The 51,179-nt window shown below is 62.4% G+C and carries 43 protein-coding genes; 22 read left to right on the forward strand and 21 right to left on the reverse strand.

Features of this window, described 5'->3' with window-relative positions:
* Positions 1-704: 704 nt before the first annotated feature.
* The 6 genes from ACFE70_RS16150 to ACFE70_RS16175 all read right to left on the reverse strand — a co-directional run bounded on the left by ACFE70_RS16150 (position 705) and on the right by ACFE70_RS16175 (position 7,151).
* Positions 705-1,412 carry an RsmE family RNA methyltransferase gene (locus tag ACFE70_RS16150; protein ID WP_375418808.1) on the reverse strand — a complete coding sequence of 236 codons (708 nt, stop codon included), beginning with the start codon at positions 1,410-1,412 and terminating at the stop codon, positions 705-707.
* Between the two features lie 155 nt (positions 1,413-1,567).
* A complete protein-coding gene (locus ACFE70_RS16155) occupies positions 1,568-2,881 on the reverse strand; it encodes an anthranilate synthase component I family protein (protein WP_375418809.1) in 1,314 nt (437 codons plus the stop codon).
* A 6-nt stretch (positions 2,882-2,887) separates the two neighbouring features.
* Complete coding sequence (locus ACFE70_RS16160) at positions 2,888-4,243, reverse strand: tol-pal system YbgF family protein (RefSeq protein ID WP_375418810.1); 1,356 nt, start codon at positions 4,241-4,243, stop codon at positions 2,888-2,890.
* Between the two features lie 244 nt (positions 4,244-4,487).
* Positions 4,488-5,252 carry a zinc ribbon domain-containing protein gene (locus ACFE70_RS16165; RefSeq protein WP_375418811.1) on the reverse strand — a complete coding sequence of 255 codons (765 nt, stop codon included), beginning with the start codon at positions 5,250-5,252 and terminating at the stop codon, positions 4,488-4,490.
* The gene (locus tag ACFE70_RS16170) at positions 5,242-6,363 is read right to left on the reverse strand and encodes a Nif3-like dinuclear metal center hexameric protein (protein ID WP_375418812.1); all 1,122 of its coding nucleotides are present in this window, start codon (positions 6,361-6,363) and stop codon (positions 5,242-5,244) included. The genes ACFE70_RS16165 and ACFE70_RS16170 overlap by 11 nt, the downstream gene beginning before the upstream one ends.
* Positions 6,364-6,464: 101 nt before the next feature.
* Entirely contained in the window at positions 6,465-7,151 is a 687-nt protein-coding gene (locus ACFE70_RS16175) for a uracil-DNA glycosylase family protein (RefSeq protein ID WP_375418813.1), read from the reverse strand.
* 234 nt (positions 7,152-7,385) lie between these two features.
* On the opposite strand from ACFE70_RS16175, the gene lpxK reads away from it, so the two are divergent.
* The 3 genes from lpxK (at position 7,386) to ACFE70_RS16190 (ending at position 11,356) form a co-directional block, all read left to right on the forward strand.
* A complete protein-coding gene (lpxK, locus tag ACFE70_RS16180) occupies positions 7,386-8,468 on the forward strand; it encodes a tetraacyldisaccharide 4'-kinase (protein WP_375418814.1) in 1,083 nt (360 codons plus the stop codon).
* Between the two features lie 90 nt (positions 8,469-8,558).
* On the forward strand, positions 8,559-10,541 hold the full coding sequence (locus ACFE70_RS16185; protein WP_375418815.1) for a putative porin: 1,983 nt from the start codon (positions 8,559-8,561) through the stop codon (positions 10,539-10,541).
* Positions 10,542-10,750: 209 nt separating this feature from the next.
* A complete protein-coding gene (locus ACFE70_RS16190; RefSeq protein WP_375418816.1) occupies positions 10,751-11,356 on the forward strand; it encodes a tRNA-(ms[2]io[6]A)-hydroxylase in 606 nt (201 codons plus the stop codon).
* Positions 11,357-11,415: 59 nt separating this feature from the next.
* Here the strand turns inward: ACFE70_RS16190 and ACFE70_RS16195 are convergent, their stop codons facing one another.
* Together ACFE70_RS16195 and fahA are read right to left on the reverse strand one after the other, a co-directional pair.
* A complete protein-coding gene (locus tag ACFE70_RS16195; protein ID WP_375418817.1) occupies positions 11,416-11,898 on the reverse strand; it encodes a hypothetical protein in 483 nt (160 codons plus the stop codon).
* Positions 11,899-11,964: 66 nt separating this feature from the next.
* A complete protein-coding gene (gene fahA, locus ACFE70_RS16200) occupies positions 11,965-13,266 on the reverse strand; it encodes a fumarylacetoacetase (protein ID WP_375418818.1) in 1,302 nt (433 codons plus the stop codon).
* Positions 13,267-13,441: 175 nt separating this feature from the next.
* Here fahA and ACFE70_RS16205 point away from each other — a divergent pair, with 175 nt between their 5' ends.
* Complete coding sequence (locus ACFE70_RS16205) at positions 13,442-14,050, forward strand: SET domain-containing protein (RefSeq protein ID WP_375418819.1); 609 nt, start codon at positions 13,442-13,444, stop codon at positions 14,048-14,050.
* A gap of 206 nt (positions 14,051-14,256) precedes the next feature.
* Here the strand turns inward: ACFE70_RS16205 and ACFE70_RS16210 are convergent, their stop codons facing one another.
* From ACFE70_RS16210 to ACFE70_RS16225, 4 genes are all read right to left on the reverse strand, one after another.
* A complete protein-coding gene (locus ACFE70_RS16210) occupies positions 14,257-14,520 on the reverse strand; it encodes a NifU family protein (RefSeq protein ID WP_375418820.1) in 264 nt (87 codons plus the stop codon).
* 114 nt (positions 14,521-14,634) lie between these two features.
* The gene (locus ACFE70_RS16215) at positions 14,635-15,741 is read right to left on the reverse strand and encodes an Mrp/NBP35 family ATP-binding protein (RefSeq protein WP_375418821.1); all 1,107 of its coding nucleotides are present in this window, start codon (positions 15,739-15,741) and stop codon (positions 14,635-14,637) included.
* 129 nt (positions 15,742-15,870) lie between these two features.
* Positions 15,871-17,766 carry a glycoside hydrolase family 2 protein gene (locus ACFE70_RS16220; RefSeq protein WP_375418822.1) on the reverse strand — a complete coding sequence of 632 codons (1,896 nt, stop codon included), beginning with the start codon at positions 17,764-17,766 and terminating at the stop codon, positions 15,871-15,873.
* Between the two features lie 236 nt (positions 17,767-18,002).
* Positions 18,003-19,295, reverse strand: coding sequence for an asparagine synthetase B (locus ACFE70_RS16225; protein WP_375418823.1), 1,293 nt, complete (start codon positions 19,293-19,295; stop codon positions 18,003-18,005).
* 255 nt (positions 19,296-19,550) lie between these two features.
* On the opposite strand from ACFE70_RS16225, the gene ACFE70_RS16230 reads away from it, so the two are divergent.
* Together ACFE70_RS16230 and ACFE70_RS16235 are read left to right on the forward strand one after the other, a co-directional pair.
* Positions 19,551-20,792, forward strand: coding sequence for an ABC transporter permease (locus ACFE70_RS16230; protein ID WP_375418824.1), 1,242 nt, complete (start codon positions 19,551-19,553; stop codon positions 20,790-20,792).
* An 84-nt stretch (positions 20,793-20,876) separates the two neighbouring features.
* On the forward strand, positions 20,877-21,407 hold the full coding sequence (locus ACFE70_RS16235) for a hypothetical protein (protein ID WP_375418825.1): 531 nt from the start codon (positions 20,877-20,879) through the stop codon (positions 21,405-21,407).
* 242 nt (positions 21,408-21,649) lie between these two features.
* Here ACFE70_RS16235 and ACFE70_RS16240 read toward each other — a convergent pair whose 3' ends face one another.
* From ACFE70_RS16240 to ACFE70_RS16250, 3 genes are all read right to left on the reverse strand, one after another.
* Positions 21,650-23,032 carry a hypothetical protein gene (locus tag ACFE70_RS16240; protein WP_375418826.1) on the reverse strand — a complete coding sequence of 461 codons (1,383 nt, stop codon included), beginning with the start codon at positions 23,030-23,032 and terminating at the stop codon, positions 21,650-21,652.
* 51 nt (positions 23,033-23,083) lie between these two features.
* On the reverse strand, positions 23,084-24,418 hold the full coding sequence (gene mtaB / locus ACFE70_RS16245; RefSeq protein ID WP_375418827.1) for a tRNA (N(6)-L-threonylcarbamoyladenosine(37)-C(2))-methylthiotransferase MtaB: 1,335 nt from the start codon (positions 24,416-24,418) through the stop codon (positions 23,084-23,086).
* Between the two features lie 231 nt (positions 24,419-24,649).
* The gene (locus ACFE70_RS16250; RefSeq protein ID WP_375418828.1) at positions 24,650-26,515 is read right to left on the reverse strand and encodes an LTA synthase family protein; all 1,866 of its coding nucleotides are present in this window, start codon (positions 26,513-26,515) and stop codon (positions 24,650-24,652) included.
* Positions 26,516-26,881: 366 nt separating this feature from the next.
* Between ACFE70_RS16250 and ACFE70_RS16255 the strand changes: the two genes are divergently transcribed.
* Entirely contained in the window at positions 26,882-29,071 is a 2,190-nt protein-coding gene (locus ACFE70_RS16255) for a glutamine synthetase III (protein WP_375418829.1), read from the forward strand.
* A 179-nt stretch (positions 29,072-29,250) separates the two neighbouring features.
* Here the strand turns inward: ACFE70_RS16255 and ACFE70_RS16260 are convergent, their stop codons facing one another.
* Positions 29,251-29,721, reverse strand: a complete 471-nt coding sequence (locus ACFE70_RS16260; RefSeq protein WP_375418830.1) for a hypothetical protein — start codon at positions 29,719-29,721, stop codon at positions 29,251-29,253.
* A gap of 205 nt (positions 29,722-29,926) precedes the next feature.
* Between ACFE70_RS16260 and ACFE70_RS16265 the strand changes: the two genes are divergently transcribed.
* From ACFE70_RS16265 to ACFE70_RS16280, 4 genes are all read left to right on the forward strand, one after another.
* A complete protein-coding gene (locus tag ACFE70_RS16265; protein ID WP_375418831.1) occupies positions 29,927-30,298 on the forward strand; it encodes a hypothetical protein in 372 nt (123 codons plus the stop codon).
* Between the two features lie 103 nt (positions 30,299-30,401).
* Complete coding sequence (locus ACFE70_RS16270) at positions 30,402-30,914, forward strand: PAS domain-containing protein (protein ID WP_375418832.1); 513 nt, start codon at positions 30,402-30,404, stop codon at positions 30,912-30,914.
* Between the two features lie 243 nt (positions 30,915-31,157).
* Positions 31,158-33,146: a (E)-4-hydroxy-3-methylbut-2-enyl-diphosphate synthase gene (gene ispG / locus ACFE70_RS16275; protein WP_375418833.1), complete on the forward strand. Its 1,989-nt coding sequence runs from the start codon at positions 31,158-31,160 to the stop codon at positions 33,144-33,146.
* A 25-nt stretch (positions 33,147-33,171) separates the two neighbouring features.
* The gene (locus ACFE70_RS16280) at positions 33,172-33,558 is read left to right on the forward strand and encodes a hypothetical protein (RefSeq protein WP_375418834.1); all 387 of its coding nucleotides are present in this window, start codon (positions 33,172-33,174) and stop codon (positions 33,556-33,558) included.
* A gap of 66 nt (positions 33,559-33,624) precedes the next feature.
* On the opposite strand, the gene ACFE70_RS16285 is transcribed toward ACFE70_RS16280, so the two are convergent.
* Positions 33,625-34,101, reverse strand: a complete 477-nt coding sequence (locus ACFE70_RS16285) for a hypothetical protein (protein WP_375418835.1) — start codon at positions 34,099-34,101, stop codon at positions 33,625-33,627.
* A 132-nt stretch (positions 34,102-34,233) separates the two neighbouring features.
* On the opposite strand from ACFE70_RS16285, the gene ACFE70_RS16290 reads away from it, so the two are divergent.
* Genes ACFE70_RS16290 through ACFE70_RS16305 form a run of 4 tightly spaced genes read left to right on the forward strand, consistent with a single transcriptional unit; the run spans position 34,234 to position 35,359 of the window.
* Complete coding sequence (locus tag ACFE70_RS16290) at positions 34,234-34,410, forward strand: DUF6728 family protein (RefSeq protein ID WP_375418836.1); 177 nt, start codon at positions 34,234-34,236, stop codon at positions 34,408-34,410.
* A 15-nt stretch (positions 34,411-34,425) separates the two neighbouring features.
* Positions 34,426-34,791 carry an MmcQ/YjbR family DNA-binding protein gene (locus ACFE70_RS16295; protein ID WP_375418837.1) on the forward strand — a complete coding sequence of 122 codons (366 nt, stop codon included), beginning with the start codon at positions 34,426-34,428 and terminating at the stop codon, positions 34,789-34,791.
* 9 nt (positions 34,792-34,800) lie between these two features.
* Positions 34,801-35,037: a hypothetical protein gene (locus ACFE70_RS16300; RefSeq protein ID WP_375418838.1), complete on the forward strand. Its 237-nt coding sequence runs from the start codon at positions 34,801-34,803 to the stop codon at positions 35,035-35,037.
* Positions 35,027-35,359 (forward strand): type II toxin-antitoxin system RelE/ParE family toxin, encoded by a 333-nt coding sequence (locus tag ACFE70_RS16305; protein ID WP_375418839.1) that lies wholly within the window; start codon positions 35,027-35,029, stop codon positions 35,357-35,359. Before ACFE70_RS16300 ends, ACFE70_RS16305 begins: the two co-directional genes overlap by 11 nt.
* 58 nt (positions 35,360-35,417) lie before the next feature.
* On the opposite strand, the gene ACFE70_RS16310 is transcribed toward ACFE70_RS16305, so the two are convergent.
* Positions 35,418-38,432, reverse strand: a complete 3,015-nt coding sequence (locus ACFE70_RS16310) for a leucine--tRNA ligase (protein WP_375418840.1) — start codon at positions 38,430-38,432, stop codon at positions 35,418-35,420.
* 216 nt (positions 38,433-38,648) lie between these two features.
* Here ACFE70_RS16310 and ACFE70_RS16315 point away from each other — a divergent pair, with 216 nt between their 5' ends.
* The 6 genes from ACFE70_RS16315 (at position 38,649) to ACFE70_RS16340 (ending at position 46,429) form a co-directional block, all read left to right on the forward strand.
* Positions 38,649-38,777 carry a hypothetical protein gene (locus tag ACFE70_RS16315; protein ID WP_375418841.1) on the forward strand — a complete coding sequence of 43 codons (129 nt, stop codon included), beginning with the start codon at positions 38,649-38,651 and terminating at the stop codon, positions 38,775-38,777.
* A gap of 213 nt (positions 38,778-38,990) precedes the next feature.
* A complete protein-coding gene (dnaG, locus tag ACFE70_RS16320; RefSeq protein WP_375418842.1) occupies positions 38,991-41,072 on the forward strand; it encodes a DNA primase in 2,082 nt (693 codons plus the stop codon).
* Between the two features lie 181 nt (positions 41,073-41,253).
* Positions 41,254-42,309, forward strand: coding sequence for a potassium channel family protein (locus ACFE70_RS16325; protein WP_375418843.1), 1,056 nt, complete (start codon positions 41,254-41,256; stop codon positions 42,307-42,309).
* A 118-nt stretch (positions 42,310-42,427) separates the two neighbouring features.
* On the forward strand, positions 42,428-43,705 hold the full coding sequence (locus ACFE70_RS16330) for a glycosyltransferase family 4 protein (RefSeq protein WP_375418844.1): 1,278 nt from the start codon (positions 42,428-42,430) through the stop codon (positions 43,703-43,705).
* Between the two features lie 119 nt (positions 43,706-43,824).
* A complete protein-coding gene (locus ACFE70_RS16335; RefSeq protein WP_375418845.1) occupies positions 43,825-45,024 on the forward strand; it encodes a glycosyltransferase in 1,200 nt (399 codons plus the stop codon).
* Positions 45,025-45,187: 163 nt separating this feature from the next.
* Positions 45,188-46,429, forward strand: coding sequence for a bifunctional 3,4-dihydroxy-2-butanone-4-phosphate synthase/GTP cyclohydrolase II (locus tag ACFE70_RS16340; protein ID WP_375418846.1), 1,242 nt, complete (start codon positions 45,188-45,190; stop codon positions 46,427-46,429).
* A 239-nt stretch (positions 46,430-46,668) separates the two neighbouring features.
* On the opposite strand, the gene ACFE70_RS16345 is transcribed toward ACFE70_RS16340, so the two are convergent.
* A complete protein-coding gene (locus ACFE70_RS16345; RefSeq protein ID WP_375418847.1) occupies positions 46,669-48,441 on the reverse strand; it encodes a M14 family metallopeptidase in 1,773 nt (590 codons plus the stop codon).
* A gap of 120 nt (positions 48,442-48,561) precedes the next feature.
* Here ACFE70_RS16345 and surE point away from each other — a divergent pair, with 120 nt between their 5' ends.
* On the forward strand, positions 48,562-49,413 hold the full coding sequence (surE, locus tag ACFE70_RS16350; protein WP_375418848.1) for a 5'/3'-nucleotidase SurE: 852 nt from the start codon (positions 48,562-48,564) through the stop codon (positions 49,411-49,413).
* Between the two features lie 10 nt (positions 49,414-49,423).
* Here the strand turns inward: surE and ACFE70_RS16355 are convergent, their stop codons facing one another.
* On the reverse strand, positions 49,424-50,794 hold the full coding sequence (locus ACFE70_RS16355) for a sensor histidine kinase (protein WP_375418849.1): 1,371 nt from the start codon (positions 50,792-50,794) through the stop codon (positions 49,424-49,426).
* A 254-nt stretch (positions 50,795-51,048) separates the two neighbouring features.
* Positions 51,049-51,179 (reverse strand): winged helix-turn-helix domain-containing protein (locus ACFE70_RS16360; protein WP_375418850.1); only part of this gene is annotated, 131 nt, incomplete at its 5' end.

Genomic DNA, 51,179 nt, shown 5'->3' on the forward strand with positions numbered 1-51,179 from the left:
TGTTGAGTGAATACCATGCCCGAAAGATACAATCACCCCCGGTTAGACCACCGCCTAATTAGGGTGAGGTTTAACAGATTAAGCACACTTTACAAATCAATTAGAAAGGCTAAATAACCTGAGTAGATAGATGATGAGAACATTCGTCAGGATATCCTTGCTTATACTGCTTGACTTCATTGTTATTTGGTTGTGGGTGAAGCACATTGACCCGGACCCAAGTGTTTCTATCTACAGCATAGTGCTTGTTCCAACTGCATTCATATTTAATCTACTAATGGCAGGCATCGCTTATTTTATAAACAAGAAATATGTAAAAATATTTTTAATGAATTAAATCGCTTCGGCTATCATCATGGACTCGCTGTTTGTACAAGGCATAAATAGGTTTCAGAATGAAAATTTGGAGATCTGGGAGTTTACAAAAGCGGATACAATATTCGAGGTTGTCAGATACAAGAAAACGTATGACTTTTCTATGTCATACAGATTCAAGGCACACCCTGGTTTCTCTGTGGAATTTTTAGATGGTACTTACGTGCCAAAAAACGGAAAATTCATCTTGACTAACAATTCAAACACATATATAATAAGTAATGATTATTTGGTTGGGTTTAGAGAAGCAGGTGATAGTGTTAAATTAGGGAAGATAAAAAGATAAATGACTATAATATTTTTGATGTCACATTAGTAGAAATTGATTCCTATATCTCCCGCGCCAAGTGCGCCGTGAACACCGCTGCGAGCGCCGCCGTTTCGGTGCGCAGCCGCGAGGTACCGAGCGTGACGGGCCGAATGCCGCGGGCCAGGGCCATTTCGATTTCGGCGGGCGTGAAATCACCTTCCGGGCCGATGAGTACGCAGCAGCCTGGCCCGGCGCCGGCCACCTGCGCGAGGGCGGTGCGCTCGCCGGCTTCGAGGTGGGCGATGAAGGTAGTTGCGGGCACTAGCAGGGGTAGGAAAGCGGCGAAATCGGTCATTTCGTCCAACTGCGGCAGCCACGCTTGCCCCGACTGCTTGAGGGCGCTGATGGCAATTTTCTCCAACCGCTCCAGCTTCAGCTCGCGGCGCTCGGAGCGGGCGCAGCGCAGGAAGCTCAGGCGCTCGATGCCCACTTCGACGGCTTTTTCGACCAGCCACTCCATGCGGTCGAGGTTTTTGGTGGGCGCCACGGCCACGTGGGTGACGTAGGGGCGCGGCGGCACCAGCACGTGGCCAATGACTTGCAGCTGGCAGCGCTTGGGATTGGCGTCGAGCAGGTGGGCCTGGTAGCGGTGGCCGCGGCCGTCGAGCAGCTCCACGGCGTCGGCTTCGCGCAGGCGCAGCACCCGCACGGCGTGCTTGCTTTCGTCCTCGGGCAGGGGGTAGGCGGTGGCGGCGGGAGTAAGGTCGGGGGCGAAGAAAGTGGTCATGCGGGCATCAAGAATAAATAAGAACGTCATGCTATAGACCGTCATGCTGAGCGCAGTGAAGCATCTCGCGTGCAGCACTAATCTAATCGTTGCAGAAGCGGATTACTACCCCGTGCGAGATGCTTCACTGCGCTCAGCATGACGTGCTATCATGCTCATTCGGTTTCGATAACGGCTCCCAGCGCCTCCAGCACGCCGCGCGCCTTGAGCAAACATTCCTCATACTCGCGCTCCGGCACGGCGTCGTAGGTAATGGCCGAGCCAACCTGCAAGCTCAGGTAGCCCGAGTCGGCGCGGTAGTAGAGCGAGCGAATAACGACGTTGAAATCGAAGTCGCCAGTGGGCCAGACTACGCCCAGGCTGCCGCTGTAGAGGCCGCGCCGGCTGCGCTCGTACTTTTCGATGAGCTGCATCGCGCGGATTTTGGGGGCACCGGTCATCGAGCCCATCGGGAAGGCGGCGCGCAGCACGTCGGCGAGGCCCAGGCCGGGGCGGGCGGTGGCGGTGACCGAGGAAATCATCTGCCACACGTGCCGGAACGGGTAGAGGCCGAACAGCTCCGGCACCCGCACCGAGCCGGTCCGGGCGACGCGGGCAAGGTCGTTGCGCACGAGGTCCACAATCATCAGGTTTTCGGCCTGCTCCTTGGGGTCGTTGCGCAGCCGCTCGCGGGCGTCGGCGTCGGCGAGGGGGGTAGGGCCGCGGGCAATGGTGCCCTTAATGGGCTGCGAGAGCAGCTCGTCGCCGCGGCGCTGCACAAACCGCTCCGGTGAGGCGCCGAGCAGGTAGCGCTGCTGGCACTTGTAGAAGCCGGCGAAGGGCGCGGGCGCGGCGGCTTGCAGGCGCCAGAAGGCGGCTACGGGGTCCAACGTGACGTTTTCGGCGAAGAACTCCTGACACAGATTCAGCTCATACACCTCGCCGTTGAGGATATCCTGCTGCACCTGGCGCACGGCGTTCAGGTAGTCGGCGGGGGGTAGGCGGGCGCGCAGGGTCGGGCCGGCGGGGGGCTCCTCCGGCAAATCGGGTTGGCTGGTCGCGGCCAGCAGGGCGGCCAGCGCCTGGGGCGAGCCGTGAAATTCTATGGCCTCATCAGCGGTCCAGCGCAGCCAGCTGGCGGCCTCAAAAAAGTGCAGCGCGGGCCATTCCAGGTGGTCGGGATGGTCGCTGCGCAGAGCCTCAATCTCGTTTTTAAGGTCGTAACTCAGAATGCCGCAGCGGGGCGCGCCGGTTGAGGTTTTAAGCCAGCTTTCCAGCTCCGCCAACGAGGCCGGGCCCGCGGCGCCGGGCGCCGCGGCCACGGCCAGCAGCTCCGCAAACGGGCCGCCCGGACCAGCAAAATCCGCCGTAGGTGCGTAGTAAGCGCAGCAGGCATAATTGTTCGCCCAGGCCAGCGCCCGGCGGCGAAACGTGGCCGGCGTCAGGCCGAGCTGAGCGGGGGAGAGGGGGTAGGGAATGGAGGGGGGCATGAGCGGTTACTTCAGCCCGCGCAAAGCCACTTTGGCCTTGGCGTCGGTGCTGTTTTTATACTCGTGCCTGGGTGAATGCAGCACCGTTTCAAAATACTGCCGGGCCCGCGCCGGCTGCCCGGCCGCCTGCGCCAGGTAGCCGAGCTGCAAGGCGGCCTGCGGGGCAAAATAGTAGGGTGCGTTGCCGGCCACGGCCAGGGTGCGCTCGTAGGCCAGGCGGGCCGAGTCGAGCCGGCCCAGACCGTGGTAGGCGCGGGCGCGGCGGTAGGGCTCCTCTATCACATCGCGGGGGGGTAGGGAATTGAGACGCTGGAAGCCGCGCAACGTGTTCAGGGCCAGGCGGTAGTAGCCGCCGTCGATTTGCAGGCGGGCGCGGGTCAGGACCCGGTGCAGGGGCAAAGCGTCGCGCCCAAACCGCTGGGCGTAGGCGTCTTCTTCCACGTCGGTAGGCCCATCTTGCGCAATCTGGCGGCGGTAGGCGGCGGTGCGGGCGGCGGGCGCGCCGCCGAGCCAGGCGGCCAGGTAGAGCTTAAAGGCGGCGTCCTTGCGGTAGTGCCGGCCCTTGTACTCGGCCAGAAAGCGCTGATTTTCAGTTTCCGAAGCGGCGTACTGGCCCTGGTAGAGCAGCAGGTCGGCGGCCAGGTGGCACAGGTAGGGCACGGGCAGGTAGGCCGGGCCGCCGGGGCGGGCGCGGAAGGCCGCCAGGGCGGCATCGGCGTGGTGCTGGCGCCGGAAGTAGCTGATGGTCAAAAAGCTGAACAGTAGGTTGTCGGGCTGCTCGCGCCGCAGCGCCTCGATGAGGGTGGCCGCTTCCTGGTCGCGCTTGTAGTAGGTTTCACGGATGAGAGCTAGGAAAATGCGGCTTTCCGTCTGAAAATCCTGGGGCCGCCCGGCCGCCAGCGTGATATTGCGCAGGCCTGCTTCCACGTTGCCACCCAGGCCCAACAGGCGCAGAAACCAGCCGTAGCCATCGGGCAGCGAGCCGATGCCAAACTGGAGCAAGCCATACGTTTTGCGGGCGGGCACAAAATCCGGGTAGCTCGTGGCCACGGCCTGCACCTGCTGAAAGGCTTGCCGGAAATTCAAGGCGCCCACCACTTCGTGGCCAAACGCGACTTGCAGCACGGCCTGGTGCAGCCGGATTTCGGCGCGGGCGTAGTCGCGCAGCGCGCCGGGCGGGGCTTTTTCGAGCGTGTTCAGGCGGGCATTCTGGGCGCTTATCACCGGCTCGTAGCGGGCCGCGTCCTGGCTGATTATCAGTTCGGCGAAGTCGGCGCAGTCGGCCACGAGCAGCGTGCCGGGGGCTGTAGCGGGCTCGGCGCGCAGCAGCTGGCGGGCGGGCGGGATTTTCAGCTTCAGCACCTCGGCGTAGGCGCGGGCGGCGCCGGGCGTGAGCTGCTGAGGCGTTGTGGATTGCTGCGCGGGAAGTTCCCGCAGAGGTACGCAGAGGAAGACGCAGAGGAACGCTGAGAAAACGACTGCTCTCAGCGCTCCTCGGCGAAACCCTCTGCGTACCTCTGCGGGAAATGACATCTGCGCCGTTCAACAAAAAAGGAACGACCAACCGGCCGCTCCTTTCTGATAACTAACAACTATCAACTGACAACTAAGCGGCTACGCGCCCCTCAACATCGGCCAGAATCCGGCCGCAGTGCTCGCAGACGATGATTTTTTTGTGCGAGATGATGTCGGCCTGGCGCTGGGGCGGCACCGTGTTGAAGCAGCCGCCGCAGGCGTCGCGGCGCACCAGCACCACGGCCAAGCCGTTGCGCACGTTGCCGCGAATGCGGGTGTAGGCCGTCAGCAGGCGCTGCTCGATGGGCTGGGTCGATTTCTCGCGCTCCTGCATGAGCTGCTTTTCCTCCTGCTCGTTTTCGCCCACGATGGTATCGAGTTCGCCTTTTTTGTTGTCGAGGTCCTTGCGGCGCTCTTCCAGCTTCTGGCGGGTGCCGCCGATTTCGACGTTTTTCACGTCAATCTGGTAGGTTGCCTCCTTGATTTTTTTGTCGGCAATCTGAATCTCAAGGCGCTGCAACTCTATTTCCTTGGCAATGGCCTCGTATTCGCGGTTGTTGCGCACGTTCTGCTGCTGCTCCTCATATTTTTTGATGAGGTTTTCGGCGTCTTTGCTGGCCTGCTTGCGCTGCTTAATCAGCTCGTTGAGGCCGGCCACTTCCTCGTCAAATTTTTTCATCCGCACCTCGTAGCCGGCGATTTCGTCTTCCAAATCGCGCACTTCCTCGGGCAGGTCGCCGCGCACGCGGCGGATTTCATCGAGCTGCGAATCCAGGCGCTGCAAGGTCAGCAGGCCCTCCAGCTTGGCGGCAATGGGCACTTCGGCGGGACTCGGGGCGGCGGTATTAGCAGTCATAATATACGGGGTTGGTAGGGGTCTGCGCGAGTAAGACCGCAAAAGTACGCCCAAAGCGGACTAGTAGCAAATCCCGGAACACCTCGCCCGTGAACTGCTCGCTCTCAAAATGGCCCACGTCGCAGAGCATAAACCGGCCTTCGGGCCCGAAAAACTCATGGTATTTCAAGTCGGCCGTCACGAAGGCATCGGCGCCGGCCGCGGCGGCATTAGCCATTAAGAACGAGCCCGCCCCGCCGCAGATGGCCACCGTTTTGATGTCTTCTTCAAACGCCGAAAACCGCACCACGGGCACGTTCAACGTCGTTTTCAGCAGCTCCCGGAACGCGGCCGGCGCCAGCGGCGCGGGCAGCTCGCCGACCAGGCCGGCGCCCACGTCCTGGTGCGCGTTTTCCAGCTTAATCAGCTCATACGCAACTTCCTCATAGGGGTGCGTGGCCCGTAGTGCCGCCACCACCTTGGCCTGCTGGTGCAGGGGTAGGAGCACCTCCAGGCGCCGCTCGGGCAGGGTTTCGGGCCCGCTCGGCTGGCCAATGTGCGGGCTCGTGCCCACGCCCGGCGTGAACGTGCCCTGCCCATCGAGCTGAAAGCTGCACCCGGCGTAGTCGCCGACCTGGCCCGCGCCGGCCGCCCAGAGCGCGCGCAGCACCCGGCCAGCCACGTCGGCCTGCTGGTCCTCGGGCCGGTTGGGCACGTAGGTGATGAGGCGGGCCAGCCGGCCGGTTTGCGGGGCCAGAATGCGCGTTCGGAGCAGTCCGAGCTGGCGGGCCAGCCGGTCGTTGACGCCGCCGCGCACGTGGTCGAGGTTGGTGTGGGCGGCGTAGACGGCCACGTCATGTTTCAGCGCCGCCATGATGGTTTGCTCCGGCAGGTTGGCGCCGGTCAGCCGCTTCAGGGGCTTGAAGATGACCGGGTGATGGCAGACCACCACGTTGCAGCCGCGCGCCACGGCCTCGGCAATAATGGCGGGCGTGCAGTCGAGGGCGATGAGCACGCCGGTGATGAGGGCATCGGGCGTGCCGCACTGCAGGCCGGCGTTGTCGTAGCTTTCCTGGTAGGGCAGGGGTGCGGCGGCCTCCAGGGCTAGGGCGAGGTCTCGGACGGTCGGCATAAGAGTAGGGTGCGGGGCTTGTCCCCGCCCGGCGCGGGAACGATAATCGTTGGGTCAATAATTAAACGGCGCGAATGCCGGGCGGGGGCAAGCCCCGCACCCTACAACCCTGCTGCTTCGGCCAGTGCCGCTACGTAGCGGGATACGTTGGCCGCCAGGTCCTTGCGCCGGTACTGCATCAGAAACCGCGGATGGTCGAGCACGACGACGCGCCCAAACAGCTCTAGCTCGCCGTTCAGCTTCTGCAAAAACAGTCCGTTGCGCTTGCCCAGACAAACCACCACCCCGGCCCGGACGCCCAGTTCCCGCACCTGCTGCCGCAGCGAAAGCTGCATATCCGGCCAGAGCGCGGCGGTCAGGGCGGGCGCGTCGTAATAATTGTAGTTCAGGCCGTTGCGCAGCAGCGTGAGCGGATAAACTGAGCCCAGGTAGAAGTGCTGGTAGAAGCTCGCGGGCCCGCCCAGCTCGGTCACGACCTGGTACACGAACGTGCTCGACAGCTCCGGCGCCTGCCGGGGCAGCGCGTGCGCAATACCGCAAAACTCGGTGAGCGCGCCGGGGTCGGTGAAGGCGATGCCGGTGCGGCCCCCGCCGAGGCGGCCGGGATTGATGCCGAGCACGGCCACGCGGGGCTGGTCGTCGGCGTAATACTTTTGGGCAAACTGCGTGAGCAGCGCCGCGGCGGCCGGCTCGCGGTAGGGGCTTTCGGCCTGCACGGCGTTGGGCAGCGGGGAGGGGGGTAGGGGAAATTCGGTCAGAAAGCGCAGCAGGCGGTCGGCGAAAGGCATTGGCGGCGAGCAGGGGGGTAGGGAACAAAAGGAAAATAAAAGAACGTCATGCTGAGCGCAGCGGAGTCGAAGCATCTTGCTCGGGAAAGTAATCAAGCTGAATTAACGATTGGATTGCTACTGCACGCGAGATGCTTCGACTTTGCTGCGCTGCGCTCAGCATGACGTTCCTTTGCCCACTGCTAACTGTTCACTGATAACTGCTCACTGCTCACTGCTAACTGCTCACTGACTTTGACTTGGCTTCTGCTGCCATTTTCCTGGGTTTATGCGCTGGTGCTGGCGGGCCGCAACTGGCTCTACGACCAGGGCTACTATAAATCCGAAGCCGGTTTCGTACCCCTGATTAACGTGGGCAACCTGCGCGTGGGCGGCACCGGCAAAACGCCCCACGTAGCCTGGCTGGTCGGCGAGCTGCTGCGCCAGGGCCAGCGCCCGGCCATCCTGAGCCGCGGCTACGGGCGCCGCAGCCGCGGCCCGCGCCTGGCCGGCCCCGCCGATTCGGCCGCCACCGTGGGCGACGAGCCCTGGCAGTATTTCGAGCAGTTTGGGGCCCAAAACGTGCCGGTGGCGGTGGCCGAAAGCCGCCGCCACGGCCTGCGCCTGCTGCGCGTGCACCAGCCCGAAATCACCGTCATCGTGCTCGATGACGCTTACCAGCACCGCGCCGTGCGCCCGAATCTCAACCTGCTGCTCACGGAGCTGGCCCGGCCCTTTTACCTCGACTACGTGCTGCCCGCCGGGCGCCTGCGCGAGAGCCGGGCCGGCGCCCGGCGGGCCGACGCGGTGATTATCACCAAGTGCCCGCCCGACTTGCCGGCCGCGGCGCAGGCGGCCATCGCGGCCCACGTGCGCCGCTTCACGCGCTCAACTCAGGTGCCGGTGCTGTTTTCTTCCTACGACTACGGGCCGCCTACCCCCCTTCTGCCGGCCGAAGCCGCGGCGCCCACTGTGCCGACCGACAGCCCTGCGGCGCCGGGCAATATAGCCCTGCTGCTCAGCGGTATTGCCCAGCCCGGTCCGCTGCGCCAGCACGTCGAAAAGCAAGGCTACACCCTCACGTTTCAGGCCCGCTTTCCCGACCACCACCTCTTCACGCCCGCCGACCTGGCGCGGGTGCGGCGGCACTGGCAGCCGGGCCAGCCTATTTTTACCACCGAAAAAGACGCCACCCGCCTGCGCCGGCCCGAACTTGCCGGGGCCCTGACCGGGTTGCCGGTGTATACCATTCCGGTGCAGGTGGCGTTGCTGGCCGACGGCGCCGCCACGCTGCGCCGCGAGCTGTCCGCCTTATTTCCCGCCGCTATTTCCCATTGATTGAAGCCGCTATTTATTTTTGATTGGAGCCGGCCGCCGGCCGTCGTCGGGGTTAAAGCCCGGTGGGGGGGTAGGCGCTGGCCGGTCCTGGTGCCGCTGCTGTTAGTGCTGCTGCTCAGCCTGCTGCGGCCCGCCGGGCTGCGGGCGCAGGTGGTCGACGACTCAACCAAGCAGGTGTACGGCCCCAAAACCACCCGCGTCCTCTACGAGGCCGACCTGCTGCGCGACTCGACCCGCGGCGCGCTCCTCGACACCAGCCTCACGCGCTGGCCGCAGGCGCGGTTCTGGTTTCACGATACCACCTTTCAGCAGGATTTGGGCAATGTGGGCACGGCCTCGCGGCCTCTGCTCTACCGGCCCAATTTGGCGCTCGGCGCCCGCCTGGGCCGCAACGTGTTCGACCGCTACGCCCGCGACGCCAGTCAGGTGCCCTACTACGACTCGCGCTCGCCCTACTCGTTTTTTCGCTACATCCAGACCAGCGCTGGCGAGCAGGTATTTGAGCTAAGCTACAGCCGCAGCCTGGGTAAGAACTTTAGCGTTGGGGCGGCCTACGAGCGGTTTGCGGGCAACCGAAGTCTGGCCACAAATGGCGGCCGTGATGGCCTCACCGAGAGCAATAATGTGCTGCTGTTCACCCGCTTCCAGACTGAGGATGAGCGCTACCATCTGCTGGCCAACATCACGTTCTTCCGCCACCAGGTTGCGGAGCAGGGCGGCATTCGACCCCTGGCCGGCATCGAGAGCCGCCGCCGGCCCAGTGAGCTGTTCAACTACTCAAGCCAGCAAGTATACTTGCCTGAGGCTGCCAACCGCGACGAGCGCAATCAGCTTCACTTGGCCCAGACCTACAAGCTGCTGGGCCGGGGCCTGACCGCGTTTCACGTCTTCGACCTGCGGGGCCAAACCAACTCCTTCCGCGATACCCGAATTCAGGCCTCGGCGCCTGCCGACAGCACCAGTTCCAATTTTCTGTTCTACCCCCGCGCCCTAATTAATCCCACCGTTACGCTTGACCGGGCCTATTTCCGGCAGGCCGAAAACACGCTGGGCGTGCTGGGCCGCACCACGGCTGTCGAGTACCGCCTCTACGCCCGTCGGCGCGACGCCCAGCTGATTTCGCGCACTATTGCCGACGACGCCAGCAGCGCCAACCTGCGGCGCACGCGAGGCGCGCCTACCCGGCGCTTCGGCCAGGTGTTCGGCGGCGGCACGGCAGCCTTCCGCTACCGCCGCATCTTTGCCGTCGAAACGTCGGGCGAAGTCAAGCTCGAAGACGACCAGGCGTTGGGCGAGTCGTTTTTTGGCGGCTTTCTGGGCGAATACTGGCTGCGGGCGGCCGTGCGCACCGGCCCGCTCTCGGCCGAAGTGCTGCGCACCTCCTACGCGCCCACGCTCACCCAGCAAGAGTTTGTGGGCAACCACTACCAGTGGCAGAATATCAAGGATAAGGCGCCAACCTTCGACAACACCACTGCCGATCACCTCACCGTGGCCCTGCACCAGCGGCTGCCCGGCGGCACCGACCACCGCATCGAGCTGAGCGGCAGCCTGGTAAATATCGCCGGCCTCGTGTACTACAACCAGCAGGCCGTGCCCGAGCAGCGCAGCACCAACCAGCCCAACCAGCAGCTACTCATCGGCTTTGCGCGCCACCAAATTATGCTCGGCCGCTTCGGGTTTGATAATCAGGCTACTTATACCCACGGCGGCAACGTACAGGGCCTGCGCATCCCGGCGCTGGTGGCGCAGTCGCGGGTCTATTACCAGAACTATCTATTTCGCCGCGCACTGTTCGGGCAGATAGGCGTTGAAACCTATTTCCAGACCCGATACCAGGCCTTCGACTACAGCCCGAGCACCCAGCAGTTCTACCTGCAAGACCACTTCACCATCCGCCGCTACGCCGTCGCCGACGCCTTTTTCACCGCCGATATTGGACGCGTGTCGTTATTCGTAAAAGTGGCGTATTTAAACCAGGGCTTTTTAAAGAATGGCTATTTCACCACGCCATTCTACACGGCCCTACCCCGCCGAATTCAGTTGGGGGTGCGCTGGCGGTTTTTTAATTAGGAAGGGGGTAGGGAATTCAAAAGAACGTCATGCTGAACATGTGGCGCATCAAGCCAGCGATGAAGCATCTCAGGCGGTTAGTAATCAAGCTGTAGCAACGATTGAATTAGTTACCCACGCGAGATGCCTCGACCCTGGCTTGACGCGCCACATGTTCAGCATGACGTTCTTTTTTGCATTTTCGTACAGGCTTTATTAATTATAAAACTATGAAACCGGCAAAAGAAAAAACCATCCTCAAACTAAAGCTCAACACCGACCCGCGCTGGGTTGATATTGCGACCAAGAACATTGAGGATATTCTCGTGGACCATGCCTGGTGCGAGCAGAAAGCGGCCAGCACCGGCATCAGCATGATAATCCACTACCCCGAGAAAACCCGCCTCGTAGATGAGCTGACTGACCTGGTGGCCGAGGAATGGTCGCACTTCGAGCGGGTGCTGTTAGAGCTGCGCAAACGCGGTTTTCAGCTCGGCCGGCCCCGCAAGGATGAGTACGTGGTGCAGCTATTAGCGCACGTGCGCAAGGGCGGCCCGCGCGAGCGTCAGCTGCTCGACCAGCTCCTGGTTTCGGCCCTGATTGAGGCGCGCAGCTGCGAGCGGTTCAAATTACTCTGGCAACATATCGCCGACCCGGAATTAAGTAAATTCTACTACGAACTAATGGTTTCCGAAGCCGGCCATTTCGTGGCCTATGTTGATTTAGCCAAGGAATACTGCAATCCTCAGGAAGTAGAAATACGCTTGCAGGAATTGCTGAAGATAGAAGGTGAAATTGTGACAAGCCTGCCGGTGCGCGACGACCGGATGCATTAAGTTATCGCAAGATATTTTATGAAGAAAGACAAAAGAGTCAACTTACGCAAACTTTATGTCTAGCGAAGTTTCGTCTTGAAAGGGTACCACGAACTCTTCATGCCCTTGTACGAAATTTCTGGCCTTGTTATGAAAGCACAGAAGTCCGAGAGTGGTTTGACATTATACTCCGTCAATTCAATACTACTGCCATCATTGAGCAGAAGAAAAACGCCCTTGTAATTACCCCATCGCGACGTTAAAGTAGAGTTATAATAACTGACTATATCTGTAATAAGGATTTTTTGAGAGTTGTACAAACGGTAAAAAATAATTTCACCAATGTCTTCTCTGTACTTGATTTTGAATACGCCCAGCAGTGACAAAAGGATGAAAACCAAAATGAACACAAATAACAACAATCCTATGATTATTACGTCTTCTCTACCTGCGTAGTCATTTTTAATGAGACGCAAAATTGGAGCAGCAACCATCCAAATAAAGCATGGCACAAGAAGTATTCTTAATGCTAACATGATGGCATTGGGGTAAACTGTTTTCATAAGGTTTGTACATTAATTTATATTTCCACAATTGTTAAGCCAGTACGGTTACAGAATTAGCATCATTTAAAGTCCTGCCAGCACCATCCCCCGCACTTCCCCAAAGCCAATACGCACCCCGTTGCTCAGTTCGCCGTAGCCGCGCATAATTACAGTGTCGCCATCGAGCAGGAAGCTGCGCTCCGAGCCGTCGGGCAGGGGGAGGGGGCGGGTGCCGCGCCAGGCCAGCTCCAACATCGAGCCCAGCGAATCGGGCGTGGGGCCGGAGATAGTGCCCGAGGCGTAGAGGTCGCCGACTTCGAGGTTGCAGCCGTTGGAGGCGTGGTGGGCGAGCTGCTGGGCCATGCTCCAGTAGAGGTGGCGGAAGTTGGTTTGGCTGATAACAACCTCTTCGGTGGCGCCGGCCGGCAGCAAGGCCACTTCCAGTTGCAGGTCGAAATGGTGCGGGCCGGGCACTTGCAGGTAGGGCAGGGGGGTAGGAAGTTGGGCGGGGCCGGGCACCCGGAACGGTTCCAGCGCGTCCATCGTCACGACCCAGGGCGAGACGCTGCTGCCGAAGTTTTTGCCCAGAAACGGGCCCAGCGGCGCATATTCCCAGCTTTGCAGGTCGCGGGCGCTCCAGTCATTAAACAGGAGCACGCCGAAAATATGGTCTTCGGCCTCGGCAATCGGCACGGGGCTGCCCAGCGTAGTGCCCTTGCCCACGACGAAGCCTACTTCCAGCTCAAAATCCAGCTGCTGCGAGGGGCCGAACGTAGGCGCCTCGGCGTCGGGGGCCTTGCGCTGGCCCTGCGGGCGGCAGATGGGCGTGCCGCTGACCACGATGCTGCTGGCGCGGCCGTGGTAGGCTACGGGCAGGTGGCGCCAGTTGGGCAGCAGGGCGTTGGCCGGGTCGCGGAACATGCTGCCCACGTTGGTGGCGTGTTCGATGCTGGAGTAGAAGTCGGTATAATTCCGGGGTTTGATGGGCTGTAGCAGCTGCACGTCGGTTTGGCGCAGCAGGCAGGCGCGCACGGCATCTTCGTGGTCGCGCAGCTCGGGGTTGTCATGGCGCAGCAGCTCGCTCAGGCGCTGGCGCACGGCCCGCCACACGGGGCGGCCCAGGCCAATGAAGCGGTTGAGGCTGCGGCGCCGCAGCACCTTGGGCGGTAGCCCGGCCAGCAGCCCGACTCCATCGAAAAAGCCCTGCTGCTGCACGGCGTAGAGGTCGAGCACGTAGCTGCCGATGGCCACGCCCAGGCGCGGGCCGGTGCCGGGCGCGCCGGCGGTGGCTTCGCGCTCGAACACGCCAAAAGGCAGGTTCTGGAGGGGAAACGGGTGGCCGGGGGCAATATCAATCCAGGAGCGCAGGGCGGGGTCGGTGAGCATAGGCAGCCGGGCGGGGGGGGGGGTAGGGGAAGCGCGGCGCCGGGCTGGGCAAAGATAGCCGGCTGGCGTAGCCCTGGCGAAAGCGGCGCCGCCGCCGCTGAACCATAATATAGGGCCGTTGAAATTCGTTACTATTGCAGCCGGTCCGTCCTCCACTGCTCTTGCCCCGCCCTTTATGATTCACCCCGACACGGAACTGCAGTTTATCAGCCCTGAAATTGGCTTTGGCGTGGTTGCCACCCGTCTCATTCCCAAGGGCACCGTCACGTGGGTGTTCGACCCGCTCGACCAGACGTTTTCGCCGGCCCAGGTGCGGGCTATGGCGCCGCTGCAAAAGGCTTTTTTGGAAAAATACTGCTACCGCGACCACCTCGGCGACTACGTGCTCTGCGGCGACCACGCCCGCTTCGTCAACCACAGCTCCCGCTCTTCGTGCCTGAGCACGGCCTACAATTGCGAGCTGGCCGTGCGCGACATCTACCCCGGTGAAGAGCTGACCGACGACTACGGCTACTTGAACCTGGACGAGCCCTTTGATTGTCTGCCCGAGCCCGGTAGCGCCCGCACGCAGGTATTACCCGATGATTTGCTGCGCTACCATACCGGCTGGGACCGGCAGTTGCGCGAAGCCTTCCAGCACGTGGCCAAGCTGCCCCAGCCGCTGCTGCCGCTGCTCGACCCCACCTGCCGGGTGCAGGTGCAGGCCGTGGCCGATGGCTGGGCGCCGATGGAATCCATCCTGAGCTGCTACTACGCCGGCGCCGCCGAAGACGTGTGGCGCTGAATCAGTAATTAACGGTTGGTAATGAAGCTGTTTAGAAAATCGGCCGAAATACCCCAGACCGTCCTGCTGAGCGCAGCGAAGCATCTCGCACGGGGTAATAATCCAATCGTTGACTTGGCTTAACTACTGCCGCACGCGAGATGCTCCGCTGCGCTCAGCAGGACGGTCTCTTATCCACCCTTAATCACTAACCGTTAATCACTGATTTAGCGCGCCTCGACGGCCCGGATTTCGGGCACGGCCTTGCGCACCGAGTCTTCGAGGCCGGCGCGGGTCATCGGCGACATGGGGCAGGCCCCGCAGGCGCCTTCCCATTCCAGCTGCACCACCATATCGGCCGTGATGGCGGCCACGCGCACGTTGCCGCCGTCGGTCGCCAGGTAGGGCCGCAACGTATCCAGGGCCGCCTCGACGCGGGCGAGCAGGGGGTGGACTTCGGCGGAAACGGGGCGGGCGATGAGCGTTGGCATAATCAAATTTACAAAAAATCGGCCGCAAGTGCTGTAGCAGTTGTTTGAGTTAGCTGGGACAAGCACCTAAAGCAATGCTTCGGGGTGCTTGTTCCAGCCAACTTAAGCAGGCCCTCAGCGCTGCATCTCTACGATGCTGGTTTTCGGCGCCACGTTGTTGCGGATGCTCACCTGCCGGGCCAGTGCCTCGGCCAGCTGGGCAAACACCTGGGCTTCCGGCGTGTCGGCTTGCAGCACCATCGGCCGGCCGCCGTCGCCGGTCTCGCGGATGCGCTGCACCAGCGGAATCTGGCCCAGCAGCGGCACTTCGTGCTTCTCAGCCAGGGCTTTGCCGCCGCCTTCGCCGAAGATAAAGTACTTGTTGTCGGGCAGCTCGGCGGGCGTAAACCAGGCCATGTTCTCGACCACGCCCAGCACGGGCACGTTAATCTGGGGCTGGCGGAACATCTGCAAGCCCTTCTGCGCGTCGGCCAAGGCCACTTTCTGGGGCGTGGTGACGATGATGGCGCCGGTCACGGGCACGGTCTGCACCAGGGTGAGGTGAATATCGGACGTGCCGGGCGGCAAATCCAACAGCAGGTAATCCAGCTCGCCCCAATCCACTTCGGTGATGAACTGCTTGAGCGCCGACGAGGCCATTGGCCCGCGCCAGACAATGGCGCTTTCGGCCGGCGCCAGGAAGCCGATGCTCATCAGCTTGACGCCGAACTGAATGATGGGCTGAATAAGATTCTTACCGTTCGGCCCCTGAAACACGTGGGGCCGCTCCTCTTCCACGCCAAACATGGTGGGCATACTCGGCCCCGAAATGTCGGCATCGACCAAACCCACGCGGGCGCCGGTGGCGGCCAGCGCCACCGCCAGGTTGGCCGTGACGGTGCTTTTTCCTACCCCCCCCTTGCCCGAGGCAATGGCGATAATGTTCTTGACGCCGGGCAGCAGGTCGTTGTTCTGGCGCATGGTGGTCACGCGCGAGGTCATGGTAATGACCACGTTGGCGTCCTTATCGACCATCGTGTGGATGGCCCGCTCGCAGGCGTCGTGGATGAGCTGCTTGAGCGGGCAGGCCGGCGTGGTGAGCACCACGGTGAAGGCGACGGTGCGGCCGTCAATCTTCACGTTCTCAATCATTTTCAGCGTGACCAGGTCTTGGCCCAGGTCGGGTTCTTCCACGAAGCTCAGGGCGTGGAGAACGGCTTCTTCAGTTAGCGGCGTCGTCATAAATGCGGGCGGCAGCGCCCGGAAGGGGCGCACCGCAGGGATAACCCCGGCGGGGGCCGGCAGGTTCGGGAAGGATGCCGGGTAAGTGGCTGGCGCGGGGCCTTGGTCGGGCGAGGGGGGGTAGGGAGGCTATTGCTGGACGGCCGCACCGACGCCATCCTGCCCGAGCTGAACGGTTGCTGCCGGCGGGGTGGCCGGCGGGGTAGCCGGCTCCGATTTGAGCAGCCCGGCCGGCACCTCCAGCGCGCCGGTGTGAAAGTTTATCAGGCCGTTGCGCTCGTCCTCGATGTTGGTGGCCTGGGTGTACACGTCGCCGGCAATGGGCCGGGCGCGCAGCTCAGCCTTGAAGGCGCGGATGTCCTGGGTGCGCGAGTCGGAATCCTGCGGGCCACCGTAGTCGGCGAAGCCAAAGCCGCCCCACTCGCTCACAATCAGGGGTTTCTGGCGGCGGTAGAAGAACGGGTCGCCGACGACGAGCGGAAAGGCGGCGGTACCGACCAGCTCGCCGGCCACGAGGCGGTCAAGCACCTCCTGCCAGCGCTCCAGCTCCGGCGTGTAGAGGTGGGCCGTGAGCAGGTCCGACTTGAGGCGGCCTTCGTAGGAAATATGCTGCCAGCCGTCGTTATCGACCACCAGAAACTGCGGGTGGTTGATATTGAGGTAGTGATACATGTCCATGATGTACTGCCGGGTCTCGGGGTTGGTGGCAATATCCTGGCAGCCCCAGTCCTCGTTGTACAGGCTCCAGATGACCACCGACGGGTGCGACTCCATCAGGGCCAGCATCCGCAGCAGCTCGGCGCGGTGGTTCTGGCGGCTGCGCGGCGTCGAGGAGTGCGGGCTGGGCACCTCAACCCACAAGAGCAGGCCCAGCTCGTCGGCCAGGTTGTAGAGGCGCGGGTCGATGCCGGCAATGTGCACCCGCACCAGGTTGCAGCCCAGCGCCTGCATGGCGTGGAAATGTTTCCTGATTTCCTCATACGTGGCCGTACCGGGTTGATACAGAATGCCGTCGAGGTAGAGCGGCTCATTATTCAGATACACGTAGCGGCCCCGGCTCTCGATTTTGCGCAGCCCGAACTGGGTTTCAATCTGGGCCGCGTAGCCGTCTTCATTGATGAGCTGGGCCACGAGGCGGTAGCGGTGCGGGGCGCCGGGTGCCCAGAGCTTAGCGGTATCGGGCAGCTCCATCACCACGCGCTGCTGGCGCTGGCCGACGGCGAGCTTAAGCGGAAAATCGGCTTCGGCCAGCGGGCCGGGGGCGGGCTGGCTCAGCTCAAACACCTGCATCCGCAGCGTGTAGGCGCCGGGGTCCTGAATGCGGGTGGTAAGGTTGAAGCGCACGAGCCGGTCCTCAATCACGGAGTCGACGCCCACGCGCGAGCGCAGGCGGTTGCGCTCCACCATTTCCAGCCACACCGAGCGCACGGCGCCGGTCTGGGTCTGGTACCAGATACCGCCGCGCTTGTAGACGTGCGACTCCTGCTTGCCGCGGGGCGTCTCGGCGTCCATCGTGTCGGCGATGCGCACGGTGAGCCGGTTGACGGGCCGCAGAAACTCGTTGCGCAGCTCAAACGAAAACGAGGTGTACTCGCCGTAGTGCACGTCCTCGCCCTCAATCGTGCTCATCGGAATGCCGTTGAGCCAGACCCGCGTTTCGTAGCCGCAGGCGCCGAAGGTGAGCTGAAACAGCGAGTGCTCATCGTCTTCGGCGCGGGCGGGCAGGTCAAACTCGCGCTCATACCAGGCCACCACCTTGTCCTGCCAGGAGGCGGGCAGCGCTTCCTGCCGGGCGGCGGCCATGTGCTCTTCCACCGAGCCGGGCCAGTTGGCGCTATAGGGGTAGGCGTGGCCCAGGGCCCAGTTTTCGCGCAGCCCGGCGTCGTTGGCATCGACTTCAAAGCGCCAGGTGCCGTCGAGCAGCAGGTAGTTGTTGGCCCGCAGCACGGCGCGCGGCAGGGGGTTGGCGGTGTTGAGGGGCGGCGGCGAGGCCGAAAAGCCGAAATTGGAAGCGGGAGGATTCATGCGAGGAAATACGGGATTCAGAGGTCGGCCGCGGGGCCGCAAGATTACGACCTTAATGAAAATGGAGGGGGGTAGGGAAAACCAATATAAATGAGAACGTCATGCTGAGCCCCGCGAAGCATCTTGCCCGCTGACCAATTCAATCGTTGTTAAAAATTGATTAGTGACGGGCGAGATGCTTCGGCAAGCTCAGCATGACGTTCTTTTATTCTTTCTTGTTCAGCTAACAAACTAACTCACGTTTTCTGCTTCTTCTTTTTCGCGGCCGGAAACAGCACGTTGTTTAGAATCAGCCGGTAGCCGGGCGAGTTGGGGTGCAAAGCCAAATCGGTGGGCTCCTCCCCGACCAGGTGCTGATAGTCCTCGGGGTCGTGGCCGCCGTAGAACGTCCAGGTGCCCTTGCCCAGCGTGCCGTGCAGGTAGCGCGCCTCGCCGGCCGACTTGGTTTCGCCCATCAGCACCACGTCGGGCTTGATGAGCGACTTGCGAAACGCCGTGGTCTGCCCCATGAAGCCGTGCACCGTTTTTTCGTGGTTCTGGCAGAGCATGGTCGGCACTGGGTCGTACTTGGCCGAAAAGGTGAAGAGCTGGAAGTAGTCGTTCTGCTCGTTGAGGCCCCGCTCGTAGGGCTGCATGTCGATGTTGGAGTACTCGTAGCGGTAGGGGTCGCGCTCAAGGCGGAAGTTCTGGAAGGCCAGGCTGCGGTTGAAATTCAACTTGGATTGCGCTGCCGGGTCGGCCGGGTCGCCGTCGTACATGCCCTCGACCATATCCACGCCCAGCCCGGCCAGGGCAATATCGTAGGTGTCGGCCGCCGAGCACATGGCAAACTGGAAGCCGCCGCCGGCAATAAACTCCTGCATCTTCACCGTTACGGCGCCCTTCATCTCGCTCACCTTCCGGAAGCCGTGGCGCTTGGCCGCCGCCTCCGAGTCGCGCTGCTGCTGCTGATACCAGCTCGTGTTGCGGTAGGACATGTAGAACTTGCCGTACTCGCCCGTAAAATCCTCGTGGTGCAGGTGCAGCCAGTCGTACTTGGGCAGCTTGCCGTCGAGCACCTCATCGTCGTAAATCTGGTCGTAGGGAATCTCGGCGTAAGTCAGCACCAGCGTCACGGCGTCGTCCCAGGGCTGCTTGCCCTTGGGCGTGTAAACCGCAATTTTGGGCACTTTCTCCAGCTTCATCACGTCCATGTTGGCGTTGGGGTCGGCTATTTCCTGCAAGATGCCGGTGTAGCTGGCCTCGGAAATCACCTGGTAGGTGACCCCGCGCACGGCCATTTCATTCTCCAGGCCCGGCGTCACGTCGCAGGCAAACGAGCCGCCGCGGTAGTTAAGCAGCCAGTCCACGGGCACGTCCTTTTGCAAAAGCCAGAAGGCAATGCCGTAGGCTTTGAGGTGCTCCTTCTGGGTGTTGTCCATCGGGATAAAGACGTGGTTGGCCTGCGCCGCGAGCGGCGCGGCCAGGCTCAGCAGTAAAGCCAGGCTGGCCAGCAGCAGGGGGGTAGGGAAAAGACGCTTGAGCGGCATATGGGTCGGCAGAGGGGGGTAGGGGGCGCAACGGGGCGGGCTGGATGGTAGTTCAAGTTAAGCGCCGGCGGGCGAACTTTGGGAGTGCCAGCGCCAAAGGCAGCGTAGAGACGCATCTTTGCGTCTCGGCGTCCGCGCCAATTAGGAGGGCAGGAAATTGGCTGGGCATTAGTAGAACTGTTGTTCAACGCCGAGACGCAAAGATGCGTCTCTACATCTCGCACCGCATTTTTCGATTTGCGTAATTTAGGTCCCATGAACCTGCTCGAAAACATCCGCGAAGCCTTGCGCTCCATCAGCAGCAATCTGCTGCGCACCATCCTCACGGCGCTCATCGTCAGCATTGGCATTATGGCGCTGGTCGGCATCCTGACCGGCATCGACGCCATGAAGGGCTCGTTGGACCAGACCTTTGCCAGCCTCGGCGCCAACTCGTTTGACTTGCGGGCCAAGGGCTACCAAAACCGCGGCCGGCGCGGCGGCGTGCAGAGCAAGCAGTATTCGCCCCTGACTTACCTCGAAGCCACCAAATACAAGGAGCAGCTGGCCGGCGAGGCCGAGGTGGGCGTGTCGGCCCAGATTACGGGGGCGGCCGAAATCAAGGCCGGCGGCCAGAAAACCAACCCCAACATGCAGGTTGTGGCCGGCGACGAGAACTACCTCAAGATTCAGAACTACAACCTGGCCGAGGGCCGCGTTTTCTCGCCCACGGAGCTGAGCACCGGCGCCAACGTGGCCATTGTGGGCGACGAAATCAAGCAGAAGCTCTTCCCCGGCCGCAGCCCGGTGGGCCAGTACATCTACTCGATTAACCGCCGCTTTCAGGTGGTAGGGCTGCTGGAAAAAAGCGGCGCCAGCCTCGGCGGCGGGGGCGGCGCCGACCGCCTCGTGCTGTTGCCACTCATTACCGGCAACCAGCTTCCGCGCCAGCGCGCCCTCACGTATGATGTAAAAACGGCCGTCGCCAAGCCCGAAAACATGACCTTCGTGATGGGGCAGGCTACGGGCATCATGCGGGCCGTGCGCCACGACCGCCTCGGCCGGGAAGATTCCTTTGAGCTGGACAGCAGCGAGTCCTTGAGCCGCGACCTTGACGAGCTGTCGGGCAACATGAAATTCGGCGGCGGGCTGATTTCCTTCATCACCCTGCTCGGCGCCTGCATCGCCCTGATGAACATCATGCTGGTTTCCGTCACCGAGCGCACCCGCGAAATCGGCATCCGCAAGGCGCTGGGGGCCACCTCGCGCCAGATTCGGCAACAGTTTCTGATTGAGGCCATCGTGATTTGCGTGCTTGGCGGCGCGCTGGGCATCGTGCTGGGCGTAGCCGGGGGCAACGCGCTGGCCCTGTTCATTCCCAACAGCGTCTTTATTATTCCCTGGCTCTGGATTGCGCTGGGCCTGATTATCTGCGTGGGCGTCGGGCTCAGCTCCGGCATCTACCCGGCTGGCAAGGCCGCCGCCCTGGACCCCATCGAGAGCCTGCGCTACGAGTAGGGGGTAGGAAAACGAAAGCCACGTGGCCGGAGAACGCAGCCCGCCGGTTTGTTATACATTTGCTCAAATAACATTTGCGCAAAAATGACTACTACCACGGTGGGGCGCCGCTTTACGCAGTTGATTAATCATTTGGGTATGTCAAAAAATGCCTTTGCGCAATCACTGGGCAAGACGGCCACGGTCGTGCAGCACCTCGTCGAGGAGCGCAACAAGCCTGGCTACGACCTGCTCTGCAAGGTGTTTGAAGTGTATCCTGCCGTATCAAAAGACTGGCTGCTGCTCGGCCAGGGCCCGATGCTGACGGATTTTCCTACCCCCCCTCCGGGCGTCATACCGGCTCCGCCGCCGGTCGAAGCCCGGCAAGCCGGGAAGACCCCGGCGGCCATCAGTCCCGACCCGGCGCCGGCCCCACCGCCGGCATCGGCGTTAGCTTCCGAAGCCGACCCACTGCCCGCCGCGCCCAACGCCGGTGTTTCAGAGGCGCTGCTAAGCGGCGCCCTGCACGCGCAGCACCTTCAGCACCAGCTCGCCCTGGCTGAGCAGCGCAACCAGCACCTGCTGGAGCAGCAGCGGCTCATGCAGCAGCTGCTGGAGCTGGCTCAGCGGCGCTAGGACTAGGTTTCCTACCCCTCTAGTACCGCCCGAGTCGGGGCGCCATGCAGCCTCAGCCTTACCTACAGCGCTTTCACAGTCGGGGTACCTGCTTCTCGGCTCCCCTCTCTTTTGGAGAGGGACCGGGGGTGAGGTTTCGCCGAGTGCGCCAGGTGCACTGACCTGAAAACCGCTCTAGGGGGCGGTGATAGAGGGGTAGGGAAGTAAGAAAGTGATGAGCAAGGATAGTAAGCCGCGAGACCTTACCGCACTATCGACAGCGTATGCACCCCGCGCTGGAGGGGTAGGGCATAATTCGTTTTGATTAGCTGCAACCGCTCGGGTCCGCGCGCGTCGCCCACCACGCGCCAGAAGTCGAGGCTGCCCCGCGCCGTGGGGTCGTCGAGGTGCCCGAAGTTGGCCACGGCCAGCCGCCGGCTGCTGCGGTCGAACACGGCCGATTCGGGCAGCAGGCCGTCGAAGGCGAAATCGCCCGCCGCCGTCAGCTCACCGGTGACGGAGTCGAAGGCAAACAGGGACAGCGAGGCGTAGCGGCTGCGCTGCGCGTTGCCCAGGGGCTGGAAGGTCTGCTCCAGGTTTGTCGTCACCAGCAAGCGCCCGTCGGGGCTGATAGCCAGGCCCTCCGGGACGTAGCCGGTGAGCGCCCGCCCGGTAACCAGATGCACGGGGCCTTCGCCGGGCGGGCCGGGCTGGGCAGCGAGCTTCACGCACCGCAGCCCGCCGTGCGGCGGGCGGTTGGGCGTTGGCGCGGCGGGCCCGCCATTGGCGAAGAAGTAGCGCCCATCGGGACTAAAGCAGGTGAGCAGCGTGCCACTCAGCTCGATATCCACCGGGTTGCCCCAGGGCGTGAGCTGCCATTGAAGGCCGGCGGGCCGCACCTCGGCCAGCAGCAGCTGGTGCTTGGTCTTACTGGTGAGCGCCAGCAGGGGCCGGCTGGGGTGAAAGAGGGCGTGCACCAGCTCGTCGCCGGGCACCCAGCCGGGGACGGGCACGGCCGCCCCGCCCGAGAGCCGGCCCTGGGCGAAGTGGTAGAGCCAGAGCGGGGTCGCCCGGCCGTCGCCCTCCGGATGCACGGCCAGCGCCACCAGCGTTCCATCCGCGCTCACCGATACCGACTGGGCGCGCTGCGGCCCGGCTAGCTGCTGCACCACGCGGGGGCGCTGCGGGTCGGCCAGGTCTACCACCGTGATGGTGCGCCCGTTGGCCAGGCCGGCCAGCGTCACATCGGCCCCCGACGCCGGGCGTGGCCCCCGGGTTTCGATGGTGATGGCGTAGCGCCCGTCGGGCGTAGTCGTGACTGCCGCCGGCGGACCCGTGACGGAGTTGCTAATCGGCAGGCCCCGCACGCTGGCGGCGGCGGCCTTCCGCCCATCAAAGGCCACCACACTCAGCACGTCGGCCCCCGCCACGGGCCCCAGCTTGCCGTCGATGTAGGCCGAGGGCACCATGTCGGCATCCGAGAGCGCCAGCAGCAGCCGGGCCTGAAAAATGTCGTTTTGCGGCGGCGCGGCCGAAGCCGGCAAACCGGCCGGCGCCTGCGCCCGCGCCTCCTGGACCGGGACGAACAAGCGGCCCGCCGCCGCTAGCAAAAGGCCCGCTAAAAGATGAGGGTTGCGCTTGGCCATGAGCAGGGGGGTAGGAAACCCAGGGAACCAGGAAGGGAAGGAGAAATAAACCTAAACCAAAAGGCCAATTTCCTCGGCTTCCATCACGCCGGCCGCGCTCACGCCCGTCAGGCGCAGCGGCTTCAGCTCGCCCACCAGCAGCGGGTCGTATTTGGCTTGCACGCGGATGTAGTTGGGCGTGAAGCCTGCCATGAGGCCGTTGGTCACGTCGTCCTCAAACAAGACTTCGGTTTCCAGGCCGGTGTGCTGCTCGTAGAAGAAGCGCTTTTTCTTCTCGGAGAGGCTGCGCAGCTGCGTGGTGCGCGCCGAGCGCACGCGCTCCGGCACGCGGCCGGGCAGGCTGGGGGCCAGCGTGTCGGGCCGCTCAGAGTAGGGAAACACGTGCAGGTAGGAGATGGGCAGCTCGTTAAGAAACTGGTAAGTATCGAGAAAATCAGCTTCCGTCTCGCCCGGAAAGCCCACAATTACGTCCACGCCAATGCAGGCGTGCGGCATGAGATCTTTAATCAGCGCCACGCGGTCGGCGTAGAGCTGGCGGCGGTAGCGGCGGCGCATCAGGCCCAGAATTTTGTCCGAGCCGCTTTGCAAGGGCAGGTGGAAGTGGGGCATGAAGCGCCGCGACCCGGCCACGAGCCGAACCACCTCGTCGGTGAGCAGATTAGGCTCGCAGGAGCTGATGCGAAAACGCTGAATGTCAGTAGTTTCATCCAAAGATTGCACCAAATGAGTAAACGTTTCGAGCCGCTGCCTTTCGGGGCCTTGCAAGCCGAAATCGCCCAGGTTGACGCCCGTGAGCACGATTTCTTTTACGCCCGTTTCGGCCAGGGCCCGTGCCCGCGCCACCACGCTGGCCACCGAGCCGGAGCGGCTCGCGCCCCGCGCCAGCGGGATGGTGCAGAACGAGCAGGAGTAGTCGCAGCCGTCCTGCACTTTCAGGAACGTGCGGGTGCGCTCGCCGAGCGAGTGGGCGGCGTGAAACTCGGTGGCTGCCGCGATGGGCGAGGCCAGCACTGCGCCGGGCTGCCCGGCGGCGGGCCGCTCCAGGGTGGTAAGCAGCTCGGCGAGGCGGAATTTTTCGGCCGCGCCGAGCACGGCCCCTACCCCCGGAATCCGGGCAATCTCCTGGGGCTTGAGCTGGGCGTAGCAGCCTACGATGGCTACGAACGCGGCGGGGTTGCGCCGAAGGGCCTGCTGCACCACTTTGCGGCACTTGCGGTCGGCGTGGTCAGTGACAGAGCAGGTATTAATAACGTATAAGTCGGCCCCGGCTTCGAAGGCCACCTTCTGGCAGCCGCGCTCGGCAAACTGCCGGGCCAAGGCCGAGGTTTCGGAGAAGTTGAGCTTGCAGCCGAGGGTATAAAAAGCAACAGTTTCGGGCGTCATCATAGCCGGCAAAGATACGGAGGGGGGTAGGGATTGGGCGGAAGAACGATGCGTAAGTGGGCGGAAGAACGATGCGGAAGAACGTCAGGCAGAGCGCAGCGAAGCATCTCGCATGGGGAAGTAACGCAATCGTTGTTAGCCGCTGATTACTTCCCCACGCGAGATGCTTCGCTGCGCTCTGCCTGACGTTCTGCTGCTTGCATGACCGTTCTGCTTGCTTGTTTCTCCCCGCAATCACTTACTTGCGAAGTCTTCCAGCGAAAGCTGCTGATACGCCTTTCCCAACTCTAGCTGCGCCTCCGTGGCGCCGGGGCTGCGCCGCGTAACCCGGCGCCCGACGTTATCAAACGTGAGTGCGCCGGCCGGCGTGACGGTGCCAAACCCATCGGTGTAGCAGTAAAACGCAAACGGCACCGGCGCCGGGCGCAGCAAATCGCGGCTCCAGGGGTAATCGGTGGCGGGCAGGCCCAGCTGGCGCAGAAGCGTGGCGGCCACGTCGGTTTGGGAGCCGATTTCGGGCACAACACGGCCGCGCACTTCGGGGCGCAGGGCACCGCCACTGAGCACGAGCGGCACGTGAAACTTGGCCGGGTCATCGTTGGGCGTGTTGCCGGGCAGCGGGTGGCCGTGGTCGGCCACGAGCACCACCAGCGTGTGCTCCCACCAGGGTTGGCGGCGGGCGGCGCGGACAAAATCACCCAGCGCCGAGTCTGTATAGTAGACGGAGTTGCGAAACAAGTCTGCTTCGCTTTTGCCCGGAAACTTCGCCTTCATCGGCACGTCGTAGGGCTCGTGGCTGCTCAGGGTGAAAGCCGTGACGAAGAAGGGATTTGGGAGCTGGGGCAGGTCAGTCAGGAGGCGATTAAACAGCACGTGGTCGTGGGCGCCCCATTTGGAGTTCTGGTCCTGGGCCCGAAAGTCGCTGCGCTCGATGAGCTGCTCGTAGCCGGCCGTGCGCAGGTAGCTCTTCATGTTGGCGAAGGCCAGCTCGCCGCCGTAGTAGTAGCGGCTGTGGTAGCTGGCCAGGGCCAGGCTGCGGGCCAGGTGCGGCAGCCGGGCCGTCTTGCGCGGATACTTGATGATGCTGGTCGTGGGCTGGTTGGGGTAGCCCGAGAGCAGCGCCACGAGGCCCTTCTGGCTGCGGTCGCCGGCGGCGTAAATATGGTTGAACAGGACGCCGGTGCGGGCCAGGCTGTCGAGCGTGGGCGTCACGCCCGCCTCGCCGCCCACGCTGCCCACGAGCTTGGCCGTGAAGCTTTCGAGAATGAGAAAGAGCACGTTGGGCCGCGGCTCGCGCAACAGTGACGCTGACTTTATTGCGCCCGATTCCCTACCCCCCCCGGCCGGGTAAAGCGTCGCCACGAGGCGGCGGGCGGTGCTGTCGGCCAGATACGGGCGGGGCGTGCGCTCACTTTGCAGCTTGAGCAGCGCGTCGGCCACGTTCCAGATGGAGTTGATGGCGGCGTGGTTGGCGAAGGGCCGGTCCGAGAAATACACATCGCTCTGATTGACCGGAATCTGCTGGGTGCCGCCGCGTAGGGGCAGGGCCAGCAGCACCACGTAGAGCAGGCCGGCCAGCGCCGCCCGGCCGCGCCCAAACCAGGGGGGTAGGGAATCGAGCCGGCCCACCACCAGCTTGTATAAGCCCCAGGTGCCCAGCATGATAAGTCCGATAAGGGAGAAGAGCAGCCCCAGCGGCGCGCTCGTGGCCGTGGCCGCCATCTCGCCGGGCGTGCCGATGTATTGCAGCGCCGTGGCATCGAGCCGGAAGCCCCAGACGCGGTAGAGGTCGGCGTCGGCCATGACCAGGATGGTCAGCACCGCACCCACCACGGCCGTGTAGGCGCCCACCAGCCGCGCCAGCGGGAAGCGCGGCCCCGCCAGACTGCCGATGACAAAGAGCCCGAACGGTACCAGGCACAGGTAGGCCGTTATCGAGAGGTCGAGCCGCAGGCCATAGCCGAAGATGCCGAGCAGCGTGGCCGGCGGCAGCGCGGCCGCCAGCGCGTGGTGATAGAGCAGGAAAATGACCCGGCTCACCACAAAAAACACCAGCCAGAACAGGAAGTAGCGCGGCTGGAACGCGAAGCGTTTTATCACGGCGCAAAAGTAGAGCGCCCGCCCGACCTGAGGAGTTCAACTTAATTTTTGGAGCAGGTCTGTTGGCCTAAACTGAAGAGGATTCGTGGTACTTTGCCTGGTAAATAGTGCATTCACTACTGCCGGCGAGGCGAACCTAAGCACCTGACTGCGAAAAACCTACTGTCAATAACTTGCTAAATCGCGCCGGAGCCAGAGCCAATGAAGCCAGAGGGCTGGCTAATAGAAGGAAGATGTTTTCCAGGGGCGAGAATTGGATTTTAGCCCATATTTGGCAGGTATGCCCCTAAAAAATAAGTGGGTGATTGCATAAATAACCTATTGTTGGTTAATTTTGCCCCCTTAATCGACCCTCTTTTCTCTCACATGGCCATTCTTCGTTTTAAAGCGCTTGAGCTTGCCGCCCAGCGTCAGCCTATTTCCGTAACGCCCGCGGCCGTGCGGCGCTCCGACTCGTTCGGGCGCAGCGTGTTCAACCTCGAGGCAATGCGGGCCAATATGCCGGGCGAGTATTTCAAGAAGCTGCAAGGCGCTATCCGCCAGGGTGGACCCGTGGAGCGGAGCGTGGCCGACGCCGTGGCCGCGGCCATGAAAACCTGGGCTATGAGCAAGGGCGCCACCCACTATACCCACTGGTTTCAGCCCCTGACCGGCGCCACGGCCGAAAAGCACGACTCGTTTTTTGACCTGAACTCCGACGGCCGGCCCATCGAAAACTTCAAGGGCTCGGCGCTTGTGCAGCAGGAGCCCGACGCATCAAGCTTTCCCAACGGCGGCATCCGCAACACGTTTGAGGCCCGCGGCTACACCGCCTGGGACCCGACTTCGCCGGCCTTTATTATTGAAACCAGCGGGGCCCATACGCTTTGTATCCCGACCATCTTCGTCGCCTATACCGGGGAGGCCCTGGACTACAAGGCGCCGCTGCTGAAGTCGCTGGCGCGGCTGGAGCAGGCCGCCGTGGACGTGTGCCAGTACTTCGACAAGGACGTGCAGCGGGTGAACACCACGCTCGGCATCGAGCAGGAATACTTCCTCGTGGACCGCGCCCTGTTCGATGCCCGGCCCGATTTGGTGATGACCGGCCGCACCGTGTTCGGCCACTCGCCGGCCAAGGGGCAGCAGCTTGATGACCACTACTTTGGCTCGATTCCGCCGCGCGTGCACGGCTTCATGCTGGAGTTTGAGGAAGAAGCTAACCAGCTCGGCATTCCGCTGCGCACCCGCCATAATGAGGTGGCGCCCAACCAGTTCGAGTGCGCCCCGACCTTCGAGGACGCCAACCTGGCCGTGGACCACAATCAGCTCCTGATGGACATTATGGAGCGTGTGGCCCTCAAGCACGGCTTCAAGGTGCTCCTGCACGAGAAACCCTTCGCGGGCATCAACGGCTCGGGCAAGCATAATAACTGGGCCATGAGCACCGACACGGGCGTAAATCTGCTCGCGCCCGGCCGCAAGCCCAAGGAAAACCTGCAATTCCTGGCCTTTTTTATCAACACCATTCAGGCTGTGCACCGCCACGCCGACTTGCTGCGCGCCTCCATCGCTTCGGCCTCGAACGACCACCGCCTCGGCGCCAACGAAGCGCCGCCGGCCATCGTGTCGGTGTTCGTGGGCTCGATGCTGAACGGCGTCCTCGATGAGCTGGAGCGCACCGCCAAGCTGCCGCTCGACAAGGGCGACAACATCTACCTCAAGCTCGGCATCGATAAGATTCCGGCCATCTTGCTCGACAATACCGACCGCAACCGCACCTCGCCCTTCGCCTTCACCGGCAACAAGTTTGAGCTGCGCGCCGTGGGCTCCAGCGCCAACTGCTCGTCGGCGATGACCGTGCTCAACGCCATCGTGGCCGAGCAGCTGATCGACTTCAAAAACGCGGTTGACGCGCTCATTGAGCAGGGCAAAAAGAAGGAAGTGGCCATCGTGGAGGTGCTGCGCGAGTACGTGATTGAGAGCAAGAACATCCGCTTCGAGGGCAATGGCTACTCGCCGGAGTGGAAGGACGAGGCCGCGCGCCGCGGCCTGGCCAACGTGCCCACCACGCCCGAAGCGCTGGATGCGCTGGTGAGCGAGGAGGCCGAATCGCTCTTCGTGCGCCACGGCATCTTCTCGCCCGTCGAACTGCACGCCCGCCACGAGATTCTGCTCGAAGACTACACCAAGAAAATTCAGATTGAGAGCCGCGTACTGGGCGATTTGGCCATCAACCATATCATTCCCACGGCGTTAGCGTATCAGACCAAGCTTATTAACAACGTGCGCGGCTTGCGCGAGCTGGGCCTGGACGATGAAAACTCGCAGGTGACCGTGGACATGATTAAGACCATCTCGCGCCACGTGACCACGATTAAAACTACCGTCGACGACATGATTGAGGCCCGCAAGGTGGCCAACAAGATTGAGGGCGGCCGGGCAATGGCCATTGCCTACTGCCACGAGGTAAAAACAAAATTCGACCCCATCCGCCGCGCCGTTGACAAGCTCGAGCAGATGGTGGCCGACGAGGACTGGCCCCTGGTGAAGTACCGCGAACTATTGTTCCGGCACTAGCAGCCTAAGGGTTGGAACCCTGGCCGGTGTGGGGTGGGAATTTCTCGCCGCGCCGGGGTTGGGAAAGGGGTAGCCTACTAGGCTGCCTTTTTTTATGCCCAATTGCGACCACTGCGCGGACGTTGTAGGCCGCGAGCCAGCTAATTCCCTACCCCCCCTCGCGGACTGCAACGTCCGCGCTACTCCTCTACCACCTCGGCGCCGGTGCCGGCATCGGGCACAACCAGCTTCCAGGCCGTGTGGCGCAGCTCGTCAAGCCTGGTGAGGGTGTCGGCGACGCTCTCATGGGCCAGCATTTTATCAAACAAGCCGCTTTGGCGGCCGGCCTGCACCAGCTTTTCGAGCACGAAGGGCAGCACCCAGCCCACCACGCTGCCGGCCAGCGCCCCGCGCAGGCCCAGGCGCAAGAGCAGGCGCGTGGTCATGCGCTCCAGCAGGAGCTTGCGGGCGGCGGGCAGGGCCGTGCCGCGCAGAAAAGCCGCCACGGCCGCCACGTTGCCCTTGCGCACTTCGGCCCTGAGCACGTCCTGCACCGCGTCGAGGGCGCGCCGCGCCGTCTGCCGAAACAAGCGGCCGGTTTGCCAGGCGCGCAGGCCGGTGGTCTGGGCGACGGCGCGGGCGAGGGGGGGTAGGGCGCTGATAAGCTTCATAAAGAATTGGTCAAACTTTCTGAACCGGCTGCCAGGTTCGCGAAAACCGTGTAGCGGCGCGACACTGCGCGTCTGCATACGAACCCGAAAACTGTTCGGCCGCCGCCACCGCGCCAATCATCCTAAAGCCGCTGACCTTGGTCTTTTGCGGCAAAAATGGTATTTTCGCGTCCCTTCTCTCTTGCCGATTTTCCGGCCGCTCCGCATGTCCGATTTGTTACTCGACGTTAATTTACAGCAAATGCCTGATGCCTACCTGGCTGGCGACTGGCGCGTGGCCAGCCGGGTGCTCAACCGCACCGACCCCGGCAGCACCCTGGCCCAGGCCAGCCGGCTGGTGCTGGCCGATGAGCAGCGGCAGATGCAGGTGCAAACGCCCGAGCCGGCCCAGAACGCCACCGGCAGCTGGGCCGTGCTGCGCGACGGGCTGCTCAACCGCCCCTACCTGGCCCTGACCCTGCTCGCCGACGAAACCCGCGCCCTCGTCACCCGCCTGCGCCGCTCGCCCGACGGGCAGCGCAGCCTGCTCAATCTCTACTTCGCCTCCGGCATGGAAATGCTGCTCGAAATCCCGTGAGGCTGGCCGCAGGGAGGGGGGTAGGCGGCCTGACCAAGCCGCCACCCGCTTGTTGCGCGCTCATCTCGGCTGCCTTTTTGATTTTGCCACTGTTTTCTTCTTCGTGACTCCTTCCGATTCGGCGGCTTCGCCCGCCATCTTCGCCTCCGCCGAGCAGTTCCGATTTCTGGCCGACATGATTCCGCAGCTGGTTTGGATAACCGACCCGACCGGCTACCACATCCATTTCAACCAGCGCTGGATTGACTTCACGGGCTACACCCTGGCCGACAGCGTGGGCCCGGATATGTGGAACAACCTGCTGCACCCCGACGACCAGCAGCGCGCCCGGCAGGTGTGGGGCCACGCGCTGGCCACCGGCGCGGACTACGAAATCGAGTACCGCTTCAAGGCCCAGGACGGCTCCTACCGCTGGTTTCTGGGCTCGGCCCGGCCCCTGCGCGACGCCGAGGGCCGCATCACCACCTGGTTTGGCACCTGCACCGACATTCAGCAGCAAATTGAGCTGCGCGAGCAGCTGGAGCGCGCCTACGCTGATTTGGAAGCCAAAGTCACGTTCCGCACCCTGGATTTGGAGCATCAGGTGCAGGAGCTGAAGCAGCGGCTGGGAGAGTAAGGGCCGACTGGAGCATAAGACAATAAAATAAATAAGGAACGTCATGCGGAGCTTGCGAAGCATCTCGCTTGCGGCAGTAAATCAACCATTGATTACTACCGCAAGCGAGATGCTTTGCGGGGCTCAGCATGACGTTCTTTCATTTCGATTAGTCCGCTACCCGCCTCACGGCCCGTATTTTTGCCTCTGGCAACCTTCCCCTTGCGGGTTTGGTTTTGCAGCCGATTCCCTACCCCCCTGGTTATGAACAAAGCCTATTGCCCCAGCCTGACCGCCTACCAGCGCCGCCTGAGCCGCGTGGTGAACATCGGCGAGGTGCCGATGGGCGGCACCCATCCCATCCGGGTGCAGAGCATGACCACCGTCGACACGATGGACACGCTGGGCTCGGTGGAGCAGACCCTGCGCATGGTGGCGGCGGGCTGCGAGTACGTGCGCATCACGGCGCCGAGCGTGAAGGAAGCCCAGAACCTGCTGGAAATCAAGAAGGAGCTGCGCAAGCGTGGGTGCAACGTGCCGCTCATCGCCGACATTCACTTCACGCCCAACGCCGCCGAGCTGGCCGCCCGCATCGTGGAGAAAGTGCGCGTGAACCCCGGCAACTACGCTGATAAGAAGCGCTTCGAGGAAATTGAGTACACCGACGCCAGCTACGCCGCCGAGGTCGAGCGCATCCGGGAGCGGTTCCGGCCGCTGGTCCAAATTTGCAAGCAGTACGGCACGGCCATGCGCATCGGCACCAACCACGGCTCGCTATCTGACCGGATACTAAGCCGTTATGGCGACACGCCGCTGGGCATGGTCGAGTCGGCGCTGGAGTTTCTGCGCCTCTGCGAAGAGGAAAACTACTACGACGTGGTGCTCAGCATGAAGGCCAGCAACACGCAGGTGATGGTGCAGGCCTACCGCCTGCTGGTGCAGAAACTGGACGAGGAAGGCTTGCAGCCCTACCCCCTCCACCTGGGCGTAACCGAGGCCGGCGAGGCCGAGGACGGCCGCATTAAGTCGGCCGTGGGCATCGGCACGCTGCTCGAAGATGGCCTGGGCGACACCGTGCGCGTGAGCCTGACCGAGGCGCCCGAAGCCGAAGCGCCGGTAGCGAAGATGCTCATTGACCGCTACACCAGCCGGGCGGCAGAATCGGACCCAATTATGCCCTTGCTAAGCGAGGAGCCGCTGAATCCATTCCAATATTTCCGCCGCGTGACGCGCGAAGTCGCTAACCTGGGCGGCGCCAACGTGCCGCGCGTCGTGGCCGATTTGTCGCGTTTGACAAATCTGGAGTACAGTGACTTACGCGCCGCCGGGCAGTTGTATTCGCCGTTTCTGGACAAGTTTCAGATGTCGGATTTGGGCGCCGACTACATCTACACCGGCCAAATCCCTACCCCCTTCCTGCTGCCCAACGGCCTGAAGGAAATCGTGGACTACCGCGCCTGGCTCGATGCCGGCCAGCGCCCCGACCACTACCCCGCGCTCACCGCCGCTGAATACGCCGCGGCCGGCGCCGGGCACCCAGCCCTGAATTTCGTGTTTCACAGCCTGGCCTCACTCACCGCGCCCGCCCTCGACCAGCTGCGCCAGGACCTGACGGCCGTAGTTATCCTGCGCACCGACAACGCCCACGCCATGCCGGAGCTGCGGCGGGCGTTTTTCGAGTTGCTCAACGCCGGCGTCACCTGCCCGGTCATCATCAGCCGCCAGTACCCGGAGCTGCGCGCCGAGCAAACCCAGCTCTACGCCGCCACCGACGTAGGCGGCCTGCTGCTCGACGGCCTTGGCGACGGCATCGTGCTGAGCACCGAGCTGCTGCCGCCCCGCGAAAAAGCCGACTGGCTGACCACGATTGACGAACTTAACCAGCTCAGCTTCGGCATCTTGCAGGCCGCGCGCACGCGCATGTCCAAAACCGAGTATATCAGCTGCCCCAGCTGCGGCCGCACGCTCTTTGACTTGCAGGAAACCACGGCCATGATTCGCCAGCGCACTGACCACCTCAAGGGCATCAAAATCGGCATCATGGGCTGCATCGTCAACGGCCCCGGCGAGATGGCCGACGCCGACTACGGCTACGTAGGCGTCGGCAAAGGCAAAATTGCGCTCTACCGCGGCCAGGAAGTCATCAAGAAAGCCGTGCCCGAAGAGCGCGCTGTGGACGAGCTAATTGAGCTAATGCGCGAGGATGGGAAGTGGATAGAAAAGGAAATAGTGGGCGAGCCGGTAGGCGTGTAATTGTTGTGCGATAATCCAAAAAGGCATGACTAACATTTTATCTAGATTTTATAGTGCTTATCGTAAATTTTCAAAGTGGTTGCTCATAATCTTAAGCATTCCTTGCTTTATCTTTCCGGCAATAGTTATTATAAAAGCATGGGCTGATATTCCTAATTTTATGCTTGCATTAAAGGATGAAATGGTCAATAACTCTAGTTTTAGAGAAAAACTTGGTCCTAGTGTTGGCTATGCGATTTGGTTTGATAAAGACTTAGCTGATAAGAAGGTGATAACACCATTTTCAGTTACAATTAATGGGGAGCACGATAGTTCCTATGTCAAGCTCTTAGGCAAGTTTAGATACGTAACAAATGATAGTATATCGTACACTAAAATAGATACCATTTATAAACTCTCTGAAGCCAGATAGTTTTTACAGCGTAGTAAATCCATGATTGCTTGTCGTTTCATGCTTGCGGTAATTTTCTGCCGGCGGCTACCTGCATTTCTCCTTGCGGCGCGTGTCAATTATGTGCGCAATGCGCCAGCCCTCGGCCAGTTTCACCACTTGAAACGAATTGTAGCCGCAGTGGCTGAAAGTGTTGCCGAGGTAGAATTCATAGGGCGTCCAAACGCTGGCCAGGTTGGCGTCAATCAGGACTTTATCGAACGTGATGCGCTCGTCCCACACTTCCTTGTGCGGCGTGCCCACGGCCTTCACGAAGTCGCCGGGCTTTTCGGGCAGCAGGCGAGTTGTGCCGTTGCGCGAGTCAATCACGTGAAACACGGCGCCGGGCGCCAATGTGCGGCGCACGGCGGTGCTGTCGGCGCGGCGCATCCCGTCGAAGAAGGCTTTGATGGTCTGTTGCACGGCTTGCGTTTCGGCGGCGGGCGTGGGCACCTGGGCCGCGGCGCAGAGGGGGAGGGCCAGCAGAAAGGCCCCAGGAAGCAAGTAGCTGATAGATTGAATCACAAGTGGTTGAGTAGGGTTGCGGGGAAGGAGGGGGGTAGGAAAATCGGGCGCATTATGGGTGTAAAATTGTGTTTTTTCGCAATCATTCCCGGAGTCAACGTGTTATCTTGACGCACCAAAAGCCTCCACATCATGCAAGGTAAAAACCTGTTTAACTTCGGCCCCGCCCTCGGCTATTTCTTCCGCAAGAACGACCCGAACCGCAAGACAACCTTCAATCTCAAGACCATGCACTTCATCAATAAGCTGAGCATGGCCATGTTCCTGGTCTGCCTGCTGGTGATGGCCTTCCGCTTCTTCACCCGCTAACCCATCTTTAGCGCCGTGCTCAATATCGAAGAGTTCCGCGACTATTGTCTCGCCCTACCCGGCACCACCGAAGCCACGCCCTTCGACCTGGACACGCTCGTGTTCAAGGTAGGGGGCAAAATTTTTGCCCTGACCAGCATCGCCACGTTTGGCAGTGTTAATTTGAAATGCGAGCCCGAATTAGCGGCGCAGTTGCGCGAGGAATTCGACTATGTGCGGCCTGGTTTCCACATGAATAAAAAGCACTGGAATACAGTGCTAATCGGCACTGGCGTCACGGCAGCGCAGCTGCGGGAGTGGACGCGGCACTCGTATGAGCTGGTGCGGGCCGCGCTGCCGCGCACCGTGCGGACGGAGCTGGAAACTGCTGAAAACGTTTAACTTTGAATTATGCGCCAAGTTATTCTGACCGTTCCGGATGAGCAGTATGCCCCTTTGATGAAGGTGGTGAAGGCTCTGCCGTTTGAAATCAAGGCCAAAGCTCTAGCCGCCCCGAAGCCCAGGAAGATGACACCGGCGCAACAGGAGTGGGTCGATGATTTCCGCGAAGCCTTACACGAAGTGGAGTTGCATCAGCAAGGAAAAATTAAGCTGCGGACGCTTGATGACCTAATAAATGAGCTTTGAAATTATCTTAACAGATAGTTTTGAGCGCCGGGTTAAGCCCTTGCTTAAACGATACGCTTCCATAAAGCAGGATTTGGCACTGCTACGCACAGAGCTTCAGAATAACCCGCAGGCCGGAGAAGCACTTGGGCGCGATTGTTACAAAGTACGGTTGCGTATTCGCTCAAAAAATACCGGCAAAAGCGGCGGTGCCCGTGTGATTACCTGCGTCAAAATTGTAAATGAGCAAGTGTTTTTGCTTGCTATTTATGATAAGTCAGAACAGGATTCTATTAGCGATAAGGAGCGCGATGATTTGCTAAAAGAAAACGATTTATTATAAATGCACAAAAAAGCCCGCCGATATCGGCGGGCTTTTTTGTGCGACATATTTTTCAGAGTTATACCACTACGTTCACCATGCGGCCGGGTACCACAATCACCTTCCTGGCCGGCTTGCCCTCGCCGAAGCGGGCCAGAAAATCAGTGCCGAGCACGGCGGCTTCAATCTCGGCGGCAGTGGCGGCGGCCGGAAATTGCAGCTGCTCGCGCACCTTGCCGTTGAGGGCGACGGGGTAGTTAATGCTGTCCTCAATGAGGTATTGGGCCTCGAAGGGGGGGTAGGGGGCGGTGCTGAGGCTGCCGGGCGCGTGGCCGAGCAACTCCCACAGCTCTTCGGCCAGGTGGGGCGCGTAGGGCGAGATGAGCAGCGTGAGCGGCTCCAGGATGGCGCGCTTGTGGCAACTGAGGGCCGTTAGCTCGTTCACCAGAATCATGAACGTGCTCACCGAGGTGTTGAAGCTGAACTTGTCGATGTCCTCCTCGGCCTTGCGGATGGCTTTGTGCAGCGCCTTCAATTCCGGAGGGGTAGGGATTTCGTCGGTCACGGCGAAGTCGCCATCTTCGGGGTGGAAGAGGCGCCAGAGCTTTTTCAGAAACGTGCTCACGCCGCTGATGCCGTTGGTATTCCAAGGCTTGAACTGCTCCAGCGGGCCGAGGAACATTTCGTAAAGGCGCAGTGCGTCGGCGCCGAATTTGCCAATTAGAACGTCGGGGTTGACGACGTTATATTTTGACTTCGACATTTTTTCAACTTCGGGCGAAGTCAGAAATTTGTCAGATTTATTATTGTTGGCGGAGTGAAAAACACCATTTTGCCAGAATCCGCCTTGACAAACAAAAACAGGATTTTCTACATCAGGATGAGTTGAAATGTACTGCTCAATATTCATCACATTATTGTTGACAATTGAAATATCAACATGCAATGCAGATGTGAAACCTGCTAATAGTGGGTCGCCAGGTTGTGTTTCTGCTGATAAAAGATGTTCTGCGTCTTTACTGAAAAATATATCTCTGGTAGGTTTAGTAAACTTGACTCTCGCTTTTATGCCTGGAAGCGAGAGTTCTGAAAAAAGCTTGGTTGGTGCTTTGTCATCAGCGAGATTATTCCAAGCTTCAACTACTTCTTCCTGCGAAGCAGTAGTTTCAAAAACAGGCGCACCGCCTTTATAGCGAAGTATTTTCTCCGAAACTCCCAAAATCATCCCCTGATTAATCAGCTTCTGAAACGGCTCCTGGCCGCTGACCAGGCCCAAATCTTTCAGGAACAGATACCAGAAGCGGGAGTACAGCAGGTGGCCGGTGGCGTGCTCGGCGCCGCCCATGTAGAGGTCTATGCTGCCCCAGTATTTTTCGGACTCCTCGCCCACGAACCGCTCGGCGTTGTGCGGGTCCATGTAGCGCAGGTAGTACCAGCTGGAGCCGGCCCAGCCGGGCATGGTGCTGTGCTCGAAGTCGAACTGCCCGCGGTATTGCCAATCCTGGGCGCGGGCCAGGGGCGGCTCGCCGGTTTCGGTGGGCTTGTACTCGTCGATTTCGGGCAAAACCAGCGGCAGGTCGGTTTCGGCCACGCCGAAAGCGTCGCTGTCGCGGTAGTAAATCGGGATGGGCTCGCCCCAGTAGCGCTGGCGGCCGAAAATGGCGTCGCGCAGGCGGAAGTTGACTTTGCCCTGGCCCTGGCCTTTTTCTTCCAGAAAGGCAATGACTTTTTCGGTGGCTTCCTTATAGGTGAGGCCGTTGATGAAACCGGAGTTGACGTAGCGGCCTTCTTTGGTGGGGTCGGCCTGCTGGTCGAGCGCCTTTTGAGCGTCCGTCACCTGCACGATGGGCAGACCGAAGTGGGTGGCGAAGAGCCAGTCGCGCTGGTCGCCGCTGGGCACGGCCATCACGGCACCGGTGCCGTAGCCAGCCAATACGTAATCGGCGAGCCAGATTTGGATGGGCTCGTCATTAACCGGATTCAGCGCATACGCGCCGGTGAAGACGCCCGACACGGCCTTGACATCGGCCATGCGGTCGCGCTCCGAGCGGCGCTTGCTGGCCTGGATGTACTCGTCCACGGCCGCCTTTTGTTCGGGCGTGGTAAGCTGCTCGACCAGCTCGTGCTCCGGGGCCAGCACCAGGAAGGTGGCGCCGAAAATCGTGTCCACGCGGGTCGTGAACACGGCCACTTTCGCGCCCTCGTGCTGCTGCACGTTGAACTCGACCAGTGCGCCCACGCTCCGGCCAATCCAGTTGCGCTGCATCTCCTTGACGGCTTCGGGCCAGTCCAGATTATCCAGGCCTTTCAAAAGCCGGTCGGCGTAGGCGGTGATGCGCAGGTTCCACTGCGGCATGAGGCGGCGCTCGACGGGGTAGCCGCCGCGCTCGGAGAGGCCATCCTTCACCTCGTCGTTGCTGAGCACCGTGCCCAGCGCCGCGCACCAGTTCACATACGTATCAGACTGATACGCCAGCCGGTAAGTGTGCACGACTTCCAGCCGCTGCTTCTCCGAGAACAGCTTCCACTGCCCGGCCGTGAAGCTGTGCCGCTCACCTTCGTCGCCGGCCGCGCGGATGCCCTCGCTGCCATTTTCCTCAAAGCGCGCTTGCAGCTCGCGGATGCTCTCGGCGCGGTCGGTGTCGAGGTTGTACCAGGAGTTGAAGAGCTTGAGGAAAATCCACTGCGTCCACTTGTAATAGTCGGCATCCGAGGTGCGGATTTCGCGGCTCCAGTCGTAGCTGAATCCCAGCGAGTTAAGCTGGCGGACGTAGGTTTCGATGTTCTTTTCCGTAGTCAGGGCCGGGTGCTGGCCGGTCTGGATGGCGTACTGCTCGGCTGGCAACCCGAACGAGTCGAAGCCCATTGGGTGCAGCACGTTGTAGCCCTTGTGGCGCTTGTAGCGCGACACAATATCCGAGGCGATGTAGCCCAGCGGGTGGCCCACGTGCAGCCCCGCCCCGGAGGGGTAGGGAAACATATCCAGCACGTAGTATTTAGGCTTGTCGGAGTGGTTGTCGGCCCGGAAGGTCTGGTGCGCTTTCCAGTAGGCTTGCCACTTTTTTTCGATTTCGTCGGGGCGGTAGGCGGGCATTTTCGGCGGGGGTTATTCCCAGCAAAGGTACGGCGGCGCTTGGGACGCTTTTCTGCTGTCCACAATCGGCTTAGGCGTGTAGCTTTGCCGCACTGTGCGGTAGTCTCCCGCCAACCACGGTGCCTTTTCAGCTTCGGCTAGAAATGGCGAAGCCCGTGGCTGGAACCACGGGCTTCGGAAGTGGGTGATTTGTTTCGCTCCCTAATCCTTAGAACGATGGGAAACAAACCAAACAGCGGCGATGATTACGTGATAATCATCGTCAGGCTTCCGGTTAAGCTGCTCACGCAGTTTGGCCGGTGGCTAGTGTTGGCAGCTGGCACCTACGTGCTGCTGAACCACTAACCGAAGCCGGTAGGCGGGGTTCGCGCCCCGCCTACTTGCGGCTTAAACTGTTGGCCTGAGCCGGAAGTTGCGCAAATATGCGATTTTTTGGGAGAAGCCTTCGCCTCGCGCCATCGAAAAAGAAGGGCGAACTTCGCGATGCCAATTTATGGTTGGCGCGCCGCCTACCCCCTCATTTTTTAGCAATGCTCCAGCGAAGCGCTGGCGTCCTGTATGGCCCGGATTCCGAAAGAAACAGTTGACCAGATTCTGCACACGGCCGACATTGTCGAGGTGGTGGGCGACTTCGTGACCCTCAAGCGCAAGGGGCAGAATCTGTGGGCGCCGTGCCCGTTTCACAATGAGAAGTCGCCCTCGTTCTCGGTCAATCCGGCCAAGAGTCTCTACAAGTGCTTTGGCTGCGGCAAGGCCGGCGGCGTGGTGCAGTTCGTGATGGACATGGAGGGCACGAGCTTCCCGGAGGCGCTGAAATACCTGGCCAAAAAGTACGGCATCGCCATCCAGGAAGAGGAAAAGACGCCCGAAGAGCAGCTGGCGCAGAATGAGCGCGACTCGCAGTTCATCGTCTCGGACTGGGCCAAAACGCAGTATCAGCGCCTGCTGCTGAACTCCGAGGAAGGCATGAGCGTGGGCTACGCCTACCTCAAGGAGCGCGGGCTGAACCTGACCACGATTCAGCAGTTCGAGCTGGGCTACTCGCTCGACCAGTGGGACTACCTGATGAAAGCGGCCGAAGCCGCCGGCTACCAGCAGAAATACCTGGAGAAAACCGGCCTCGTGGTCACCCGCACCGACGACCAGGGCCACGACACCGGCCGGCGCTACGACCGGTTCCGGGGCCGCGTCATGTTCCCGATTCACAACGTGTCGGGCCGCGTGGTCGGCTTCGGGGCGCGCACGCTGAAGCGCGACGACAAGATGGCGAAGTACCTCAATTCGCCGGAATCGGACATTTACCACAAGTCGGACGTGCTCTACGGCCTGTTTCAGGCGCGGCAGGCCATCCGCAACGAGGAGCTGTGCTACCTCGTGGAAGGCTACCTCGACGTGCTGAGTTTGGCGCAGGGCGGCGTGAAAAACGTGGTGGCCTCGTCGGGCACCTCGCTCACCGAAGGCCAGATTCGGCTCATCAAGCGGTATTCGGATAACGTGACGGTGCTCTACGACGGCGACGCGGCGGGCATCCGGGCCTCGCTGCGCGGCATTGATTTGCTGCTTGAAGGCGGCCTGAACGTGCGCGTGGTGCTCTTCCCCGACGGCGACGACCCGGATTCCTACATCCGCAAAGTCGGCGACCAGCGCTTTAAGCAGCACTTGGAGCAGGCCAGCCAGGACTTCATCTCCTTCAAAACCAGCCTCGCCGCCCAGGACGCCGCCCGCGACCCGGTGAAGAAGGCGGAGGCCATCCGCGACGTGTTGCAAAGCATCGCCAAAGTGCCCGACGGGCTCAAGCGCCAAGTGTTCTTGCAGCAGACCTCGGCCACGTTCGGCATGGATGAGCAAATCATCATTACCGAATACAACAAGCTGGTCAAGAGCGCCGAGTACAAGGCGCGCACGGCTCCTACCCCCCCCTCGGCGGCCGAACGCCCGGCCGCGGTCCGCCCAACGACGGCCGCTCGCGCCCTGACGCCCGAGGAGGAAGCCGAGGTGCAGATGTACGGCGGCTCGCTGGCCGATGCCCTGCCCGTGGGCATCACGACGAGCCCGGCATTCCCTACCCCCTCGGCTGGCGGCGAAGCCGCCGGAGACGAGGACGACGTGCCCGACGTGCTACGCTCCTGCGAGCGCGAAATCCTGCGCCTGCTGGTGCTCTACGCGCCGTTCGTCATTCCCGGCCCCGGCTACACGGTGGCGTATTACCTGTTCTCGCAACTCGAAAACACGCCGCTGCAAACGCTGCTCTACGCCGACATCTGGGAAATCTGCCGCCAGCAGGTGCAGGCCGGCGCGTTGCCGAGCGCCCGCGAGCTGGGCCAGCACCCGCGCGCCGACGTGCGCTCCTTAATCTCCGATTTGGCCACTGAGCGCTACGAGCTGAGCCCGAACTGGCGCATCAAGGAAATCTACGTCGTGGCCGAGCAGGAGCAGCTGCAAGTGGCCTGCGACAATGCCGTGCTGCGCCTCAACAAGTGCCACGTGCAGCGCGCCCTCACCGCTTGCCTCGAGGAGCTGCGCGCCCCGGAGCTGAACGACGACCAGATGATGGCGCTGCTCGGCAAGCTTAAAGGGCTCAAGGAGTTGGATAACCAGCTGGGCAATATGCTGGGCACGGTGATTCCGCGCGGGGCGTGAGGAAACGACCAAAAAGGCGGTCATGCTGAACGCAGGGAAGCATCTCTACCGCATAAGTAATCAGAGGTAAACAACGATGGAGTTAGTCAAACGATGGAGTTAGTCAGCGGTAAAGATGCTTCGACTCCGCTGCGCTGCGCTCAGCATGACCGCCTTTTTTTGCTCCTAATACCAAAACACCTTGCTCAAACAGGCTAATTTCAACCGCCTCTACCTGGCCATCTTTCTCTCCGCCCTGAGCCTGATTATCGGCCTGGCGGGCTTCATGGGGATTGAGCGTTTTGGGCTGGTCGATGCACTCTACATGACCGTCATCACGATTTCGACGGTCGGCTTTGGCGAGCTGCACCCGTTCTCGGAGGCCGGGCGGCTGTTCGTGTCGGTGTATATTTTATACAATCTGTTCGTGGTGGCCTACCTCGTGTCGGTCGTCTCCACGTTTATCTTTGACGGCGAGCTGCGCAAATTATTCCGCATGTACCGAGTGGACCAGGAGATAAAGCGTTTCAGCGGGCACGTCATCGTGTGCGGCTTCGGCCGCAACGGCCGCAAAGCCTACCAGGAGTTGCAGATGAACGGCGCCCGCGTGGTGGTGATTGAGCAAAACGAAGCCTTGCTCAGAGACCTGAGCGAGGGCCGCACCGGCGAAGACTACGACGGCGACGGCGCCGCCGGCGGCAACATTTTGTCGGTTATCGGCGACGCAACGACGGACCTTATCTTGCAGCAGGCCGGCGTGGCGCGGGCCACGGCCCTGATTACGGCCCTGCCCCGCGACGCCGACAACGTGTTCGTCACACTCTCAGCCCGCGCGCTCAATCCGCGCCTCAACATCATTGCCCGCGCCTCCTACAAAACCAGCGAAAGCAAGCTGCTTTCGGCCGGCGCCAACTCCGTAGTGATGCCCGACGAAATCGGCGGCTCGCACATGGCCAACCTGGTCGTGCGCCCCGAAGTCATCCGGTTTCTGGATTTGATTTCGGGTTTGAGCGCTGATAAATTACGGCTTGAGGAGCTTGATTTTCAACGCGTGCGCCGCGACTTGCAGGGCCAGAGCATCCGCTCGCTCGATATTCGCTCGCGCACCGGCGCCACGGTCATCGGCCTGCGCCAGGCCAGCGGCGCGTTCATGGTCAGCCCCTCGGCCGACTATTGCCCCACTACCGGCGATGTGCTGCTGGTGCTGGGCAGTGAGGCGCAAATAGAGAGTTTGGAGGCGCAATTCCGGCAGCTTTAAAATCAGTTAACAGTGAGCAGTTAACAGTGAACAGTTTCGTGATTTTCCGTCAAGTTCGGTTATCAGTTAACTGCCTACTGAGTTGCTCACTGTTAACTGCTCACTGTTAACTGAAAAAATGCATCTTCTCCAGCTTTGTCCGCGGGTGCCGTTTCCGCTGCATGATGGCGGGGCCATTGCGATGTATGAGCTGACGCGCGGCCTGGCGCAGGCCGGGCACCGCGTGACGGTGCTGGCCGCCAACACGCCCAAGCACCACCAGCCCGCCGACGCGCTGGCCCACCTGGGGCCGAATGTGCGCCTGGTGACGGTCGACGTAGACACGACGGCTTCGCCGCTCAAAGCTCTGAAAAATCTGTTGGCCAGCGACTTGCCCTACACCATTGAGCGGTTTAATAGCCTGGCGCTGGCCGAAAAGCTAAAGCAGCTCATCGCCACCGAAGCCGTAGATTTGGTGCAAATCGAGGGCACGCAGGTGAGCTGGTACGCGGGCTGGTTGCGGCAGCACGTGGCACCGGAGCAGCTCCCGCCGCTGGTACTGCGGGCCCACAACCTGGAGTACCGCATCTGGGAATTGCTGGCCCGCGGTGAGCGCAACCCGCTGACAAAGTGGTATCTAGGCAAGCTGGCTAAGCGCCTGAAAGCGTTTGAGCAGTGGCAGCTGCCCCACTACGACGCCCTGGCCGCCATCACCGAAGCCGACGCGGCCCGGCTGCGGGCACTGGGCCAGCCGGGTGGGCCGGTCACGTTCATTCCGGCCGGCGTCGATTTAAGCCGCTTTCAGCCCTCATCTCAGCCAGTTCCCTACCCCCCCTCGCCGGCCCAACCCCAGCCCAAAACGCTGTTTATGATTGGCTCGCTGAACTGGCTGCCCAACCAGGAAGGGCTGGCCTGGCTGCTGCGCGAGGTGTGGCCCGCCGTGCACGCCGAGCTGCCCGACCTGACCCTGCACGTGGCCGGCTACGGCGCGCCGGCCGACTTGCTGGCTGCCCCGCCGGCCGGCGTCGTTATGCACGGCTTTGTCGAGTCGGCGCCCGATTTCATGCGCCAGCACGCCCTGATGCTGGTGCCGCTGCTGAGCGGCGGCGGGATGCGGGTCAAAATCATCGAGGGTTTGGCGCTGGGCAAGGTCATTCTCAGCACCAGCCTGGGCGCCGAAGGCATTGCCGTGCACGACGGCCGCGACATCCTCTTGCGCGACGCGCCGGCCGACTGGCTGGCGGCCATCCGCGCCTGGCACCGCGGCGAGCTGGACACCGCGGCCATCGGCGCCGCCGCCACGCGCACGGCCACCAGTATCTACGACAACCGCCAGGTCGTGCGCCGCTTCGAGGACCTCTACGCGCACTTGGCCCGTGCCGCGCCCGCCGCCGCGTCGCCAGCGCCGGAGAGGTAGGCGTTGCTGGCTAAAAAGAACGGCGCCCGGCCCGGCGCCGCCCACGGACCCGGCGCGTCGGGGGGGGGTAGGCCCGCAGCTCAAGGCCCCCGCGCGGTCCTGCCTAAGTTTGCGGTCTGATGAAATTGCTTGTGCTGCTGTCCCGCTTTCCGCATCCGCTCGACAAGGGCGACAAGCTGCGGGCATTTTACCAACTGCGGGAGCTGCACCGGGCCGGGTTCCACATCGGCTTGTTTGCCCTGCACGACGAGCCCGTGCCGGCCGCCAGCCTGGCCGCGGTGCGACCACTGTGTCGCGGCGGCCTGCGGCTGTGGCCCCTGCGCCGGCCCGGCATCGCGCGCCACATGAGCGCCGCGCTGGCTGCTGGCCGGCCGCTGCAAATAGGCTATTTCTACGACCCTGGCGCGCAGCGCTGCCTCGACCAGCTCCGGCGAGACCTGGAGCCCGACCATATCTACTGCCAGCTGGTTCGGATGGCCGAATACCTGCGGCCGGGCCGGCCCGGCGCGCCCGCGGTCCGGCCCGGCGTGGGCCTCACCCTCGACTACATGGATGGACTGGCGGCGGGCATGGCGCGCCGCACCGAGCAGGCGCCCGCCTGGCAGCGCCCGCTCTGGCGCCTGGAGGCCCGGCGGTTAAGCGCCTACGAGGCCGAGGTTTTTGGCTGGTTCGACCAGCACACGATTATCTCCGCCCAGGACCGGCAGCTTATCGCGCACCCGGCCCGCCAGCAGATTCAGGTGGTGGCCAACGGCATCGACCAAGCGTACTTTCAGCCCCAGCCCACGGCCGAAAAAACGTGCGAGCTGCTTTTTTGCGGCAACATGGCCTATCCCCCCAACGTGGACGCGGCCTGCTTTCTGGCCGAGGAGATTTTGCCGCTGGTGCGCCACCACCACCCGGCGGCCCGGCTGCTGGTGGCCGGCACCACGCCCACGGCCCGCGTGCGGGCGCTGGCCCGGCGGCCGGGCGTGCAAGTGAGCGGCTGGCTGCCCGATATTCGGGCGGCCTACGCGGCGGCGCGGGTGTTCGTGGCGCCCATGCGCCGGGGCACGGGCCTGCAAAACAAGCTTTTGGAGGCCCTGGCCATGCAGCTGCCCTGCGTGACGACACCCCTGGCCAACAACGCCCTGGGCGCCGAGCCCGGCCGGCACCTGCGCCTGGGCGAGTCGGCGGCCGAGTTGGCGGCAGCCATCAGCGGCCTGCTCCGCGACGAAGCCGCCGCGGCCCGGCTGGCGCGCGCCGGCCACGAGTTCGTGCGGGCCCGCTACGACTGGGCCAGCGCCACGGCGCCGCTGCTGACGCTGCTGCGGCCCTAGGCCCCCGCGAAGCAAACCGGTCTACCTGACCGGTAAGGCGGGCCCGCCGGCTGTAACTTCGCTGGGCCGTTGGTGGTTCTCAACCAAGCGGTCGCTGACTGGCGAACAGCCGGCATCGGGTTTCGGCCCGCTTTGCTCTCTATTCTTAATCTGCCCTATCCCCATGCTCGATTCCATTGAAGACGCCATTGCCGATATCCGCGCCGGTAAAGTGGTGATTGTGGTTGACGATGAAGACCGCGAAAACGAGGGCGACTTTATCTGCGCCGCCCGCTGCGCCACGCCCGAAGTCATCAACTTCATGGCCACCTATGGCCGCGGGCTGGTGTGCACGGCCCTCACCGAAACCCGCTGCGAGGAGCTGGGCCTGGACTTGATGGTCGGCCGCAACACGGCCCTGCACGCCACGGCCTTCACGGTGAGCGTTGACTTGCTCAAGAACGGCGTGACGACCGGCATCTCGGCCTCCGACCGCAGCAAGACGATTCAGGCTCTTATCGACCCCAGCACCAAGCCCGAGGAGCTGGGCAAGCCCGGCCATATCTTCCCCCTCAAAGCCCGCAAGGAAGGCGTGCTGCGCCGCGCCGGCCACACCGAAGCGACCGTGGACCTGGCCCGCCTTGCCGGCTTCGAGCCCGCCGGCGTGCTGGTCGAGATTCTGAGGGAAGACGGTGAGATGGCCCGGCTGCCCGACCTGGAGAAAGTGGCCCGGAAGTGGGGCCTGAAGCTGATTTCGGTGCAGGACCTGATTAAGTACCGCCTGGCCGAAGAAAGCCTGATTCAGCGCGAAATCTCGGTCAAAATGCCCACCGAGTGGGGCGATTTCGACTTGCTAGCCTACACCCAGCGCTCAAACGGCGCCAAGCATCTGGCCCTGATAAAAGGCGACCTGAGCGCGGGCACCGAGCCGCCGCTGGTGCGCGTGCACTCCTCCTGCGTGACGGGCGACATCTTCGGCTCGTGCCGCTGCGACTGCGGCCCGCAGCTGCACCGCGCCATGCGCCAGATTGAGCGCGAGGGCCGCGGCGCCGTCATCTACATGAACCAGGAGGGTAGGGGCATTGGCCTGTTGAACAAGCTCAAGGCCTATAAGCTCCAGGAGCAGGGCCGCGACACGGTGCAGGCCAACGAAGACCTGGGCTTCCAGAGCGACGAGCGCGACTACGGCGTGGGCGCCGCCATCCTGCGCGACCTCGGCATCCGGCAGATGCGCCTGCTCACCAACAACCCCCGCAAGCGCACCGGCCTCATCGGCTACGGCCTCGAAGTAGTGGAAACCGTGCCGATTGAGATTGAAGCCAACACGCACAACGAGAGCTATTTAACCACCAAACGCGACAAGCTCGGCCACACCATTATGCGCCCGGTGACAGCGGAAGCGGGGGAGGCAGAGAAGGCGGCGTAGGTAATTCCGAACCCCAGATTACCAGTCGAGCCCCGGCGGGGCGCCCCGCCGGTAGAACTTCCTACCCCCTCTGTTTGAGTTGAAGCCCCAGCGGGGCGACCCTGTGCGTTCGCATCAGCTGCGCTGACGGTTGGGTCGCTCCGCCGGGGCTTTATCGTTTTCCTACCCCCTCTTTTTCTGCCGAGCAGCCGCCCTGCCGGGACTCACCGGCTCTGACTCCAATCTGACTGCCTTCCGCTTTACTCTATCACCGCGCCCAGCCAGCGGCGCACCGGATAGCGCCGAAACCCGGCCTCGCGGTGGGGCGAGTGCTGGTAGACCCATTCGAGTTGCGCGGCACCGTCCTGGGCGAACTTGGCATCCTGCTTTCGGCGGTCTTCGAGCTGCTGGCGCAGGGTAGGGTTTTGGCGCAGCAGCTCGGCGGCCAGGTCCTCAAATACGTAATCTGAGAAGTGCTCTTTTTGCTGCAAGATGTTGTCGAACAGGCCCCAGGCGAAAAAGGAGTCCGTGGCCTGCGGCTCCAGTGTTTCGACCAGGTAGCGGGCAGCGGGCTGGTTTAAGTAAGCCACGTAGTCGCCAGCGGGAATAGTGCTTAGTGCTTGGTGCTCGGTGCTTAGTTTAACCTCTGAATGCAGGTAATGACCTTCGTAAGGGCGCGGGCTGGTTTGAAAATCGTCAATCAGGTAGGTCTCGGTGGGGCCTTGCGCGGCCTTTTTAAGCTGGCGCAGCTCAACGCCGTTCCGGCGCAGGCGGGCTATTACTTCCTCCCAGGCTTGCGGAATTAGATAAGCCACCGGCCGCCGGGCGCTGCCCGTGGGCCGGTAGGTGTTGTAGTACTTCACCGGCCGGGTGTAGGGCGCGGCGCGGTCGTAGTACAGCCGCGGCTGGCCGCTGACTTCGCTGGGCTTGTGCCGGGCTTCGTAGCCTTGAAACTGCACAGTTTCCACCTGGCTTTCGTCCAGCTTCCAGGCCAGCGGAAAGTCGGTTTGGGCAGCTACCTGCCGGGCCGCCCCGGCGCGGGCGGCGGCCAGCTGGGCGCTTTGCTGGCGCACGGTTTCGAGCACTGTCAGCAGGAAATCATACGTGGCCCGCACCCGCGGGCCGAAAGGCTTGAGCATGTGAGTTTCGGGCATGAAGGCAATGGTATTGAACAGCGCCGCGTAGCCGGTTGAGTAGCGCGGCGAGTCCGAAAAGCCGCGCAGGCCGCTTTCGGGTGTTTCGCCCTCAAAGTCCACGTAGGGCGTCATGGGCCACTTTTTTTGGCTCATGCCGGCGTAGAGGGTGGGTAGGAAATCCTTTTGCAGATACTGGCCCAGCGCCGGCGCCAGCTTGTTGTGCTGGGTCGCGATGAGCGTCATGGTGTACTGATAGTCAGCGCCGTTGGAGGTGTGCGTGTCGACGAAAATATCCGGCTGCCACCGCTGAAACAGCGCCGCGAACGAGCGCGCGTTGCGCGAGTCCTGCTTGATAAAGTCGCGGTTCAGGTCCAGGTGCCGGCCGTTGCCGCGGAAGCCGTAGGCGGCGGGGCCGTTCTGGTTCACGCGGGTCGTGCCGTTGCGATTCAGCATTCCGTCCACGTTATAAACCGGGATAATGACGATGGTCATTTCCTGAAGCAGCGCCTGCAACTCGGATTTTTGCAGCAGGTCGCGCGTCAGCATCAGGCTGGCGTCGATGCCTTCGGGCTCGCCGGGGTGAATGCCGTTTTGGATGAGCACCACGCGCCGGCCCAGCTGGCGCGCGGCGGCCGGTGTGGCCACGTCGGGCCGGCTCAGGATGACCTCGTGTAGCGGCTGGCCGCTGTCGGTGGGGCCGGCCGCGCGCAGGCGCACCTGGCGGGGGTAGGCAGCGGCCAGCCGCTCGTAGTAGGCCAGGCACTCGGCGTAGGTGGCCGTGGTGTTGCGGGCCGGGTCGCGCTCGAAGGGCGTGAGCCAGTCGGCGGGCGGCGTTGCGGCCGAAGCAGGGGGGTAGGGCAGGAGCATGGCGAGCGAGAGCAGAAGGGAAGCGAACATGGCCGCAAGTTGGCGACGAACCCCAACTCAGCGGCAGGCCGAAGCGCCCCCGCCTTACCTTTACGGCCTGCCGTTGATTGCCCGCTGCTAACTGCCCACTGCTAATTGTTAACTGAAATAATGCCCCTGATTTTAATCTCCAACGACGACGGCATCACCGCACCCGGCATCGCCAAGCTCGTGCAGCTGATGCAGCAGCTCGGCGAGGTCGTGGTCGTCGCGCCCGACTCGCCGCAGTCGGGCATGGGCCACGCCATCACCATCGGCCACGCCCTGCGCCTGACCGAAAACCGCGTTTTCGGCCCCGACATCGAAGCCTACGAGTGCTCCGGCACGCCAGCCGACTGCGTGAAAATTGCCAAGCACCACGTGCTCAAGGACCGCCGCCCCGACCTCGTGGTGTCGGGCATCAACCACGGCTCCAACGCCTCCGTGAACGTGCTGTATTCGGGCACCATGTCGGCCGCCATCGAGGCCGCCATCGAAGGGCTGCCGGCCATCGGCTTCTCGCTCTGCGAATACGGCCCGCAGGCTGACTTTTCGCACGTTGATAAGTGGGTGCTCGATATTGCCGGGCAGGCGCTGGCCCACGGCATTCCCGCCCACACGGCCCTGAACGTCAATATTCCCAAAAGCGCCAGCGGCCTCATCCGGGGCATCCGGCTGTGCCGGCAGGCGCGGGCCAAGTGGCAGGAAGAATTTGACGAGCGCCACGACCCCTATAAGCGGCCCTACTACTGGCTCATGGGTGAGTTTGTGAACCTGGACCCCGGCGCCGACACCGACGAGGCCGCGCTGGCCGAAAACTACGTCTCTGTTGTGCCCTGCCTGTTCGACCTCACCAATCAGGCCGCCCTCACGGAGCTGGCCAGCCGCTGGCAGGTGGCGCCGCCGGCCGCCGGCCAGGCGCTGCCCGCGCCGCCGCAGCCCGTGCCCGCCCAGGATTATGGGGTGGCGGCGGCGGAGAGTTAAGAGTGAAGGGTTAACTCTCCGCCCCGAACGTGAGCACGAACGCCGTGCCCTGCCCAACCACCGACTCTACGCCGAGCGTGGCGCCGTGAAACGTGGCGATGGTTTGGGCGATGGGCAGGCCCAGGCCGTAGCCTTCGGGCGCGCCGGGCCCGGCCTGCTGGAAGCGCCGGAAGCGGTCGAATAAATAAGGCAGGTGCTCGGCGGCGATGCCGGGGCCGGTGTCTTCGACGCGCAGCTGGTAGCCGGCGGCGGTGGTTGCGGCGGGGAAGGGGGGTAGGGGCCAGCCCCGCACCCGGATGCCGCCGCCCTCCCGGTTGTACTTGATGGCGTTGGCCAGCAGATTGCGCAGCAGCGTGTGCAGGAGCGTGGCGTTGGCCTGGGGCAAGATAAAATCGGGTTGCAGGTCGATTTCCAGCGTGAGGTCGCGGGCGGCGCGGCGGTCGTCCAGCTCTTCGGCGGCTTCGCGCACGGTGCGGGTCAGGCTCACGCGCTCCTGGCGCAGGTAGTTTTCTTTTTCAATGTTGGCGATAAGCAGCAGCGTGCGCACGGTGTTGCGCAGGCGGTAGAGCGTGCGCTGCGACTCGACAATCTGGTGGGCGTGGGCTGCGGGCAGGGTCGGGTCCTGGAGCATGTTCTCGAAGCGCGATTCGAGGATGCTGGCCGGCGTGAGCAACTCGTGGCTGACGTTGCTCATAAACTCGCGCTCCTTCTCAAACGCTGCTTGCAGCTGCCGCATCAGGGAATTCAGACTGGCGTCGAGCTGCTTAAAATCAGCCGTCGAAGTTGGCAATGCCGCAAACGAGAACTCGGCTGGCGAGCGGATGCCGCGCAGCTTGCGCGTCAGCAGCTCGCGCAGGGGCCGCAGCAGGTGGTGGGCAAACGCCGCATCAGTGAGTACCGTGAGCAGGGCGCCGGCCACCAGCACCCACAGGGCCAGCCGCCGCAGCGTGGCCGTGAGCAGCTCTACCGTGGCCAGCGACGAGCCGATTTCGAGCCGGAGCGCCCGCTCGCCGGGCCGGCGCGGCGCGACCGTAACGCTCAAAATCCGAAAGTCTTCTATCTCGCGGTCCACTTCCCGGCGCTCCTCGAAAATGCGCTCGGCCGTGGGTGCCGTGCCGGCGGGCAGCGGCGTGAGGCGCAGGTATTCCTGCTGCAAAATATGATAGTTGGCGTACAGCTCGCCGTGCTCGGTGCGCAGAAACGTGGCCAGCCCATCGCGCCGAATCAGGGCCAGCACCTGCCGCTTCTTGGCTTGCAAGTGCTCGTCGGTGTGGGCCACGGCCACGCGCTGCCCCACCGGCGGAATCACCAGCGCCCCGAGCAGCACCAGCAGCAGCTTGGAGAGGGCATTGAATAAGGCCAACTTGGCTTCTAGTCTCAATGGCTGAATGAGTGAATGGGTGAATGGGCGAATGAGGGGGTAGGAAACGCGCCGGGCGGGCCTCAGTGGGGCTAAATAGTATGTAGTAAATGAAGTATATAATATATTTCGAGCCCCAGCGGGGCGAAATACTGGTCAGTTTCGTTCAACTATTTATCTCGTCCCGCTGAGGCTCTGGTATTCTTGGGTATTGCCTCTCTACCACTAATTATTCGGCCCCGCTCGGCGCTTTTCCTACCCCCTCATTCAGCCGCTCACTCATTCACCGCTGCCGCCCGGTAGCCGATGCCGCGCACGGTTTCCAGAAAATCGGCGGGGCCAAACTGGCTGAGCTTCTTGCGTAAGTTCTTGATGTGCACGTCGATAAAGTTGGAGTCGGCCTCGG

Source organism: uncultured Hymenobacter sp. (assembly GCF_964243305.1).
In the GTDB taxonomy this organism is placed as follows: Bacteria; Bacteroidota; Bacteroidia; order Cytophagales; family Hymenobacteraceae; genus Hymenobacter.

Bases quoted from the DNA above. Each gene is read 5' to 3' on its own strand.
- ACFE70_RS16150 (WP_375418808.1), bottom strand. From the start codon at position 1,412: ATGACCACTTTCTTCGCCCCCGACCTTACTCCCGCCGCCACCGCCTAC.
- ACFE70_RS16155 (WP_375418809.1), bottom strand. From the start codon at position 2,881: ATGCCCCCCTCCATTCCCTACCCCCTCTCCCCCGCTCAGCTCGGCCTG.
- ACFE70_RS16165 (WP_375418811.1), bottom strand. From the start codon at position 5,252: ATGACTGCTAATACCGCCGCCCCGAGTCCCGCCGAAGTGCCCATTGCC.
- ACFE70_RS16170 (WP_375418812.1), bottom strand. From the start codon at position 6,363: ATGCCGACCGTCCGAGACCTCGCCCTAGCCCTGGAGGCCGCCGCACCC.
- ACFE70_RS16175 (WP_375418813.1), bottom strand. From the start codon at position 7,151: ATGCCTTTCGCCGACCGCCTGCTGCGCTTTCTGACCGAATTTCCCCTA.
- ACFE70_RS16190 (WP_375418816.1), top strand. From the start codon at position 10,751: ATGAAACCGGCAAAAGAAAAAACCATCCTCAAACTAAAGCTCAACACC.
- ACFE70_RS16195 (WP_375418817.1), bottom strand. From the start codon at position 11,898: ATGAAAACAGTTTACCCCAATGCCATCATGTTAGCATTAAGAATACTT.
- fahA (WP_375418818.1), bottom strand. From the start codon at position 13,266: ATGCTCACCGACCCCGCCCTGCGCTCCTGGATTGATATTGCCCCCGGC.
- ACFE70_RS16205 (WP_375418819.1), top strand. From the start codon at position 13,442: ATGATTCACCCCGACACGGAACTGCAGTTTATCAGCCCTGAAATTGGC.
- ACFE70_RS16210 (WP_375418820.1), bottom strand. From the start codon at position 14,520: ATGCCAACGCTCATCGCCCGCCCCGTTTCCGCCGAAGTCCACCCCCTG.
- ACFE70_RS16215 (WP_375418821.1), bottom strand. From the start codon at position 15,741: ATGACGACGCCGCTAACTGAAGAAGCCGTTCTCCACGCCCTGAGCTTC.
- ACFE70_RS16220 (WP_375418822.1), bottom strand. From the start codon at position 17,766: ATGAATCCTCCCGCTTCCAATTTCGGCTTTTCGGCCTCGCCGCCGCCC.
- ACFE70_RS16225 (WP_375418823.1), bottom strand. From the start codon at position 19,295: ATGCCGCTCAAGCGTCTTTTCCCTACCCCCCTGCTGCTGGCCAGCCTG.
- ACFE70_RS16230 (WP_375418824.1), top strand. From the start codon at position 19,551: ATGAACCTGCTCGAAAACATCCGCGAAGCCTTGCGCTCCATCAGCAGC.
- ACFE70_RS16235 (WP_375418825.1), top strand. From the start codon at position 20,877: ATGACTACTACCACGGTGGGGCGCCGCTTTACGCAGTTGATTAATCAT.
- ACFE70_RS16240 (WP_375418826.1), bottom strand. From the start codon at position 23,032: ATGGCCAAGCGCAACCCTCATCTTTTAGCGGGCCTTTTGCTAGCGGCG.
- mtaB (WP_375418827.1), bottom strand. From the start codon at position 24,418: ATGATGACGCCCGAAACTGTTGCTTTTTATACCCTCGGCTGCAAGCTC.
- ACFE70_RS16255 (WP_375418829.1), top strand. From the start codon at position 26,882: ATGGCCATTCTTCGTTTTAAAGCGCTTGAGCTTGCCGCCCAGCGTCAG.
- ACFE70_RS16260 (WP_375418830.1), bottom strand. From the start codon at position 29,721: ATGAAGCTTATCAGCGCCCTACCCCCCCTCGCCCGCGCCGTCGCCCAG.
- ACFE70_RS16265 (WP_375418831.1), top strand. From the start codon at position 29,927: ATGTCCGATTTGTTACTCGACGTTAATTTACAGCAAATGCCTGATGCC.
- ispG (WP_375418833.1), top strand. From the start codon at position 31,158: ATGAACAAAGCCTATTGCCCCAGCCTGACCGCCTACCAGCGCCGCCTG.
- ACFE70_RS16280 (WP_375418834.1), top strand. From the start codon at position 33,172: ATGACTAACATTTTATCTAGATTTTATAGTGCTTATCGTAAATTTTCA.
- ACFE70_RS16290 (WP_375418836.1), top strand. From the start codon at position 34,234: ATGCAAGGTAAAAACCTGTTTAACTTCGGCCCCGCCCTCGGCTATTTC.
- ACFE70_RS16300 (WP_375418838.1), top strand. From the start codon at position 34,801: ATGCGCCAAGTTATTCTGACCGTTCCGGATGAGCAGTATGCCCCTTTG.
- ACFE70_RS16305 (WP_375418839.1), top strand. From the start codon at position 35,027: ATGAGCTTTGAAATTATCTTAACAGATAGTTTTGAGCGCCGGGTTAAG.
- ACFE70_RS16310 (WP_375418840.1), bottom strand. From the start codon at position 38,432: ATGCCCGCCTACCGCCCCGACGAAATCGAAAAAAAGTGGCAAGCCTAC.
- ACFE70_RS16315 (WP_375418841.1), top strand. From the start codon at position 38,649: ATGGGAAACAAACCAAACAGCGGCGATGATTACGTGATAATCATCGTC.
- dnaG (WP_375418842.1), top strand. From the start codon at position 38,991: ATGGCCCGGATTCCGAAAGAAACAGTTGACCAGATTCTGCACACGGCC.
- ACFE70_RS16330 (WP_375418844.1), top strand. From the start codon at position 42,428: ATGCATCTTCTCCAGCTTTGTCCGCGGGTGCCGTTTCCGCTGCATGAT.
- ACFE70_RS16335 (WP_375418845.1), top strand. From the start codon at position 43,825: ATGAAATTGCTTGTGCTGCTGTCCCGCTTTCCGCATCCGCTCGACAAG.
- ACFE70_RS16340 (WP_375418846.1), top strand. From the start codon at position 45,188: ATGCTCGATTCCATTGAAGACGCCATTGCCGATATCCGCGCCGGTAAA.
- ACFE70_RS16345 (WP_375418847.1), bottom strand. From the start codon at position 48,441: ATGTTCGCTTCCCTTCTGCTCTCGCTCGCCATGCTCCTGCCCTACCCC.
- surE (WP_375418848.1), top strand. From the start codon at position 48,562: ATGCCCCTGATTTTAATCTCCAACGACGACGGCATCACCGCACCCGGC.